Here is a 49789-nt window from a genome sequence, read left to right on the forward strand (position 1 = left end):
CGTGGGCGTCGTTGCCGGATCGGTGACCGTCACCGTGGCGCGCCGGAAGCGCAGGGCCTCGCCGGCCGCGAGGCCGTCGCCCCGGTACACGACGCGGATGCGGCTGCCGGCGCGCTCGGTGCGCAGCTGCGCGCCGAGCCACACCCACGCACCGGCGGAGTCGCGGACACCGGCGAACGACTGGAGGATCGAGCCGTCCGGGGCGACCTCCTGCAGCGTCATCCGCACCGGTCTCACGGACCCGGCGACGTCGACCTGGCTCGCCACGTGCACCAGCGAGCCCGCCGACCTGACCGACTCGGTCGAGGTCCGCGACGTCGCCGTCACGTCGTCACCGGACGACCGGGTCTGCACCTGGCACGCGGGCTCGGCGCCTGAGAGCGCGGTGACGCTGGCATTGACCGACGGGGTCCACCCTGTGGCGCCGGACGTGCAGCCCGGGTTGGGGATCCACTCGCCCGGCTTCGCGGGCGGCTCGACCACGGTCACCTTCAGGGAGCGGACGAAGAGGTGCTGGCGGCCCTTGGCCTTCAGGTTGAACGCCCGCACCGTGATGCGGCTGTCGTCACGCCCGATCGTGAGGGTGGTCGTCAGGGTCCGGTAGCGCACCGAGCTCTTCACGAGCGGGCTGGTCCGCCAGCGAGGGGCCGACGCGACGGCGGCGTGCTCCTGGGCGCGGAGGGCGATCCGGCCGGCGCTGCTGCTGGCGCGCACCTGGGCCGAGACCGTGACCCGGGTGCCGGCGGCGAAGGTCGTGGGGCTCACGCCGCTGCGCACGTTGATCGACTTCGTGCGGCGCGAGGTGTTGGTGACCGCGAGCGACCTGGCCGACCCCGACGAGCCCACGCTCAGACGAGCCCCCGCGTTGGGGTACCAGTACGCGCGGCCCTGCCGGAAGTCGTGGTTGCGGACGACGTCCGCCGTCGTGGGGGTCCAGACGGTCGCCGACGTCGGCGCCTCGCTGGTCTGACCGCCCACCGCGGGGGTGCCGAGCACCCCCACGGTGACGATCCCCGAGATCAGCACGACGCATCCCCGTCGTGCTGCGGACATCCCGGTGACGGTGCGTTCTCCCATGGCATGCCACCTCGTGTGTGTTGTTGTTCTCTCCCAGACGCGGTGCTGCGGTCTCCCATCCGCCCACCACGCTGCGCCGACTCAACCACACTTCGGGACTTTAGTCCCGACAAAGTTCAGAATTGATCGGAAAAGGACCCGGATAAACCCGGGCGAGTTTCTCGAGGTCGAGAACTCAGGCCGGAAGAAGTCGGCCGATGAAGGACTCGAGCTGCTCGATCGTGCTGCAGGCGTGCATCGGCACGACCTCGGCGTACTCGGGCGCCACGGAGTCGCCGAGGCCCCAGCGGGACGGGTGCTCGGGGTTGAGCCAGAAGGTGCGTCGCGCGCGGTCCACCACGGCGGCCAGGGCCGGAAGTCCCAAGGGCTGGTTGTTGTTGCGGGCGTCTCCCAGGATGAGCACGCTCGTCCGTGGTCCGACGGCTTCGAGGTGGGTCGTGGCGAAGTCGGCGAACGCCTCGCCGTAGTCGCTGGAGGTGTGCCACGAGGTCACGCGTGCCTCCTGCGCGATGCGATCGGCAAGGTCTCCGCCGTCCTTGACGATGTCGGTGACCTCCGCCGTGGCGTTCACGAAGGCGAACACCCTGATCTTGCTGAACTGGTCGCTCAGTGCGCGGACCAGCAGCATCGTGAAGGCGGAGAATCCGGCCACCGACCCGGAGACGTCGCACAGCAGCACCAACTCCGGACGACCCGGGTGGGGCCGCGCGTGCACGGGGACGATCGGCACGCCACCGGTGCCCATGGCGCGCCGCATGGTGCGCCGGACGTCGATCCGACCTCGGCGCGCGGCTCGGCGACGAGCGGACAGCCGGGTGGCGAGCCGCCGAGCCAGGGGGCCGACGGCCGAGCGCAGGTCCTCCAGCTGCTGACGGTTGGCACTCAGGAAGTCGATGTGGTCGCTCGTGGCGCGCACCGCGTGCCGGGTCACGACGTCACGCCCCCGCGACTCAGCCGTGCGTCGCCGTGCCTCCGCGGCCACCATCTGGCGGAACGCCTCGACCAGTCGGCGCACCTCGTCGCGCTCGAGCCGGTCGGTGAACGGCGCCTCGGCCGGCGCCTGGGGCGGCGCCGCCGAGCCCTGACCGGTCCCGGACCCACGTGCGGACCCGCTCCCCGGCCCCCCGGACCCGCGGAGCCCGAGCGCCGCGGCGATCGTCGTCTGCGGTGCCAGCCGGTCGAGGGTCTGGAACGCCGACCATCCCTCGGTCCGTGTGCCGGCGCTGCCCACGACGCCGAGGGCGTCCACCGCCAGCTCGGCCACCTGCTCCAGCGTCCGCAGGTCGCCGTCGGCCAGGGCCATGGCCAGGAGGTCGCGCAGGTCCTGGGCGTCCACGGGACCCTCGTGCTCCTCGACGGCGGCCGAGACACCCACCCCGGCGGGGAAGTACAGGTCGAAGGTCATGTCGAACACCTCGCGCTGGCCGCTGCGCCGCATCAGGGCCGCGGCGAGCCCCTCCCGCAGGAGCGTCCGGTCCTGCAGCCCCAGCACCGTGGCCACCTGGCCGGCATCCACCACCTCGCTGGTCCCGATGCGCAGCCCCTTCGACCGCAGGGCGCCGGCGAAGGCCACCAGGCGGGCGGCCAGGTCCTCCCCGGCGGCCGGACCGGCGGTCGCTCCCGACTCGTCGTTCGACACGGCTGTCCCGGGCCCGCTCAGGCCTCGAGGACCGCGCGCACGTCGAGCGCGTCGCGCGCCTTGTCGATGTCCTCGCGATGCTTGAGCACCACGCCGAGGGTCTGGTCGACCGCCTCGTCGTCGAGCCGGCCACCGAGCGCCAGCAGCGTCTGCGCCCAGTCGATCGTCTCCGAGACCGACGGCGCCTTGCGCAGCGGCAGCGCGCGCAGGGCGTTGACGACCCGCACGAGGGACTCCGAGACGGCGTCGTCGAGGCCGGGCGCCTTGAGCGCGACGATGCGCCGCTCGAGCGCGGCGTCGGGGAAGTCCACGTGCAGGAACAGGCAGCGTCGGCGCAGCGCCTCGGACAGCTCCCGGGTCGCGTTGGACGTGAGCACCACGAACGGTCGTCGCGTGGCACGGATCGTCCCGAGCTCCGGCACGGTGACCTGGAAGTCACCCAGGACCTCGAGGAGCAGACCCTCGATCTCGACGTCGGCCTTGTCGGTCTCGTCCACGAGCAGGACCGTGGGCTCCGTCCGTCGGATCGCCGTGAGCAGCGGCCGGGGGAGGAGGAACTCCTCGCTGAAGACGTCCGTGCGCGCCTCGTCCCACGACTCGTCGCGCCCGGCCGTGATGCGCAGCAGCTGCTTGGCGTGGTTCCACTCGTAGAGGGCACGCGCCTCGTCGACGCCCTCGTAGCACTGCAGGCGCACCAGCTCCGCGCCCTGCGACTCGGCCACGGCGCGCGCCAGGTCGGTCTTCCCGACGCCCGCCGGACCCTCGACCAGCAGTGGCTTGCCGAGCACCGACGCGAGGTAGACGGTCGTGGACACCGCGTCCGAGGCGAGGTAGCCGACCTCGGCCAGACGTTCGGTGACGTCCTGGACCGAGCTGAAGTTCGTGGTGGCCATCGTGCCCCTTCCGGCATTGGTGCCTACCATCGTGCCGTGGGAGCTTTCGAGGTCGTCCGCGAGGTACCGATGGCACCGCCCGACGTGTTCGCGCGGCTCACCGACTGGGAACGTCATGGCGAGGTCGTCCCGCTCACACGGATCAGGCCGAGCGACACGGGGTTCGTGGCGCGCACGGCCGTGGGACCGGTCGGCTTCGACGACGTCATGGACATCGTGACGTGGGAGCCGCCGACCTTCTGCCGCATCGAGAAGCGTGGCCGGGTGGTCAAGGGCTGGGCCGAGCTGTCGGTCGAGCCGACGACGTCGGGATCGCGTGTCCGGTGGCGCGAGGAGGCGCACTGGCTCGGCGTCCCGCGGTTCGCCGCCGGCGTCGAGGAGGCCGCCGGTCGTGCGCTGTTCGGCCGCGTGGTCGACCATCTGCTGCGCACCTAGGATCGACGCATGGGGACTCCTGAAGCGCCGTACGCCGTCGACACCGAGGTGCTCGACATCTGCCGCGACCTGATCCGGCTCGACACGTCGAACTACGGCGACGGGAAGGGCCCCGGGGAGCGCAAGGCCGCCGAGCACGTCGCCGCGCTGCTCGCCGAGGTGGGCATCGAGTCCGAGATCATCGAGGCCGCGCCCGGTCGCGCCAGCCTCGTGGCCCGGTGGGGCGACCAGACGTCGAGCCGCGACGGACTCCTCGTGCACGGGCACCTCGACGTCGTGCCCGCGCAGGCCGACGACTGGTCGGTCGATCCCTTCGCCGGAGAGGTCAAGGACGGCTACCTGTGGGGACGCGGCGCCGTCGACATGAAGGACTTCGACGCCATGCTGCTGTCGGTGGTGCGGGCACGTCAGCGTGCGGGCGCCGTCCCGGACCGTCCCATCACGCTCGTGTTCACCTCCGACGAGGAGGCGGGCGGACGGGAAGGGGCCCACTGGCTCGTGGAGCACCGCCCCGACCTGTTCGAGGGGTGCACCGAGGCCATCGGCGAGGTCGGCGGCTTCTCGATCGAGGTCGGCGGCCAGCGCCTCTACCTGATCGAGTCCGGGGAGAAGGGCATCAGCTGGATGCGCCTGACGGCCAGGGGCACGGCCGGGCACGGGTCCATGCGCCAGCCCGACAACGCGATCACCCACCTCGCCCACGCGCTCGTGGCCATCGGGGAGCACGCGTGGCCGGCGACTCCCGGACCGTCCATGGAGCTGCTCCTGGCGAAGATCGCCGAGCTCACCGGAGACGACGCGAACGACCCCGACGCGCTCCTGGCGCACGTCGGTCCGGCGATCCGCATGCTGGGCGCCGGGCTGCGCAACTCCACCAACGCCTCGATGCTGCAGGCCGGCTACAAGCACAACGTGGTCCCGGGGGAGGCTGTCGCCTACGTGGACGGCCGGTACCTGCCCGGCCACGCGGAGTCCTTCATGCCCGCCGTGCAGGAGATCGTCGGCGACCGGGTCAGCGTGGAGCCCTACATCCTCGACCGCGCCCTGGAGTACCCGTTCCACGGCGACCTGGTCGACGCCATGACGGTCGCGCTGCACGCCGAGGACCCCGACGCACACATCGCGCCCTACCTGATGTCCGGCGGCACCGACGCGAAGGCGTGGGACAAGATCGGCATCACGTCGTACGGCTTCACGCCGCTTCGCCTGCCGGGTGACCTGGACTTCACGGCCTTGTTCCACGGCGTCGACGAAAGAGTTCCGGTCGACGCGCTGGAATTCGGCTCCCGGGTCTTCGATCGCTTTCTCGACCTGGTCTGACGCGCTCCCGGAGCACGAAAAGAATGTGCTGATCTTGGAATATCAACAATAAATCAATTAGATGGTGGCGCGCACGCGGATGATCTTGCGCCGCAGCCTGATGGTGCGCCGCCCCGAGGGGTCCTTGCGGAGCCGGTCGAGCTCCCAGCCCTGGAACTCGGCCGCGTCGGTGAGCAGCCGACAGACCGCCGAGCGCGACTGCGTCCGCGGCAGCGCGAAGTCCCAGAACTCGTACTCCACCGTCGCGTTGCGCAGGGCCACGTCAGTCCTCCCAGGCGTGGGGTGCGGAGACGTCGTCGAGGGCCGAGACGATCTCCGCGGGCAGGTCGAGGGTCTCGGACGCGAGCAGCGTCCGCAGCTGGGCCGTCGTCCGGGCGCCGAGCAGCGTGGTGGCGACCGTCGGCCGTTCCCGCACCCAGGCCAGGGCCACGTGGGCGGGGGAGACGTCGAGTCCCTCGGCGGCCCTGACGACGGACTCGACGACGGGGGCGCACTCGGGCGACAGGTACGGCGCCATGAAGTGCTCCCACTGCGGGACCGCGGCGCGGGAGTCCGAGGGGACGCCGGAGCGGTACTTGCCGGTCAGCACCCCGCGGGCCAACGGGGACCAGGCGATCGTGCCGAGCCCGAGGTGCTGTGCGGCGGGGACGACCTCGTCCTCGATCGTGCGGTTGAGCAACGAGTACTCGACCTGGTGTGAGACGAGCAGCGGACCGAGCGCACGCGTGGCCGAGGTCCGGGCCACGCCGACCTGCCACCCGGAGAAGTTCGACACGCCGACGTACCGCACGCGACCGCTCGAGACGGCGTGCTCCAGTGCCGCGAGGGTCTCCTCCCACGGCGTGAGCGGGTCCCAGGCGTGCAGCTGCCACAGGTCGAGGTGGTCGGTCCGCAGCGCACGCAGGGAGGCGTCGAGCTGGGCGAGCACGTGGCCGTGCGAGGCGTCCGAGACGACCTGGCCGCGGCGCAGGCCCACGACGGCCTTGCTGGCGAGCACCACGTCGTCGCGCACCCCACGCTTGGCGAGCAGGTCGCCCACGAGCGCCTCGGCCCGACCCTCGCCGTAGACCGGAGCGGTGTCGACGAAGGTCCCACCGGCCTCGAGGAACGCGGTGAGCTGGTCCTCGGCCTCGAGCTCGTCGACCTGCGACCCGAAGGTCATGGTCCCCAGGCCCAGTCGCGAGACCTGCAGACCGGAGTGGCCGACGTGACGCTCCTGCATGGCAGCACCCTAGTCGGGCCCCTGGCGCCCGGCGTCTAGGCTCGCAGGGTGGATGTCCTGCGATCTGTCGTGCTCGGCCTCGTCCAGGGGCTGACGGAGTTCCTGCCCATCTCGAGCAGTGCCCACCTGGCGATCATCCCGCGGTTCCTCGGGTGGGAGGATCCCGGGGCCGCCTACACCGCGGTCGTGCAGATCGGCACCGAGCTGGCGGTGGTCCTCTACTTCTGGCGCGACATCTGGACGATCGGCACGGGCTGGCTCAAGGGTCTCGTCTCGGCCGACGCCCGGGCGCTGCCGGAGTGGCGCATGGGCTGGTTCGTCATCATCGGGTCCCTGCCGATCGTGCTCGTCGGTCTCGCCCTCGAGGACCTCATCGACCGCGACTTCCGCAACCTCTGGGTCATCGCGACCATGCTCGTCGCCCTCGGCATCGTGCTCGGCATCGCCGAACGGGTCGGACGACGCACCCGGCCCATCGAGTCCCTGACCCTGACCCACGCCATCGCCCTCGGCCTGGCGCAGGCCGCCGCGGTGGTCCCCGGGGTCTCCCGCTCGGGCGCGACCATCAGCATGGGCCTGGTCCTCGGCTACGAGCGGGCCGCGGCCACGCGCTACGCCTTCCTGCTGGCCATCCCGGCCGTCGTGGGCGCCGGCGTCTACAAGCTGAAGGACGTGCCCGGCGGCGAGAACGCCTACGGGTGGGGCCCGACACTCGTGGGCACGGTCGTCTCGTTCGTGGTGGGGCTGGCCGTCATCCACTGGCTGCTGCAGTACGTGAGCAAGCACTCCTACGCCCCGTTCGTCGTCTACCGGATCGCGCTCGGCACCCTCGTGCTCGCCCTGCTGGCCTTCGGCGTCATCGGTGCCGGCGTCTCGACGTCGGCCTGAGGTGGTCGACGTGAGCCGCCCCACCGCCCTCGTCACCGGCGCCTCCCGCGGCATCGGTCTCGCCGTCGCCGAGGACCTCGCCCGCACGCACGACGTCGTGCTTGTCGGCCGCGGCGCCGACGGCCTGCACGCGGTCGCGGACCGCCTCGCCGGTGCCGCCGTCCTCGTCCTCGACGTCGCGGACGAGCACGCGGTGGACTCCGCCGTCCTGCCGGACCGTCTGGACGTCCTCGTGCACGCGGCCGGCATCTCGGAGCACGGCACGGTCGAGGAGGTCTCGCGCGGCGACTGGCGCCACGTGTTCGAGACCAACGTCTTCGGCGTGGCGCACCTCACGGCTCGCGCCCTCCCAGCACTCCGTGGCGCGAGCGGCACGGTCGTGCTGGTCAACTCCGGTGCCGGCCTGTTCTCCACCCCCGGGAACAGCGTGTACTCGGCCTCGAAGTTCGCGCTGCGCACGTTCGGCGACTGCCTGCGCGAGGAGGAGCGGGAGAACGGCGTGCGGGTGGTGTCGATCCACCCCGGCATCGTCGACACGCAGATGGGTCGTGCCGTCCTCGAACGTCGTGAGGGCGGTCGCCCCGAGCGGATGATCGCTCCCGAGACGATCGCGGCCGCGGTCCGCACCGCCGTCGACGCACCGCCCGAGGCCCAGTTCGAGACCGTCTCGATCCGTCCCACGCTCGACCCGAAGGGTCCCTGAGCGCTACAGCCAGCCCGACTTCTTGAACCGGCGGTAGATGTAGAGGCAGAGGCCGCCGATGAGGGCGAGGCAGAGCGGGTAGCCGTAGGTCCACGTGAGCTCGGGCATGTGCTCGAAGTTCATGCCGTAGATCCCGGCGATCGCGGTGGGGACGGCGAAGATCGTGGCGCCCGCGGTGAGCTTGCGCATGTCCTCGTTCTGCTGGACCGAGAGCTGCGCCAGGTGGGCGTTGAGCGCGTTGTCGAGCAGGTGGTCGATCGCGTCGATCGCCTCGGCCGCCCTCGCGAGGTGGTCGGCGATGTCGCGGAAGTAGGGGCGGGCATCCTCCGGGACGGCCACGCTCGCGAACCGCTGCACCGGCTCGCGCAGCGGCAGCACCGCGCGACGGAACTCGAGCGTCTCGCGCTTGAGCCGGTAGATGCGCGTCGAGTCGCTCGTCCGCTCGGTGGAGAAGACCGAGCTCTCGACCTCCTCCACGTCCTGCTCGAGCTCGCGGGCGACGTCCTCGTAGTGGTCGACGATGGTGTCGATGACGGCGTGGAAGGCTGCTGTCGGCCCGTGGGACATCGCGTCGCTGACGGCCTCGGCACGCTTGCGCGCCTCGCGCAGCGACTCGCCACCGTGGCGGACGGTCAGCAGGAAGTGCCCGCCGAGGAACAGGTTCACCTCGTGCGTACGGATGTCGTCGTCGCTGTAGGTGACGCTGCGCAGCGACGCGAACAGGTGGTCGGAGTACCGCTCGACCTTCGGGCGCTGGTGCGCCTCGAGGGCATCCTCCACGGCGAGCGGGTGCAGGTCGAGGGCGCTGGCGACCCGGCTCAGCTCGTCGGCACGGGGATTGGCCATGCCGATCCAGATGAACTCGCCCGCACCGAGGGTCGCGAGGGTCTCGCGCAGGGCGTCCGCGTCGTGGGAGGTGTCCTGACGGGCACCGTCGCGGTAGGTGGCGCAGTCGACGATCACGTGCTCATTCTGGCCCCACGAGGCCGATCCGCTTCGCGACGTGCCGCACGGCCCGCCGCGGATCACCTCGGGGAGGGTTCAGCGCTGGTAACGAGGCGGGTCCTGCGGACGCTGGTGACCGAGCTCCCCGCCGATGCGTCCGCCGAAGGGGCGACCGTGGTCGGCGAACTCGTCGCGCACGTAGGTCAGGCGCCACGGGCCCATCTCGATGCGACACCCCGTCCGCAGCGTCTGCACGGGGAGCTCGCGACCGTTGACGAAGGTCGGAGTCTGGCGTCCGCGGGCACCGATCACGTACTCGTCGGTGTCGGTGCGCGTGATGACGGCCTGCAGGTCGCTGACACCGTCCAGGCACAGGTCGGCGTCCGCGGTCGACCCGACCGTCGTCTCGCCCAGGGCCAGGTGGTGGACTCGCACCTCGCGGCCCGTGGCCGGGACGCGGGTGTCGGACAGGTACAGACGAGGGTGTCCGCCGCCGTACGGGTCGTGGGTGGTCGTGACGCGTCGCCGCGCCCACGGCGCCGTCGGCAGGTCGGGCCACGCGATCGGGGGCGGGAGCGCGAGAGCGTCGCCGGCGCCGGTGACCGCGCGTGCCTTGAGCCGGGCCGCGGCGCGCCAGCGCACGATCTGCACGTGGGAGGTGCCGGTGGCCAGCCTGTGCCAGAAGCGCTCGCGGACGGCGCCGAGACGCAGGATCGGGCCGACCTCGTCGGCGATCTCCAGGACGACGTCGGACTCGGCCAGGCGACGTGCGACCGTCCGGAAGTCACCTCCGGTCCGCCCGGCGGCGAAGGCACCCAGGTCGGCGGTGCGGAACGAGACGCGTCGGCCCACGGCCGTGACCTGGGCCGTCACCGGCGTGCCCCCGGGCGTGGCGACCTCGACGTCGACGAGAGCGCGCAGGCCGCTCACGTCAGCCCCGCGCCGGGTCCGCGCCGGGCATCTCGTCGTCGCTCGTGGTCACCCTGACGGTGCCGTTGAACTTCCAGAGGGCGCGCGGGGCGTCCGGGCCGGTGTCGCGCGGCACCTCGACCTCGAGGTCCTTGAGCTCGTAGCTCACGGCGGCGCCGCGCCCGGTCAGGTACTCCCACATCTCCCGCCCGAGGTCGGTCCAGTCGGTGACGGGCTGGGGGCCGGACGTCTGGCCACTGAGGTCGCGGGGCGAGGACGGTGTGCTGGTCATCGGGGGCTCCTTCGAAGCGGGTTCCTCCAGGGTGACGAGGCTCACACTCGACGGCAACTCGAACGGGGACGTCCCGCTCGAGGACGCGACGGGCGAGCGTCGTGCCCCGACGGATACGCTCGACCCATGCGTGCCTGGACCGGTCCCGAGATCCCCACGATCGATCCAGCGGCCCGGGACCAGATGCCCACCCTGCGTCTTCACGACACCCGGTCGGGCTCGCTCGTGGACTCCGCTCCCGAGGCCACGGCCCGGCTGTACGTCTGCGGCATCACGCCGTACGACGCCACCCACCTCGGGCACGCCGCCACCTACCTGACGTTCGACCTGCTGCAGCGCCAGTGGCTGGCCCGTGGGCTCGACGTCGTCTACACGCAGAACGTCACGGACGTCGACGACCCGCTGCTCGAGCGGGCCGAGGCAACCGGCGAGGACTGGCAGGCGCTGGCCGAGCGGGAGACCGAGCTGTTCCGCACCGACATGACCGCCCTGCGCATGCGGGCCCCGCAGCACTACGTGGGCGCGGTCGAGTCCATCGACCTCGTCACCGACCTGGTCGCCCGCCTCGGCGAGTCCGTCTACCGGGTCGACGACGACCTCTACTTCGACGTGCACGCCGACGCCGCCTTCGGATCGGTCTCGAACCTCGACGAGGAGTCCATGCGGGCCGTCTTCGGCGAGCGCGGGGGAGACCCCGACCGCGTCGGCAAGCGTGACCCCCTCGACTGCCTCGTGTGGCAGGCCCCCCGCCCGGGGGAGCCGTCGTGGGAGTCCCCCCTCGGGCCGGGGCGTCCGGGCTGGCACATCGAGTGCGCCGCCATCGCCCTGCAGCACCTCGGGACGGACTTCGACGTGCAGGGCGGTGGCTCCGACCTCGCCTTCCCGCACCACGAGATGTCGGCCTCGGAGGCTCGCGTGGCCACGGGCGAGGAGTTCGCCCGCGCGTTCGTGCACGCCGGCATGGTCGGCCTCGACGGCGAGAAGATGTCCAAGAGCAAGGGCAACCTGGTGCTCGTCTCGGCCCTGCGCGAAGCCGGCACCGACCCCATGGCCGTCCGGCTCGCCCTGCTGGCCCACCACTACCGCAGCGACTGGGAGTGGTTCGACACCGACCTCACGCAGGCCGAGGAGCGGCTGCGCCGCTGGCGCACGGCCGTCGAGCGTCCGACCGGGGCTCCGGCCGGCGCGCTCGTCGCCGACCTGGCAGCAGCGCTGTCGGACGACCTCGACGCGCCCCGTGCCCTCGAGGCCGTCGACGCGTGGACCGCACTCGACGGCACCGACGCCGAGGCGTCGCAAGAGGTCCGGGCCGCGGTCGACGCCCTGCTCGGCGTGGCGCTCTAGCACTCACGACGAGACGAACCGCCGGCTCGGGACAGAAGGGGGTGTGAGCCCCTCTCGACGTGTGGTCGTCCTCGGCTCGACGCTGGGGCTGCTCGCACCGCTGGGCGGACCTGCGCCTGCGGGTGCCCTCTCCTGCATCGGGCTCGCCGAGCAGCGACCGACCTCGCTCGTCCTCGCGGTCGTCAGCCATCTCCGGCCAGGTGGGTCGGGCGATCCCGCGCTCCTCTCCGTCGAGGTCAAGGAGATCTGGGTGGGCAGGGACGTCGCCGCCGAGGTCGAGCTCCGCCATCGGCACGCCGGCGGTGGACCGGCCCTGCGCACCGGAACCTGGGTGGTCGCTGCGCTGGACGCGGGCGGAGAGACCAGCCCGTGCTCGGTCGTGCCGACCGCACTGCTCGACATCGGGTCGATACGTCCCGAGCACCCTCGTGCGCCGGGGCGGGCACGTCCCGGCTGGTGGTCCGCCACGAGCACCGGCGCGTTCCTCCGCATCGAGTCGGCCGTCGTCAGGGGGTGAGCGACGTGCCGCGGCCCAGGTCGGCCCGCTCACCGCTGGCGTAGCCGTGGTCGATGCCGGTGCCGCTCAGGCGACGTCGGGGTGCCCGGCGCAACGATCCGTAACGGTCGTGCATGACCTGCTCGACCTCGTGGCTGCGGTCGGCGAGCACCATCTCGACCGACGGCTCGCCGTCGTCGCGCCCGGCCTGTGCCTGCGCTCGTGCGTCGTCCTCGACGGTCCGCAGCCGCACGTAGACCGCCTGGGAGAACCCCTGCCACCAGGACCGCTTGAACGCGGCGACGTGCTCGCCGCGCGGGATCTCGACCCGTGCGAGCTCGTGGGCGGCCTGGAGCAGCAGGCTGGTGACCAGGATCTCGGTGCACCGGACGTCGGCCTCGAGCCCGAACACGTGCACCGAGATGCAGGGCTCGGCACCCACCAGCACCGACTGGCAGCGCATCGCGTGGGCCACGTGCACGGCGAGGGTGGCCTTGTCGCGCACGTACGGCGCGTCGAGACGGACGAAGGCGTCGACGATCCCGACGGCGCGATGCCCGTCCTTGGCCAGCAGCGCGGCGTCGATGCCGTACTGCGCCATGAGCCGCTCGGCCTTGTCGCGGCACGTCTGCGCCTCGGCCGGCGTCGCCCCGGGGTCCTCGGCCAGCACCAGCAGCTGACGGATCTTGCGGAGCTTGGCGTCCTCGCTCACGCCTCGACGACCCTCAGGCGAGGCCCGCTCATGGCCCGCCGTCGACGTTGCGCCGACGCAGGTACCGCTCGAACTCGCGCGCGATCGCGTCGCCGCTGGCCTCGGGCAGCTCGTCGGTGGTGTGCTCGCTCTCCAGCTCCGCGACGTACTCGGCGATCTCGGGATCCTGGCCCATGAGGTCGTCGGCGCCGTGCTGCCACGCCTGCGCCATCTCCTCCAGCGACCCCTGGGGGAGCGCGACACCCACCGCGTCCTCCAGGGCGCCGAGCAGGGCCAGGGTGGCCTTGGGGCAGGGAGGGTCGGCCACGTAGTGCGGCACGGCCGCCCACAAGGAGATGGCGGGGAGGCCCTCGGCCGAGGCCACGTCGCCCAGGACCGCGTTGATGCCGACCGGTCCGACGTAGCTGGACGGGCGGAGCGAGAGACGCTCGGCGAGGACCGGGTCGATGGTGGAGCCGCTCACCGGCACCGGCCGCGTGTGCGGGGTGTCGGCCAGCAGGGCACCGAGCGTGACCACCTCGGTGACGCCGGCCAGCCTCGCCAGGCCGAGCACGGTCGAGCAGAAGCCCTTCCAGCGGAAGTTCGGCTCGGGCGCCTTGAAGAGCAGGACGTCACGATCGGACGACCGGGGGCGGGCATGGAACAGCGTCGGCGTGGGCCAGTGCAGCACCCGGGCGCCGTCCTCGTCGGGGTGGACGATCGGGCGCGAGACCTGGAAGTCGTAGTAGTCCTCCGGGTCGAGCTCGGCCAGGACCTGCGCGTCCCACTCGTCGACGAGGTGGTCGACGACGGACGACGCGGCGTCACCGGCGTCGTTCCAACCCTCGAACGCCGCCACCATCCAGGGATCGTTCAGAGGGGGGATCGACTGCACGTCACCACCCTACGGGCCCGGCGGGGGTGCCGGGCCCGGGGCGGCGAACAGCACCGGCGGGGGTGCCGGGCCGCCACGTGCCCTACTCGCTGTCGGGGCGGTAGCCGAGGTTCGGTGAGAGCCAGCGCTCGGCCTCCTCGACGGTCCAGCCCTTGCGCTCGGCGTAGTCGGCCACCTGGTCGCGCCCCAGTCGCCCGACCACGAAGTACTGCGACTGCGGGTGCGCGAAGTACCAGCCGCTCACCGAGGCGCCCGGCCACATGGCCATGCTCTCGGTGAGCTCGATGCCGGTGTGCTTCTCGACCTCGAGCAGGTCCCACAGGGTGCTCTTCTCGGTGTGCTCGGGGCAGGCCGGGTAGCCGGGCGCCGGGCGGATGCCGACGTACTTCTCGGCGATGAGGGCGTCGCTGTCGAGCGACTCCTGCGGCTGGTAGCCCCAGATCTCGCGACGCACCCGCTCGTGCAGGCGCTCGGCGAAGGCCTCCGCGAGCCGGTCGGCGAGCGCCTCGAGCAGGATGGCGCTGTAGTCGTCGAGCGCCTCCTTGAACTCGGTGATCTTGTCGCCGATCCCGTGGCCGGCCGTCACCGCGAAGGCGCCGACGTGGTCGGGGAGACCGGTCTCCACCGGTGCCACGAAGTCGGCCAGGCTCTTGTGCGAGACGCCGGCGCGGTGCTCGGTCTGCTGGCGCAGGTGGTGCAGGGTCGCGGCGACCTCCTCACGCTGCTCGTCGGCGTACACGACGGTGTCGTCGCCCGACCCGTTCGCCGGGAAGATCCCGACGACTCCGCGGGCGGTGATCCAGCGCTCCTCGATGATCCGGTCGAGCATCTCCTGGGCGTCCGCGTACAGCTTGGAGGCCACCTCGCCCGTGGCCGGGTTGTGCAGGATGTCGGGGAAGCGTCCCTTCATCTCCCAGGCGTTGAAGAACGGCTGCCAGTCGATGTACTCGCGCAGCTCCGCGAGCGGGTAGTCGTCGAGCACGTGCGGGACGCCCACCTCCCACTGCGGCTCGGCGGGGGAGTACTCCGACCAGTCGACGACCGTGCGGGCGGCGCGGGCGTCGGCGATCGACAGGAGCTTGCGGGTGTCCTGACGGGCGGCGTGGCGCTCGCGCAGGCCGTCGTAGTCGTCCTTGAGCGCCTCGAGGAACGGCGGGCGCTGCTCGTCGGAGAGCAGCGACGCGACGACCGGCACCGAGCGGGACGCATCCTTCACCCACACGACCGGGCCGTGGTACCGCTCGTCGACCTTGACGGCGGTGTGCGCACGCGAGGTCGTGGCACCCCCGATCAGCAACGGCACGTCGAAGCCCTGCCGCTCCATCTCGCCGGCCACGGTGACCATCTCGTCGAGGGACGGCGTGATGAGGCCGGACAGGCCGATCGCGTCGGCGTCGTGCTCGCGCGCGGCGTCGAGGATCTTCTGGACGGGCACCATGACCCCGAGGTCGATCACGTCGTAGTTGTTGCACTGCAGGACCACGCCGACGATGTTCTTGCCGATGTCGTGGACGTCGCCCTTGACCGTGGCCATGATGACGGTGCCGTTGCTGCGACCCTGGTCCGCGGCGTCCTTGGTCGCCTCGATGTAGGGGATCAGGTAGGCGACGGCCTTCTTCATGACCCGGGCCGACTTGACCACCTGGGGCAGGAACATCTTGCCGGCCCCGAACAGGTCGCCGACGACGTTCATGCCGGACATCAGCGGCCCCTCGATGACCTCGATGGGCTTGCCGCCGCGCTCCTCGATGAGGGCGCGCAGCTCCTCGGTGTCGGCCTCGACGTGCGCGTCGATGCCCTTGACGAGGGCGTGGGTGATCCGCTCGCCGATGGGCAGGGAGCGCCACTCCTCGCTGGCGGCCTCGGCCTTCTCGCCGGTGCCGGCGAAGTCCTGCGCGATCTCGAGCAGACGCTCGGTGGCGTCGTCGCGTCGGTTGAGGATCACGTCCTCGATCCGCTCGCGGAGCTTCTCGTCCACCTGGTCGTAGACCACCAGGGCACCGGCGTTGACGATGCCCATGTCCATGCCCGCCTGGATGGCGTGGAACAGGAACACGGCGTGGATGGCCTCGCGCACCGCGTTGTTGCCGCGGAACGAGAACGACACGTTGGACACGCCACCGGAGACCAGGGCCCCGGGCAGGTTCTGCTTGATCCAGCGGGTGCCCTCGATGAAGTCGATCCCGTACTCGGCGTGCTCCTCGATGCCCGTGGCGACCGCGAAGACGTTCGGGTCGAAGATGATGTCCTCGGCCGGGAAGCCGACCTCGTCGACGAGGATCCGGTACGCCCGCTCGCAGATCTGCTTGCGGCGCTCGAGGTTGTCGGCCTGACCGTCCTCGTCGAAGGCCATCACGACCACGGCCGCGCCGTACTTGCGGCACAGCCGCGCGTGCTCGCGGAAAGGTTCCTCGCCCTCCTTGAGCGAGATCGAGTTCACGATCGACTTGCCCTGCAGGACCCGCAGCCCGGCCTCGATGACCTCCCACTTGGAGGAGTCGACCATGACCGGGACGCGACAGATGTCGGGCTCGGCGGCCACCAGCTTGAGGAAGCGGTCCATGGCCGCGACCCCGTCGATCATGCCCTCGTCCATGTTGACGTCGATGACCTGCGCGCCGTTCTCCACCTGCTGGAGGGCGACTGCCAGCGCCGTGTCGTAGTCACCGTCGCGGATCAGGTTGCGGAAGCGGGCCGACCCCGTGATGTTGGTGCGCTCGCCGACGTTGACGAACAGCGACTCCGGGGTCACGACGAGCGGCTCGAGCCCGGAGAGCCGCAGCGCGGGATCGACCGTCGTGGGCACCCGCGGGGGCAGGCCCTCGACCGTCGCCGCGATGTGCGCGATGTGGTCGGGCGTCGTGCCGCAGCACCCACCCACGAGGTTGTAGAGACCGGCCTCGGCGAACTCGCGCAGGACGGCGGCCGTCTGGTCCGGCGTCTCGTCGTACTCGCCGAAGGCGTTGGGCAGCCCGGCGTTCGGGTAGCAGGAGACGAAGCAGTCGGCCAGGCGCGAGAGCTCGGCCACGTAGGGGCGCATCTCCTCGGCGCCGAGGGCACAGTTGAGGCCGACCAGGAGCGGCTTCGCGTGCCGGACGGAGTACCAGAAGGCCTCCGTGGTCTGCCCGGACAGCGTGCGTCCCGAGGCATCGGTGATGGTGCCGGAGATGACGATGGGCCACCGGCGGTCGTACTCCTCGAACACGGTCTCGACCGCGAAGATCGCGGCACGTGCGTTCAACGTGTCGAAGATGGTCTCGATGAAGACGAGGTCGCTGCCGCCGTCGAGCAGGGCGCGGGTCGCCTCGGCGTAGGCGTCGACCAGCTCGGCGTAGGAGACGTTGCGGGCGCCGGGGTCGTTGACGTCGGGCGAGATGGACGCGGTCCGCGTGGTCGGCCCGAGGGCGCCGGCGACGTAGCGGGGCCGACCCGTGGCCTCGGCGACGGCGTCGGCCTCGCGACGCGCGAGCGCGGCGGCCTCGTAGTTGAGCTCGTAGGCGAGCTCGACCATGTCGTAGTCACGCAACGAGATCGCGTTGGCGTTGAACGTGTTGGTCTCGATGATGTCCGCGCCGGCCTCGAGGTACTCGCGGTGGATGCCGGCGACGATGTCGGGCTGGGTGAGCGTCAGGAGGTCGTTGTTGCCGACCACGTCGCTCGGCCAGTCCTTGAAGCGCTCACCGCGGTACCCGGCCTCGTCGGGACGGTCGCGCTGGATCGCGGTGCCCATGGCGCCGTCGAGCACCAGGATGCGCTCGCTCAGTCGAGCGGTCAGGTCCGCGGTGGCGTCGGGGCGCCACGCCTGGGGTCGGGTCACACGCTGCTCCACGGTCGGCTCTGTCCTCCACGATCGACACTGCGAGACGCCCGCGCCGCGGCACGGACTCGGGCTCGTCGGGGTTGATGTGGGAATCCCCAGCCGGCGGCGGGCTCGCGTGGACCTTCGCGGAGATTCGCTCCCATCCTCCCACGAGAACGCAAGGGTCCGTGGGAGGTCACGGTCAGAGCGGGTGGGCGATCTCGTCGGCGGGCATCCGGGCCCACACGATCGCGACCGCGGCCACGACGAGCGGCACGGCGGCGGCGACCAGGAACACCTCGCGCAGACCCACCGCCTCCGCCGTGGGACCGGCGATCGCGACCGATGCGGGCACCAGCAGCAGCGAGACGAAGAAGTCGAGGCTGGAGGCCCGGCCGAGCAGCTCGGGCGGCACGCGACGCTGCAGCAACGTGCCCCAGATCACCATCGGCGCGGAGATGAGCACCCCGACGACGAACAGGGCGACGGCGATGAGCGGCACCGACGACGTGAAGCCGACGACCACGAGCGGCAGGCACCCGACGCCCCACATGAGGTTCATGACCGTGAGGTAGCGACGCGGCATGCGCAGCATGCTCATGCCGAGCGACGCGAGCGCGCTGCCGGCGCCGTAGGCCGCGAGGATCCACGCGTGCCCCGTGGCGTCGCCTCCGCCCTCCTTGACCACGAACGGGATGAGGACGTCCATCGGTCCGATGACCAGCAGGAGCATGAGGCACGCGAACAGCAGCGTGGCCAGGAACCACGGCGTGGTGACCATGTAGCGCAGCCCGATCCGCAGGTCGGCGAGAGCACCCCGCACGGGATGGCCACCGAGGCTGGCCGGGTCGCGGCGCAGCGGGACCGGGCGGAGCAGCAGCAGGGTGAGCAGGCAGCCGAGCTGGCAGACGGCCACGAGCAGCAGGGCCCACGCCGGCGAGGCGAACGCGACCACGACGCTGCCGAGCGCGGGGCCGCCCGCGTGCTGGAGCGTGGGCCGCAGGAACCCCTCCACGCCGTTGGCGGCGAGCAGGTCGTCGGACTCGACGATCGAGGGGAGCAGGGCGCTGTAGGCCGGGAAGTAGAAGCCGACAGCCATGCCCAGCACGGTGCCCCCGACCGTGAGGTGCCAGATCTCGAGCCCGCCCCCGAGCGCCAGGGCCGCGACGCCCAGGAGCACGACCATGCGGGTCGTGGCGGTGGCCATGAGGATGCGACGCTGCGGCACGCGGTCGGCGACGACGCCGCCGACCAGCACGGTGGCCACCATGCCGAGGGAGTAGCCCGTGATGGCGAGCGACAGGGCACCGGGGCCGCCCCCGAGCGCGATGACCTGCCACACGACCGCGATGACCCAGACGCCCTCGCCGAGCAGCTCGAAGGCCGCCGCACCGATCAGCGGTCGGTACTGCGGATGGCGGAACGGGCGCAGCGGTCCGCGGGCCCAGGTGCGCACGGCGTCGGCCCCGTGGGCGGGCGGGCGGGGCGTGAGCTCGGTCATGACGGGTCCAACCTAGGCGTGGAGTCCGACGGAGCGTCTTCTAGGCTCGTGCGGTGACCTTCCCCGCCGCCGTCCTGTGGGACCTCGACGGCACCATCGTCGACACCGAGCCGCTCTGGATGGCCGCCGAGACCGCCCTGGCGGCCCGGCACGGGGCCATCTGGACCGAGGAGGACGGCCTCGCCCTCGTGGGAAGCGACCTGCTCGAGGCCGCGCACCGGATCGAGGCCCGCATCGGCTCCGGGCTCCACCCCGAGCAGATCGTCGACCACCTCGTGAACGAGCTCGGCGAGGCGATGCGGCGAGACCAGCCCTGGCGTCCGGGCGCTCCCGAGCTGGTGCGGGCCCTCGCCGAGGCCGGTGTTCCCCAGGCCCTCGTGACGATGTCGTACCGCTCGATCGCCGCACCGGTCGTCGAGGCGCTGCCCTTCGACGCCGTCGTCACCGGCGACGAGGTCAGCCGCGGCAAGCCGCACCCCGAGCCCTACCTGGCGGCCGCCCGGATGCTGGGGGTGGACCCGGCCGACTGCCTGGCCGTCGAGGACTCCGCGACCGGAGCCGCCTCGGCGGACGCCGCCGGCTGCGTCGTCCTCGTCGTGCCGCACATGGTCACGGTGCCGGACGGTCCGCGCCGCCTGGTGCGGCCCAGCCTGGCCGGCCTCGACGTCTCGATGCTGAGGGAGCTCTGGGCCACCGCGTGACGCCTGGACCGCCCGCTAGGTTGGCGTCGTGAGCGTCCCGTCCAGCCCGCGTCCTGCAGGCACCGTCCGGTTCGGCCGGCTGGCGGGTGCTGACCTGCTCGCCCGGCCCTCGCTGCTGCTCATGGGCGTGGTGCTCGTCGTGCTGTTCGCGCCCCGCTTCGCCGTCGAGGCCAGCACGAACGCCTACGTGGTCGCCGCGTCGTTCGTCCTGGCGCTCTACGTCTCGGTCCTCGTGCACGAGCTCGCGCACCTCGCCGTCGCCCGGTCGTTCGGCATGCGGGTCCCGACGGTCACGCTGCACCTCCTCGGCGGCGAGACCGCCATCGAGGGCGAGAGCCGCACGCCGTGGCAGGAGCTGGTCACGTCGGTCGTCGGTCCCCTCGCCTCGCTCGCGATCGGTCTGCTCGCCCACGGGATCGCGGACGGCTCCACCGGCGTCGCCCGTGACCTGTGGTGGTCGATCGGCTGGGTCAACCTGCTGGTCGCCGCCTTCAACATGCTCCCGGGTCTCCCGCTCGACGGTGGCCGGGTCCTGCGCGCGATCATCTGGCAGCTCACCGGGTCCGAACGTCGGGGTGTCGTGGTGACCGCGTGGATCGGACGTCTGGCGGCCCTCGCCCTGGGCGTCCTCGTGGTCGTGCGGGCCGTCCAGGGCGCCGCCTGGGGCGCCCGCTGGTGGATCGACGTGCTGCTCGTCGGCTTCGTCGCCTTCTTCCTCTGGACGGGAGCCACGGCCGCGCTGCGCGGTGCCGACCGCGGGGCACGCATGAACGCGCTGCGCGCCGACGAGCTCGGCCGCCCCTTGGGCGACGACGTGTCGCCGGAGTGGCCGCGCCTCAGCGTGCGGGCCCGGGGCACCACGCTGCTGCGGGCGATGACCGCCCACCCCGCCGACGTGTACCTGCTCGTCGACGACGACGACCGCCCGGTGGGGATCCTGCTGGCGGCGGACGTCGACACGGCCTACCGAAGGGAATCATGACCACCTGGATGCGCAGTGGACCGTTCGTCGAGGGGGAGTGGGTACGACTCTCCGACGCGAAGGGGCGCAAGCACAACATCCGGCTCGAGGTCGGGCGTGAGTTCTCGACCAAGAAGGGCCAGCTCCGCCACGACGACATCATCGGCGAGCCCGAGGGCATCGTCGTCACGTCCACGCTCGACGGGCAGTACCAGGTGTTCCGTCCGCTGCTGTCGGAGTACGTGGTCTCGATGCCCCGCGGCGCCGCGATCATCTACCCCAAGGACGCCGCCCACATCGTCACGATGGCCGACATCTTCCCGGGCGCGCGGGTCGTGGAGGCCGGAGCCGGCTCCGGCAGCCTGACCGCCTACCTCCTGAGGGCGATCGGACCCGACGGGCACCTGGGCTCGTACGAGATCCGTGAGGAGTTCGCCGAGACGGCCCGCCAGAACGTCGAGCAGATCGTCGGGCCGGACCTTCCGCAGTGGACGCTCACCGTCGGTGACGTGCGCGAGGTCATGGCCGAGCCGGAGATCGACCGGCTCGTGCTCGACATGGTGGACCCGTGGTCGTGCGTCCCGCTCGCGGCCGAGCGCCTGGTCCCCGGTGGTCTCGTGTGCGCCTACGTGGCCACCACCACGCAGCTGTCGCGCTTCGTGGAGACCCTGCGTGCCGACGGTGGCTTCACGGAGCCGACGGCGTGGGAGACGATGCAGCGCGGCTGGCACCTCGAGGGACTCGCCGTGCGCCCCGACCACCGCATGGTCGGGCACACCGCCTTCCTGGTCACCGCGCGGCGCATGGCACCCGGACACCCGGCGCTGGAGAAGACCCGTCGCCCCGCCCCGGGGGCCTACGGACCCGACTACGACGGGCCCCGACCGGCGGGCATGTCCGACTGATCACCTCGGGCACCGCAGGCACGGCGAAACCGGATCGTCATCCGGCGCGCGCTCGGTCGACCCTTGGTGCAACCTGATCTCGGCTAGGGTCGAACTCGACGAGCAGGAGGTGGCGATCGTGAACGAGAACCCCGGTGGATCGGAACACGAGCTGGCGTACCTGCGCGCGGAGGTCGAGCACCTCCGGCGCCGGTTGGGCTCGGAGGGTTCCCTCGACTCCAGGCTGTCCGACCTCGAGGCCCGACTGTCCTCGACCAACGCGCAGAACGAGCGGCTCACGTCCACGCTGCGCGAGGCACGTGACCAGATCGTCACGCTCAAGGAGGAGGTCGACCGGCTCGCCCAGCCGCCGACCGGCTTCGGCACGTTCCTGCAGCTCAACGCCGACGAGACGGTCGACGTGTTCACCGGTGGCCGCAAGCTGCGCGTCACCGTGAGCCCTGCCGTGGACAGGGACGAGCTCCGCAAGGGCCAGGAGGTCATCCTCAACGAGGCCATGAACGTGGTCGCGGCGCTGGACTTCGAGACGACCGGCGAGGTCGTCATGCTCAAGGAGATCCTGGCCGACGGCGAGCGCGCCCTGGTCCTCGGCAACGCCGACGAGGAGAAGATCGTCCGGCTCGCCGACTCGCTGCTGGGGATGAAGCTGCGTGCGGGCGACTCGTTGCTGCTCGACGGCCGCGCCGGGTACGTGTACGAGCGGATCCCCAAGAGCGAGGTCGAGGAGCTCGTCCTCGAGGAGGTCCCCGACATCGACTACGAGTCGATCGGAGGCCTGCGCAGCCAGATCGAGTCGATCCGCGACGCCGTCGAGCTCCCGTACCTGCACCCCGAGGTCTTCATCGAGCACGAGCTCAAGCCGCCGAAGGGCGTGCTGCTGTACGGGCCGCCCGGCTGCGGCAAGACCATGATCGCCAAGGCGGTCGCGGCGAGCCTGGCCAAGAAGGTCTCCGAGCGCACCGGCGAGGAAGGACGTTCCTTCTTCCTCAACATCAAGGGCCCCGAGCTGCTCAACAAGTACGTCGGCGAGACCGAGCGGCACATCCGGCTCGTCTTCCAGCGTGCCCGCGAGAAGGCCAGCGAGGGCACGCCGGTCATCGTCTTCTTCGACGAGATGGACTCGTTGTTCCGCACCCGCGGCTCGGGCGTGTCCTCCGACGTCGAGAACACGATCGTCCCGCAGCTGCTCAGCGAGATCGACGGTGTCGAGGGCCTCGAGAACGTGCTCGTGATCGGCGCCTCCAACCGCGAGGACATGATCGACCCGGCCATCCTGCGCCCGGGACGCCTCGACGTGAAGATCAAGATCGAGCGACCCGACGCCGAGTCCGCCCGCGACATCTTCAGCAAGTACCTGACGCCCACGCTGCCGCTGCACCCCGACGACCTGGCCGAGTGGGGCGGTGACCGCACGGCCACGACGCAGGGCATGATCCAGCGCACCGTCGAGGCCATGTACACCGAGTCCGAGGACAACCAGTTCCTCGAGGTCACGTACGCCAACGGCGACAAGGAGGTCCTGTACTTCAAGGACTTCAACTCAGGGGCGATGATCCAGAACATCGTGGACCGCGCCAAGAAGATGGCGATCAAGGACCTGCTCGAGACCGGCCAGAAGGGCCTGCGCGTCCAGCACATGCTGCAGGCCTGCCTCGACGAGTTCAAGGAGAACGAGGACCTCCCGAACACGACGAACCCCGACGACTGGGCACGCATCTCGGGCAAGAAGGGCGAGCGCATCGTCTTCATCCGCACCCTCATCACGGGCAAGGGTGGCAACGAGCCGGGTCGCTCGATCGACACGGTCGCGAACACGGGGCAGTACCTCTGAGCGCACGACCCGGGGAGCGCAGCGCGGCCGGTCCCTCGGACCGGCCGCTGCTGCGTCGTGCCCGGTACGCCGACCCCGACGTCGTCGCGATGACCACCGAGGTCCAGGCCGAGTACGGCCGGCTGTACGGCGGCAGCGGCGACATCTCGCCGATCGAGGACGAGCACTTCCTGCCCCCGCACGGGCTCTTCCTGGTGCTGGAGGTCGACGGCGCGGCGGCCGCGATGGGCGGCTGGCGTCGCGGCGGACCGCAGGGGGAGTCCGACGCGGAGATCAAGCGGATGTTCGTGCGCGAGGCGTTCCGCCGGCGGGGTCTGGCGCGTGTGGTGCTGACCGAGCTGGAGCGCACTGCGGCCGAGGCGGGGCTACGCCGGCTCGTGCTGGAGACCGGCACGCAGCAGCCCGAGGCGATCGCCCTGTACCGGTCGGCCGGGTACGTCGACGAGCCGGCGTTCGGCTTCTACGCGGCCTACGACGACAGCGTCCACCTGGCGAAGGTGCTCAGCTCCTGACCATGCGTCGGGTCGTCCAGTGCAGACGTCCGATGTCGTGCGGTCCGGTGCCGCGGTGCTGCTCGATCGCTGCGGCGTAGTGGCCGACGAGCTCGGAGCACACCGCCTGCCAGCTCCTCCCCTCCACGGAGCGGCGCGCCGCCCTCCCGAACGCCGCTCGCTTGGCGTCGTCGCCGGTCAGGTCACGCACCCGCTCGGCGAGGTCGGCGAGGTCGCCCGGCTCGTAGAGCCAGCCGGTACGGCTGTGGTCGACGAGGTCGACCGGCCCTCCGACACCGGCGGCCACGACCGGGACACCGGAGGCGAGGCCTTCCTGGACCACCTGGCAGAACGTCTCGGTCTCGCTCGTGCTGACCAGCACGTCCAGGCTCGCCACCGCGGTGGCCAACGCCGAGCCGTGGAGCATGCCGGTGAAGTGGGCCCCGGGCAGCAGCCGCTCGAGGCGGGTGCGCTCCGGTCCGTCGCCCACCACCACCAGCCGGATCCCGGCCTGGTGCTGCAGGGCAGCCAGGTCCTGGACCTGCTTCTCGGGCGCGAGCCGGCCGACGTAGCCCACGAGACGTTCGCCCGCGGGAGCGAGCTCCCGTCGCCACGTCTCGTCCCGCCGGGTGGGGGAGAACCGGTCGGTGTCGACCCCGCGGCGCCACAGCCGGAGCCGGTCGACCCCGCGCTCCTCCAGGGTCCGGATCGTGGCCGTCGACGGGGCGAGGGTGAGGTCGGCCCGACCGTGCAGGTCGCGGACCCGCTTCCACAGCAGGGTCTCCACGCCCCGCACCCCGTAGCGACCGGCGTAGGTCGGCACGTCGGTCTGGTAGACGGCGACCACGGGCAGGTCCAGCGCCGCTGCGGCCAGGGCCGCTCGCCAGCCCAGGGCGAACGGCGACGCGAGGTGCACCACGTCGGGGCCGAAGTCCCGCAGGATCGCGGTGAGCGGGGAGACCCGTCCGGTGGCGACCCGCACGTCGGCGTACCCCGGGAACGACCAGGCCGGCACGGTCACCACGCGGGCCCCGGCCACGGTGGCGGGCACGTCCGGTCCGGCGTCGGGTGCGACGACCAGCACGTCGTCCCCGCGGGCCGCGAGGTGGTCCAGGACGCGGAGCACCGAGTGCACGACGCCGTTGGTCTGGGGGAGGAAGGACTCTGCGACGATCACGATCCTCATGCCGCGAGCCTCGCGGGCGCCGACGACGCCACGGTCACCGCGAGGTGGCCGACGGTTGAAGGGTGGGCGACGAGCGTGCGCACGGTCCGGTCGTCGTACCCACCGGGCGCCGGACGTCGGGGGAGTGGGGCGGGGACGCCTACTCTGGGGCCATGACGGTGAGACGCGTGCAAGGCAGCGAGGTCGAGTACGGCATCGCCGTCCAGGGACAGCCGAACGCCAACCCGATGGTGGCGTCGACGCACGTCGTGAACAGCTACGCCGCCGCCCACGGGCTCACCCGGCGCGCCCGCTGGGACTTCGAGGAGGAGAGCCCGCTGCGCGACGCGCGCGGGTTCGACCTGAGCCGGGAGGTCGCCGACCCGACCCAGCTCACCGACGAGGACCTGGGCCTGGCCAACATCATCCTGACCAACGGCGCCCGCCTGTACGTCGACCACGCGCACCCCGAGTACTCCTCGCCGGAGGTCACGTCGCCCCGCGACGTCGTCGTCTGGGAGAAGGCCGGCGAGCTCGTGATGCGGCGCGGCGCCGAGCTCGCCGCCCAGGTGCCCGGCGCGGGCTCGATCGTGCTCTACAAGAACAACATCGACAACAAGGGCGCGTCCTACGGCTCGCACGAGAACTACCTCGTGGACCGGGCGGTCCCGTTCGACGCGATCGTCGCGCAGCTGACGCCGTTCTTCGTCTCGCGCCCCGTCGTCTGCGGCGCCGGCCGGGTCGGGCAGCGCCAGGACGGCAGCGTGCACGCCTACCAGCTCTCGCAGCGCGCCGACTACATGGAGGTCGGCGTGGGTCTGGAGACCACGCTCAAGCGACCGATCGTCAACACGCGCGACGAGCCGCACGCCGACCCGAAGAAGTACCGACGTCTGCACGTGATCATCGGTGACGCGAACCTGGCCGAGACGTCGATCTACCTCAAGCACGGCACCACCTCGATCGTCCTCGCCATGCTCGAGGCGGGGTTCCTGACCCCGCCTCCCGCCCTGGCGCAGCCGGTCAAGGCCCTGCACGACATCTCCCACGACACGACCCTCACCACGCTCGTGGAGCTGCAGGACGGCACCACCGCGACCGCCCTGGACCTGCAGTGGCACTACCTGGAGCAGGCACGGGCCTTCGTGGCCCGCGAGGGGTCCGACGAGCAGACCGACGACGTGCTGCAGCGCTGGGAGAGCGTGCTCACCCGGCTCGCCCGCGACCCGATGGAGTGCGTCCGCGAGCTCGACTGGGTGGCCAAGCTGTCGCTGCTGGAGTCCTACCGGGACCGCGACGGCCTCGACTGGGACCACGCCAAGCTCCACCTCGTCGACCTGCAGTACCACGACGTCCGTGCCGAGCGCGGCATCTACCACCGGCTCGTGCACTCCGGACGGATCGACCGGATCGTCAGCGACGCCGAGGTGGTGCGCGCCGTCGAGGAGCCGCCGCACGACACCCGCGCCTTCTTCCGCGGCCGCTGCCTGAGCACCTTCGCCTCCGAGGTCGCCGCAGCCTCCTGGGACTCGGTGATCCTGGACCTGCCGGGCTACGAGTCCCTCCAGCGGATCCCGACCATGGAGCCCCTCCGCGGCACCGCCGACCACGTGGGTGCGCTCTTCGAGTCCAGCGCCGATGCCACGGCGCTGTTCCGGGCGATCACCGGCCGCTGAGTCCCGCGCCCGCAGGCGACGCATCGGTCCGGCCGCGAAAAGCACCCGCCAGCGACAGGCCCGAACTCGAGCGGCGTGTGGGTCGCAGGGGGATAGGCTGACGGCATGGCCGAGCAGCAGCACAGGAACACGCGGAAGTCCTCCGACGACGAGGAGCAGGTCGAGACGTCGCACGTCGACGCAGCCCAGGACACCGAGCGCAAGGAGAAGCTCGACGACGACGTCGACTCGATCCTCGGCGACATCGACGACGTCCTGGAGGAGAACGCCGAGGAGTTCGTGCGGAGCTTCGTCCAGAAGGGCGGCCAGTGAGCGGCCCCGTGATGCTTCCCGACGGCTACCGGTCCGTGGGAGGCACCTCGTTCGCCGACCTCCTGGCCTCGCAGTCGCCCGAGATGCTCCCCGGTGCGGCCGGCGCCGCCTCCGGTGAGCTCGCCGGCGTCGCGCACGGCACCACGATCGTGGCCGCCACGTTCGCGGGCGGTGTGGTCATGGCCGGCGACCGCCGCGCGACGATGGGCAACGTCATCGCGCAGCGCGACATCCAGAAGGTCTTCCCCACCGACGAGTTCTCGTGCGTCGGCATCGCGGGCACGGCGGGCATCGCCATCGAGATGACCCGCCTGTTCCAGGTCGAGCTCGAGCACTACGAGAAGATCGAGGGCGCCACGCTCTCCACCGACGGCAAGGCCAACCGGCTCGCCGCCCTCATCCGCGGCAACCTCGGCATGGCGATGCAGGGTCTGGCGGTCGTGCCGCTCTTCGCCGCCTTCGACCTGGTGCAGCAGTGCGGCCGCATCTTCGCCTTCGACGTGACGGGCAACAAGAACGAGGAGCGCACCTTCCACTCGGTCGGCTCGGGCTCGACGTTCGCCCGCGGCTCGCTCAAGAAGCTGTACTCGCCCGACATGGACGAGCGCTCCGCGGTCACCGCCGTCATCCAGGCGCTCTACGACGCCGCGGACGACGACACCGCCACGGGCGGGCCCGACCTGACCCGGCGGATCTTCCCGCTGGTCAGCGTGATCACCGCCGACGGCTACCGCGCCTGGGACGAGACCGAGACCGCCGCCGTGGCCGACGCGGTCATCGGGGGCCGCATGACGCGCCCCGACGGGCCCTCGGCCCCCCTCACCTGAACGCCCCTCCGGAGGAGCAGCATGACCGCACCGTTCTACGTCTCGCCCGAGCAGCTGATGAAGGATCGGGCCGACTTCGCGCGCAAGGGCATCGCCCGGGGCCGCAGCGTGGTCGTCCTGCAGTACGCCGACGGCATCCTGCTCGTGGCCGAGAACCCGTCGCGCGCGCTGCACAAGATCAGCGAGATCTACGACCGGATCGGATTCGCCGCGGTCGGGCGGTACAACGAGTTCGAGAACCTGCGCATCGCGGGGGTCCGTCTCGCCGACATGCGCGGCTACGCCTACGACCGCCGCGACGTCACCGGCCGTGGCCTGGCCAACGCCTACGCCCAGACCCTCGGCACCATCTTCTCCTCCGGCGGCGAGAAGCCCTACGAGGTGGAGATCTTCGTCGCCGAGGTGGGCGACTCGGTCGAGACCGACACCATCTACCGGCTCATGTACGACGGCTCCGTGGCCGACGTCCAGGGCCACGCCGTGATGGGCGGCCAGAGCGACCAGGTCGACGAGCACCTCACCCAGCACTTCACGGCCGGGCTCGACCTCGCCGGGGCCGTGCGCCTCGCCACCCAGGCCCTGGCCTCCGACGCCGACCCCGCCCGCTCGATCGCCGCCGGCGACCTCGAGGCCGCGGTCCTCGACCGCACCCGTGCGCAGCCGCGCAAGTTCAAGCGACTCGACGAGGCGACGATCGCCACGGCCCTCGCCGGCTGACGCCTCCGCTCCGCCGGAGGGAGGAGGCGGCATCGGCCGCGCGACCGATGCGCCGACCCGACCGCGACGCCTAGCGTCGTGAGGGTCACGTCATCGATCCCTCGGGGGGAACCCATGCGACGTCTCCTGTCGTGCGTCACCGCGGCCACGCTGGCCGCCGGCCTGCTGGCCACCACCACCACACCCGCCCAGGCCCGCAGCGGCTCGGAGCAGAAGCGGCTCGACCGCATCGCCACGCCCTCGCTGGACTGGGGGGCCTGCAGCGCGGGCGCGCCGGCGGGCTTCGAGTGCGCCACCGTGGAGCTGCCCACCGACTACGACCGGCCCCGCGGCGCCACCACCACCGTCGCGCTCACCCGGCTCCCGGCGAGCGACCCGGAGTCGCGGAAGGGCAGCCTGTTCTTCAACTTCGGGGGCCCCGGTGGCGAGGGTGTCTCGACCCTGCACCAGATCTCCGACCTCGTCGTCACGCCCGAGGTGCGCGAGCGCTACGACCTCGTCGGGTTCGACCCGCGCGGTGTCGGTCTGTCCGACCCCGCGCTCTGCTACGACGACGCCGCGGACGAGGCGGCCGCGTTCGAGGGGCTCCCGGCGTTCCCGGTCACCCGGGCCGAGGAGCGCGCCTTCGTCGGCCAGTCGGCACGGATCGCTCGCGCCTGCCGCGACGAGGCCGGCGACGTCATCCGCCACGCGTCCACCGCGAACGTGGCGCGCGACCTCGAGCTCCTGCGTCGTGCCGTGGGCGATGACACGCTCGCCTACCAGGGCTACTCCTACGGCACCTACCTCGGCGCGACCTATGCCCGGCTGTTCCCGGACCGGGTCGGCTCGATGGTGCTCGACGGCACCGTCGACGTGGACGCCTACTCCGGCGCGAACCGCGACCCGCGCTCGGTCGGCGCACGTCTCGCCCAGGGTCCGGCCGCGGAGGAGGCGTTCGACGCGTTCCTCGAGCAGTGCCGCCTGGCAGGTGAGCGCTGCTCCCTGAACGCGTTGGGTGATCCCTCGGACGTCGTCGGCGAGCTCCTGGAGCGGCTGAGGACGCAGCCCGTGACGCTCGACGTCCAGGGGACCGCTGTCGAGTACACCTACTCGCCGGCCATCTCGTCGATCTTCCTCCAGCTCTACTCGCCGAGCTCGTTCGCCGGGCTCTCGGACTTCCTCGTGCTCCTCGCCCAGGGCGGCGGCGAGCCGTCGACGACGCTGCAGCGGCAGCTGGCCCCGGCCCAGGAGCGCTACACCTCGCTCGGCAGCTCGTTGGCCCAGCTCTGCGTCGACTCCCGCTCGATCCTCCCGCCCGCCGCGTACCCCGCGCTCGCCGACCGCGAGGACCGGCTCGCGCCGCGGTTCGGACGCTTCCGCAGCTGGGTCGGCGTCCAGTGCCCGCAGATCGGTCTGCGGGACGGCGACGCCTTCACCGGGCCGTGGACGCAGACGACCGACGCGAGCGTCCTGGTGATCGGCACACGCCTCGACCCGGCGACGCCGTACGCGAACACCCGACCCTTCGCCGAGAACTTCGCGGACGCTCGCGTGCTGACGGTCGAGGGATACGGCCACACGACGCTCGGGGTCAGCGCGTGCGCCGACTCCGTCGTCGCGCGCTACCTGGTGGACGGGGACGCACCGGACGACGGGGAGACCTGCGCGCAGGACCGTGCCCCGTTCGCGGAGCAGCCCACCACCCAGCGCGCCCCGGCACCCGCACTGCCGGCACCGCTGCCCGGGCTCTGAGCCACCGCCCGACGACGTCCGCCCCCGCCGGTGCTCACCAGCGGGGGTGGACGGCCTCGCGCAGGTGGGTGTCGTAGATGCGCCGGACGCCCTCGAGCAGCTCGGGCCGGACGTCGACCGCGGCGGCGCGCGCGTTGGCGCGGGCCTGCTCGGGGGAGCGGGCACCGGGGATGACCGTGCTCACACCCTCCTGGGCGACCACCCAGGCGACGGCGGCCTGGGCGGAGGTGACGCCCTGGGGCACCAGGTCGGTGAACTCGCGCGCAGCCTGCACACCGACCTCGTAGTCGACGCCCGAGAAGGTCTCGCCGACGTCGAACGCCTCGCCCTTGCGGTTGTACGAGCGGTGGTCGTCCTCGGCGAACGTGGTCTCGACCGTGTAGCGCCCGCTCAGCAGGCCGCTGGCCAGCGGCACCCGCGCGATGATCCCGACGCCGGCCGCCCGCGCGGCGGGGAGGACCTCGTCGAGCGGCTTGAGCCGGAAGGCGTTGAGGATGATCTGCACCGTCGCGACGCCCGGTCGCGCGATCGCCGCGAGTGCCTGGTCGCACGTCTCGACGCTCACGCCGTAGGCGGACATGACGCCCTCGGAGACGAGCGTGTCGAGGGCGTCGTACACCTCGTCGTCGGTCACGACCGCGCTCGGGGGGCAGTGCAGCTGGACGAGGTCCAGCGTGTCGACGCCGAGGTTGCTGCGCGACCGGTCGGTCCAGGCACGGAAGTTGTCCATGACGTAGTTCTCGGGCACCTGGTCGAGGCGGCGGCCCATCTTGGTGGCCACCGTGAGGTCGAGGTCCGGACGCGCACGCCGGAAGTCCGCGATGGCCTGCTCGCTGCGGCCGTCGCCGTACACGTCGGCCGTGTCGAGGAACGTCACGCCGGAGTCCACGGCGGCGTCCAGCACGGCCCGGGCGTCGTCGCGGCTCACGTCGCCCCAGTCCGCTCCGAGCTGCCACGTGCCGAGGCCGACGACCGAGGCCTCGCGGCCGGTCCTTCCGAGGGTCCTGTGCTCCATGGTCCCGACCCTACGGGCCGCCTGCGCGCCCGCGCCCCGAACGGTGCCGCGCGCACCGCGCCTCGACCGGCGCTTCGACCGACGGGGCCGGCGTCGCCGGACTAGGCTGACGACATGGACCGGCGGATCTTCGGGATCGAGAACGAGTACGGCGTCACCTGCTCGTTCAAGGGTCAGCGTCGTCTGTCGCCCGACGAGGTCGCCCGCTACCTCTTCCGCCGGGTCGTGTCGTGGGGGCGCAGCAGCAACGTGTTCCTGCGCAACGGCGCGCGGCTCTACCTCGACGTCGGCAGCCACCCCGAGTACGCCACGCCCGAGTGCGACGACCTGGTCGACCTGGTCACGCACGACCGCGCGGGGGAGCGGATCCTCGAGGGCCTCATGCTCGACGCCCAGCAGCGCCTGGCCGACGACGGCGTCGACGGCGACATCTACCTGTTCAAGAACAACACCGACTCCGCCGGCAACTCCTACGGCTGCCACGAGAACTACCTCGTCGGACGAGGCGGCGAGTTCAGCCGGTTGGCCGACGTGCTCATCCCGTTCCTCGTCTCGCGACAGATCATCTGCGGCGCGGGCAAGGTCCAGCAGACGCCCCGCGGCACGATCTTCTCGGTCAGCCAGCGCGCCGAGCACATCTGGGAGGGCGTCTCGAGCGCCACCACCCGGTCGCGACCGATCATCAACACCCGCGACGAGCCGCACGCCGACGCCGAGCGCTTCCGCAGGCTGCACGTCATCGTCGGCGACTCCAACATGAGCGAGACCACCACCTTGCTCAAGGTCGCCACCACGGACCTGGTCCTGCGCATGATCGAGGCGGGCGTCACGATGCGCGACATGACGCTGGAGAACCCGATCCGGGCGATCCGCGAGATCTCCCACGACATGACCGGACGGCGCAAGGTCCAGCTCGCCAACGGCCGTGAGCTCTCCGCCCTGGAGATCCAGGCAGAGTACTTCGGCAAGGCCGCCGAGTTCGTCGACCGGCACGGCCTGCACACCCCCACCATCGACCGCACGATGGACCTGTGGGAGCGCACCCTCAAGGCCGTGGAGTCCGAGGACCTCTCCCTCGTCGAGCGCGAGATCGACTGGGTCATCAAGTTCCGTCTGCTCGACCGCTACCGCACGGCGCACGGCATGAGCTGGGCCGATCCGCGGATCGCGCAGCTCGACCTGGCCTACCACGACATCCGGCGTGACCGCGGCATCTTCTACCTGCTGCAGAACCGCGGAGCGGTCGCGCGGGTGACGACCGACCTGGGGGTCTTCCAGGCCAAGTCGGTGCCACCGCAGACCACCCGGGCCCGGCTGCGCGGCGACTTCATCAAGCGTGCCCAGGAGCGCCGGCGCGACTTCACCGTCGACTGGGTGCACCTCAAGCTCAACGACCAGGCCCAGCGCACGGTGCTCTGCAAGGACCCGTTCCGCTCCGCCGACGACCGCGTGCAGCGGCTCATCGACGGCATGTGACGCAGCGTCGTGACCCCACGGCCGATGCACGGTCGCCGCTCAGGATCCTCTTGGGCGCCCGGGCTACGGTGATCGAGGCCATCACCCCGACGAAAGTGCTCCCGTGCGTCGAAACCTTGCGATCGTCCTGACCTCCGCCCTCGTCCTCGTCGGCTGCGGCTCCGGCTCCGGTGGAGGACTCGACGCCGTCGAGGTCGGCTCGAGCAAGAACCCGAGCGTCACGGTGCCGGAGGACTTCACCACCGACTCCACCGAGACGCGGGTCGTCAACGAGGGCAGCGGCGACGAGGTCCAGGACGGCGACACCGTCAAGCTCAACTACGTGGCCGTGAACGGTCGCACGGGCAAGCAGTTCGACAACTCGTTCAAGGCCGAGAGCCCGCTCACGACGCAGCTCACCGAGGGGAGCGTGCTGACCGGGTTCGTGAAGGGCCTGACCGGGCAGAAGGTCGGCAGCCGCGTGCTGGTCGCCATCCCGCCGAAGGACGGCTTCGCCGAGGGCCAGGCGCGCGACCAGGCCGAGCAGACGCTGGGCGTCAAGGCCGACGACACCATGGTCTTCCTGTTCGACATCGTCGCCAAGGTCCCCACCGAGGCGAAGGGTGCGGCCGAGAAGCTGCCCGAGACCGTCCCCTCGATCACCCTGAAGGACGACAAGCCGGCCGGGTTCGAGACCAGTGGCGACGTCACGAAGGACCCCGAGAAGGCGGCTGCGTACGTCGCGATCAAGGGCGACGGAGAGAAGGTCGCCAAGGGGGCCAGCATCACGGCGCACTACGTCGGCCAGGTCTACCCCGACGGCAAGGTGTTCGACAGCAGCTGGGACCGCGGAACACCGTCGACGTTCTCGCTCGACCAGGTCATCGCCTGCTGGAAGGACCTCCTGCCCGGCCAGACGATCGGCAGCCGCGTGGTCCTGGTGTGTCCCGCCGACTCCGCCTACGGCGACAGCCCGCAGGAGGGCAGCGGCATCGAGCCCGGCGACACGCTGACCTTCGCGATCGACCTGCTGGACGCCTCCTGACCGTCTGACATGCTGGGGGCGTGGCCGACCGCAAGACCGAGAGGTTGATGAACCTCATCTTCACCCTGCTCGTCACCCGTCAGTACCTGTCCAAGGAACAGATCCGCCAGGCGATCGCGGACTACCGCGCCTCGACCCAGGTGGCCTTCGAGCGCAAGTTCGAGCGCGACAAGGAGGAGCTGCGCGAGCTCGGCATCGCCGTCGAGACCGGCACCAACGACAAGTACTTCGACGACGAGCCCGGGTACCGGATCCGACGCGACGCCGCCGAGCTGCCCGACCTCGACCTCACCCGCGAGGAGGCCGCCGTGCTGGGGCTGGCCGCGCAGGTGTGGGAGCACGCCGGCCTGGCCACCAGCTCCACGTCGGCCCTCGTCAAGCTCAAGGCCGCCGGCGTCGCGGTCGACACCGACGTGCTGCGCATGGCCGAGCCCAAGCTGTCGGCGCACGAGCCGGCCTTCGAGGCGGCCCTCGACGCCGCCACCCGTCGTATCCCCGTGCGCTTCGAGTACCGGCGCCCCGGCGCCGAGGCCACGCAGCGGCGGGTCCTGCCGTGGCGGATCCTGTCCTGGCGTGGCCGCTGGTACCTCGTCGGCCACGACGTCGACCGCGACGCGCCGCGCATGTTCCGCCTCTCCCGCGTCGTCGGCGACCTGGAGCACGACGGCGAGCCCGGCGCGTTCGAGCGCCCGGCCGAGGAGGTCGTCTCCGCGGCCGCCACGGCCCTCTTCCCCCGTCCGTCCGACCGCACCGCGCGCCTCAGCGTCGCGACGGCCCGGGCCAACGCCCTGCGCCGCAGCGCCGCCTCCGTCACTCCGGGCGACGACGGTCGCGACGAGCTCGTCGTCCCGTTCTCCACCGGCTGGGACCTGGCCGCCGAGATCGCCTCGTACGGGCCCGACGTCGTCGTCCTCGACCCGCCGGAGCTCCGTGACCAGGTGATCGGCCGCCTGCGCGCCGTGCTCGAGGCCACGGGGGCGGCGTCGTGAGCCGACCGACGAACCGCTCCGCGCAGCAGGTCGTACGGATGCTCGCGCTCGTGCCGTACCTGCAGGGCAACGACGGGGTGCCGGTCCACGACGTCGCCCGCGAGTTCGGTGTCCCGCCCAAGCAGATCCGTGACGACCTGCGCCTGCTCATGTTCACCGGGGTGGGGGAGTACGCCGGTGAGCTCATCGACGTCGACCTCGCCGCGCTCGAGGGCGACGACGTCATCCACATCCGCGACGCCGAGTTCCTGTCCCGACCCCTGCGCCTGACAGCCGACGAGGGCATCGCGCTCGTCGCCGCGCTGCGCACCCTGCGCGCGTCGGCCGCCGGTCCTCAGCTGCCGATCGTCGACGCCGCCCTGGCCAAGCTGGAGACCGCCGTGGCCGGCGACACCGCCGTGGAGGCCGTCGACGTGCACGTCGCCGAGGTCGATCCCGCCATCCGCGACACCGTGGCGGCCGCGTTGGCCGACGGCCGCCGGCTCGAGCTGGACTACGCCACCGACTCCCGCGACGACGTCACGACCCGCCAGGTCGACCCGCAGCAGCTGTTCGCCCGGCAGGGCCACACCTACCTCGAGGCCTACTGCCTGCGCGCCGAGGACGTCCGGTTCTTCCGGCTCGACCGCATCACGCGCGCCGTCGACACCGGCCAGGCGGTCGAGCGCCACGACGCCACCGCCCGCGACCTCGGCGACGAGCTGTTCTCCGTGAGCGACCAGACCCCGTCCGCCGTCCTCGACCTCGACCCGGCTGCGCACTGGCTCACCGAGTACTACCAGGTCGAGGAGCTCGGCGAGGTCGACGGCCGTCGCCGCGTGCGCCTGTACGGGGGCGACGAGGCCTGGCTGCGTCGGCTCGTGCTGCGCAACGGCGGCACGGTGCACGTCGTCGAGCCACGCACACTTCGCGGACAGGTGATGGACACGGCACGTTCAGCACTCGCCGCGTACGATGGTTGAGACCGCACCCGACGAAAGAGACATCATGTTCAGGCAGATCGGCCCTACGGAGATCCTCCTCATCCTCGGCGTGGTCCTGCTGCTGTTCGGCGGCCGCAAGCTTCCCGAGCTCGCGCGCGGGTCCGGACGTGCCCTGCGGATCTTCAAGTCCGAGGTCAAGGAGCTGAACGACGGCGACGACAAGCGCGACGACGCCGACGTGGCCGCCGCCTCCGACCCGACGGTGCGCCCCGACCAGGTCGCCGACGACCTCACGGTGCGCCCCGAGCCGGTGCGCCGCGACTCCACCCCCGAGCAGGGCTAAGGCTTGGCCGCGATCAGCGGCACGCCGTCCGGGGCCACCGGCGGCACCATGCCGCTCGTGGAGCACCTCCGCGAGCTCCGGACGCGCCTCACGCGTGCCGTGCTCGCGATCCTCGTCTTCACGATCCTGGGGTTCGTCTTCTACGGCCCGATCCTGGACTTCCTCACCCAGCCGTACAACGACATGCGGCCGATCCTGCAGACGCAGGGCATCGAGTCCGAGCTGGTCATCACCGGCGTCGGCGGCGCGTTCCAGTTCCAGCTGAAGATCTCGCTCGTGTTCGGCCTGCTGGCCTCGAGCCCGCTGTGGCTGTGGCAGCTGTGGGCGTTCATCCTGCCGGCGATGCACCGGCACGAGAAGAAGTGGGCGGCCATCCTCGCCGGCACCGGCGCCCCGCTGTTCGTCGGTGGCGCCGCCCTGGCCTACGTCGTCCTGCCGAAGGCGATGGAGATCCTCATCGGGTTCGTGCCCGACGGGTTCGGGAGCCTCGTGACCGGGGCCGAGTACTTCGACTTCATCATCAAGATGCTGCTGGTCTTCGGCGTCGCCGCCGAGATCCCGCTCGTCGTGGTCATGCTGAACCGGCTCGGGATCGTGTCGGCGAAGCAGCTGGCGTCGGCACGGCCCTGGACCATCATCGGCATCTTCGTGTTCGCCGCGATCGCGACGCCCACCACCGACCCGCTCACCATGCTCTTCCTGGCCGCGCCCATGACGGTGCTCTACCTCATCGCCGAGATCATCACCAAGATCACCGATCGGCGGCGCGGACGTGAGCGCGTCGACGCGACCGCCGACGACGACGCCTCCCCGCTCGACGGACCGTCACGCCTCGACGAGGACTGACCATCCTGCGACTGCGCGGGGTCTAGGCTGCGGCCATGCTCGTGACGCTCGTCGTGAACCCGGTCTCGGGCAAGCAGCGGGGCGAGCAGATCGCGCGGGAGGCGGGGGACCGCCTGACCCGCGCCGGTCACGACGTGGTGCGGGTGCACAGCGCCGACGGCGCCCAGGCGCGCGCTGCCGTCGCGGCCGAGGTCGACGCGGGATCGGAGCTGGTGCTCGTCGTCGGAGGTGACGGCCTGCTGCACGACGTGCTGCCGGCGCTCACCGCGCGCGACGTCACCGTCGGCCTGCTGCCCGCCGGCACCGGCAACGACACCGCACGGTCGCTCGGGATCCCCGTGGGGGACCCCGACGCCGCGCTCGACGTCGTCCTGTCGGGCCGCACGCGCACGATCGACCTCGCCGACACCGACCACGGGCCGGTCGTCACCGTCGTGGCGTCGGGCTTCGACTCCAAGGTGAACGAGCGCGCCAACGCCATGCGCTGGCCCCGCGGCAACATGCGCTACAACCTCGCGATCCTCGCCGAGCTCCGCGCGTTCTCCCCGCTGTCGTTCACGCTGACCCTCGACGGCGTCCGGCTCGACACCGAGGCCATGCTCGTGGCCGTGGGCAACGGACCGTCGTTCGGCGGGGGACTGAGGATCGCCGAGGGAGCGGTGCTCGACGACGGCCTGCTCGACGTCTGCATCATCAGGCCGGTCAGCAAGACGAAGCTCGTCCGCGTGTTCCCGCGGCTGTACCGCGGGACGCACGTGGACCTCCCGGAGTTCGAGCGGCACCTGGTCCGCGAGGCCGTCCTGGAGTGCCCGGGCATCGTCGCGTACGGCGACGGCGAGCGTCTCGGCCCTCTTCCGATGACGACGCGTGTGCGCCCCGCCGCGTTGCGCGTCCTCGTTCCGTAGCCGCGATCCGTAGGCTGGGGAGCATGACGAGCCCGGCCGAGAAGTTCGCCCAGGCCACGGCCTCGCGTCGCCACCCCCACCTCGCCGAGTTCCGTGGTCTCTACGGCTTCACGCTCGACCCCTTCCAGGTCGAGGCGTGCCACGAGGTCGAGGACGGGCGCGGGGTGCTGGTCGCGGCTCCGACGGGCTCCGGCAAGACGCTCGTCGGTGAGTTCGCGGTGCACCTCGCCCTCGCGACCGGGCGCAAGTGCTTCTACACCACGCCGATCAAGGCGCTGTCGAACCAGAAGTTCCACGACCTGGTCGAGCGCTACGGCGCCGACCGTGTGGGGCTGCTGACCGGCGACAGCACCGTCAACGGGGAGGCTCCGGTGGTCGTCATGACCACCGAGGTGCTGCGCAACATGCTCTACGCGGGCTCGCGCACCCTCGACGGGCTCGGCTTCGTCGTCATGGACGAGGTGCACTACCTCGCGGACCGGTTCCGCGGGGCGGTGTGGGAAGAGGTCATCATCGGGCTGCCCGAGTCCGTCAGCGTGATCTCGCTGTCGGCCACGGTCTCCAACGCCGAGGAGTTCGGCGACTGGCTCAGCGAGGTCCGGGGCTCCACCACCACGATCGTCGAGGAGCGGCGCCCGGTCCCTCTGCACCAGCACGTGCTGGTGGGTCGCAAGCTGTTCCCGCTGTTCGAGGACGACACGGCCGAGACCCGACCCGGCTCGAGCGGGTCGTCCGACGAGGGCCCCCGCGTCAACCGCCAGCTCGAGAGCATGGCGCGCCAGGACTGGCAGCTGGACCGCGCACGCAAGGGCGGCGGTCGCGGCCGGCCGGCCAAGGGCGGCAAGCGGCCGCAGAGCCGGCACCGCACGCCCAGCCGGGTGGAGGTCGTCGAGAAGCTCGCGGCCGAGGGCCTGCTGCCCGCCATCGTCTTCGTCTTCAGCCGGGCCGGGTGCGCTGCCGCCGTCCAGCAGGTGCTCGACGCGCGCATCATGCTGACCACGCCCGACGAGCGCAAGGAGATCGAGGCGCGGGTCGACGAGGCGTGCGCGCACCTGCCCGACGAGGACCTGCACGTCCTCGGCTTCCACGAGCTGCGCGACGGTCTGGGGCGAGGAGTCGCCGCGCACCACGCGGGCATGCTGCCCGCGTTCAAGGAGGTCGTGGAGCAGCTGTTCAGCGACGGGCTCGTCAAGGTCGTGTTCGCCACCGAGACGTTGGCGCTCGGCATCAACATGCCCGCACGCTCGGTCGTCATCGAACGGCTGACGAAGTGGAACGGAGAGGCCCACGTCAACGTCTCGCCGGGGGAGTACACGCAGCTCACCGGGCGGGCCGGACGACGCGGGATCGACGTCGAGGGGCACGGTGTCGTGCTCTGGCAGCCCCAGCTCGACCCCCGGCAGGTCGCCGGTCTCGCCTCCACCCGCACCTACCCGCTCAACTCCTCGTTCCGGCCCTCCTACAACATGGCGGTCAACCTGGTCGACCAGATGGGCCGCCGGCCGGCACGCGAGCTGCTCGAGCAGTCGTTCGCCCAATTCCAGGCCGATCGCGCCGTGGTGGGGATGGTCCGCCAGATCCGCAAGGCCGACGACGCGCTCGACGGCTACCGCGAGGCCGCCCAGTGCCACCTCGGAGACTTCCTGGAGTACGCGGCGCTGCGCCGCGAGCTGAGCGACGTCGAGTCCTCCGGAGCACGCCAGCGCAAGGCGGACCGCCGCCAGGAGGCCGTCGCGTCGATGGCGGCGCTCAAGGTCGGCGACGTCATCAACGTGCCCGGGGGCAAGTTCGCCGGGCTCGCCGTCGTGCTCGACCCCGGTGTCAGCGGGTCTCCGGAGGCTCCTCGTCCGCTCGTGCTCACGGCGAGCCGCCACTCGCGGCGTCTCGGGACGATCGACTTCCCGGTGCCGGTGGAGCCCATCACGCGGATGCGGATCCCCAAGTCGTTCAACGCGCGCAACGCCCAGGCGCGCCGCGACCTCGCGTCCTCGCTGCGGGACCGCGCCGAGGGCCTGCGCTGGCACAACGACACCGGCTACCACGCCGACCGCCCGACCGAGCGGGTCGCGGACGAGCGCACCGACCCGCGTGTGGCCGAGCTGCGGCGGGCGATGAAGGAGCACCCGTGCCACGCGTGCCCCGATCGCGAGGCGCACGCCCGATGGGCCGAGCGCTACACCAAGCTCGAGCGCGACACCGCCAACCAGCGGCGCCGCATCGAGCAGCGCACCAACACCGTGGCGCGCCAGTTCGACCACGTGTGCGAGGTCCTCGACGAGCTCGGCTATCTCGACGGCGACGAGGTCACCACCGACGGCCGTCGCCTGCAGCGGCTGTACAGCGAGCTGGACCTGCTCGTCAGCGAGTGCCTGCGGCAGGGGGTCTGGGACGGTCTGGACGCTGGCCAGCTGGGTGCCGTGCTGTCGGGCCTCACCTTCGAGAGCAGGATCGACGACCCGCCCGCCCCTCGGTTCCCGGACCGACGCACGCTCGACGTCTCGGAGACGATGCTCGCGCTGTGCGCCGACCTGCAGGCCCTGGAGCGTCGGAACCGGGTCCGCTTCCTGTCCACGCCCGACTTCGGGTTCGCGGAGACCGCGTCGGCCTGGGTCGGTGGAGCACCGCTCGACGAGGTCCTGCGCACCACGGGCATGGCCGCCGGTGACTTCGTGCGCGCCATGAAGCAGCTCATCGACCTCGTCGCGCAGGTCGCCGACGCCGCCGGCCCCGGACCGTTGCGCACGACCGCCCGGCAGACGCTCGACGGCCTGCGACGCGGCGTGGTGGCCTACTCCTCGCTCAGCGGCTGAGCGCCTTCACGAGACGCTCCGGCACGCCACCGAGGCCCCACCGCGCCCCGAACGCCTCGAGGGCGTCGCGCTGCTCGGGGGACAGCGGCGCCAGCGGCCGCACGACGTCGGTGCCGCACACGTCGTCGCGCACCCGCACGACCTGACGCATGACGTCGATCAGCTCGCGGGTGTCCAGCAGCGACTGCCGGACCCGCGGCTTGATCGAGGAGTCCGGGTCCTGGGCGGCCGCGACGATGCCGTCGAGGTCGTGGAACTCGCCCAGCAGCGTCGCGGCGGTCTTCTCGCCGATGCCGGCGACGCCGGGGATGCCGTCGGACGTGTCGCCGCGCATGGTGGCGAAGTCGGCGTACTGCTGCGGCTCCACGCCGTACTTGGCGCGGATCCACGCGGCGTCGACCACGTCGGCCGACGAGACCCCTCGCGCGGTGTAGAGCACGCGCACCTGCGCGTCGTCGTCGACGAGCTGGAAGAGGTCGCGGTCGCCGGTGACCACGTCGACCGGCCCGTCCCACGCCTGCGCGAGCGTGCCGATGACGTCGTCGGCCTCGGCGCCCTGCCTGCCGACCACGGGGATCCCTAGGATGCCCAGCGCCTCGGCGATGAGCGGGACCTGCGGGCTCAGCAGCTCCGGCGATTCCTCCGCGACCAGCTCGCCCGAGGTCGGGTCGGCGACCTCGGCCACCCGGTGGGTCTTGTAGGAGGGCAGCAGGTCGACCCGCCACTGCGGACGCCAGTCGTCGTCCCAGCACGCGACCACGGCGTCGGGGGAGTGCTGGTCGACGAGGGTCGAGACGAAGTCGAGCAGCCCGCGCAACGCGTTCACCACCGTCCCGTCGGGCGCCTTGAACGAGTCGGGCACGCCGTAGAACGCGCGGAAGTACAGGCTGGCGGAGTCGAGGAGGAGCAGGCGTCCGGTGGTCACGTCGCCAGCGTAGGGCGTCGCCAGGGCGACTACCGTCCCGAACCCGAACACCATCGCCCTCCCGGTCGTGCTGGGAGGGCGATGGTGTTCCGAGACGCGAGGAACGCGTCAGCGCTCTGTCGTCAGCGCGGTGTCGTCAACGCTGGGCCTGCGGCCCCTGGGTGACGGCCGGAGCCTTCTTGGCGCTCGTGCGGACCTTGGCCCGCGCGGCGTCGCCGTAGAGACCCTTCTTCGACAGCGCCAACGTCGCCGTCGCGTGCGCCGCACCGTCGCTCAGCTGGCCGAGCACCGTCGTGTTGATGTTGGTGATGTCGTCGGCGGCCGAGTGGTAGTTCTGGTCGAGCGTCTCGCCCGCCGTACCCCCGTAGATCGCAGCCTGCTCGGGCGTCTTGACGTCGTCGGCACCGCTGAACAGGCCGCCCGCCGGGATGCCGTACTGGATGAACGGTCCGTAGTCGGACCGGCCGTCGAACGCGGTCGGATCGGTCTCGAGGCCCGAGCCGTCGAAGAAGTCGGTGAAGACCTTCTCGATCTGGCCCGACCCGGCGGGACCGGCAGCGCCGAACGCGGACCCGTCCCCGTCGTAGACCAGCCGGACGAAGTTGGGCGAGCCCAGCATGTCGAAGTTCAGGTTCGCGTAGATCTTCGACCGGTTCGCGTCGGACAGCGTGTCGACGTAGTGCTGCGAGCCGAGCAGGCCCAGCTCCTCGGCACCCCAGAAGGCGAAGCGGACGGGGCGCTGTGCCCTCTTCGTGTAGCCGGTCCTGGCCATCTGCTCGGCGATCTCGAGGATCGCCGCGGTGCCGGTGCCGTTGTCGTTGATGCCCGCGCCCTCCGGGACGGAGTCCAGGTGGGCACCGACCACGACGACCTGGTCGTCGTTCTTCGTGCGCTTCGGCCAGTCGGCGATCAGGTTGTGCGTCTCACGCTCGAGGTCGGTCACCGTGTCCGTCGTGACGCGAGCGGTGGCACCGCCGGAGCGTGCGTCCTGGACGAGGGCGACGGCGTCGTCGTAGGACAGGCCCACGACCGGGACGTCGATCGGGGTGCCGAGCGTGCCCACGGCGAGCTCGGTGCGCTCGGGGTTGCCCTCGTTGAAGATGATCACGGCGTCGTAGCCGGCGGCCTTCGCGTTGGCCGCCTTGACGCCGAAGTCACAGGTGCCGCGCTGGACCAGCGCGATCGCGGGGTCCGCGGGGGCCGCCTCGAAGTCCGACGCCTCGCACCCGGAGGTGCTGCTCGGCTCGGGCGTGGCCGGGATGACCACGTCCTTCGTCGGCACGACCGTGCCGGTGACCGAACCCGATCCGGAGTACGTGAACACGGCCGTCTCGAGCGTCTTCTCGCCCGGCGTGAGCTGGGTCAGCGTGGCCGGGCTGTTCTCGGCGAAGAACGGGAAGGTGAACGTCTGCTTGCGCACGGTGTAGCCCGCCGCACGCAGCGTCTTGGCGACGTAGGCCGACGACGCGTCGTAGCCGGGCAGTCCGGACGCTCGGTTGCCGCCGTTGCGGTTGGCGATGGTCTGCAGCTGGCGCAGGTGCTGGAGCACCCCGTTGACCTGCACCGCCTTGGTCAGCTTGGTGGTGTCGACCTCGCCCTTCGAGCCACCGGCGAGTGCCGGTGACGCGGAGACGAGCCCGGCGGACAGGACGACGGCTGCGGTGGCAGCGACGATCTTGCGCATGGGACCCCCCGATCCTTCGATGTGATGTACACCTCACCCTAGGCGACGGTAGCGGACGGGGCACCTGTCGAAGGTCCTCCGTTGGCCCACGACGTAGGCTCGGCGGGTGACTTCTCGCTGGATCCGCGCCCAAGAGCTCGCTCGTGCCCAGTCCGTCGGAGCCGTGCTCGTCACGCCCGGCGCCGACCTGCGCTACCTGACCGGCTACCACGCCAAGCCGCTCGAGCGTCTGACCTGCCTGGTGGTGCCCGCCGACGGGCCCGCGACCCTCGTGGTGCCCGCGCTCGAGCGGGCGGCCGCCGAGGCCGCCGGGGTCGACGTGGAGATCGCCACCTGGGGCGAGACCGACGACCCCTACGCCCTCGTCGCCTCGCTCCTGCCCGCCGACGCCACCGTGGCGGTCGACAACCAGATGTGGGCCGAGCGCGTCCTGGCCCTGCAGGACCGGTTCGCCCGGGTCGGCCTCGCCGGCCCCCTGCTCACCCAGCTGCGCATGCGCAAGGACACCGACGAGATCGCGGCCCTGCGCGACGCGGGCGCCGCCATCGACCGCGTGCACGCCCGCATGGGGGAGTGGCTCCGTCCGGGACGCACCGAGCGCGAGGTCGGCGCCGACATCGCCCGCGCGATCGTCGACGAGGGGCACGCGCAGGTCGACTTCGTCATCGTCGGCTCCGGCCCCAACGGTGCGTCGCCCCACCACGAGGTCTCCGACCGCACGATCGAGCTGGGTGACCCCGTGGTCGTCGACATCGGCGGCACGACGGCGGCCGGCTACTGCTCGGACTCGACCCGCAACTACCTCGCCGGCGGCAGCGCCCCGGCGGAGTACCTCGAGGCGTACGCCGTGCTGGAGGAGGCCCAGCGCGTCCAGCGCGAGCACGCACGACCGGGCGTCACCGCGGAGTCCGTCGACGCCGTGGGTCGCCAGGTCCTCGTCGACGCCGGCCTCGGGGACCTGTTCATCCACCGCACCGGGCACGGCATCGGCACCGAGACGCACGAGGAGCCCTACATCGTGGAGGGCAACGCCCTCGTGCTGGAGCCCGGCATGGCGTTCTCCATCGAGCCCGGCGTGTACCTCGAGGGGCGCTTCGGCGCCCGCATCGAGGACATCGCCGTCTGCACCGACGACGGCCTCGAGGTCCTCAACCACGCACCGCGCGCGCTCACGGTCCTGTGAGACGGTCACCCCGATGAGGTGGTACCTGGCCGCCGTGCTGGCGGCCGTCTCCGGACTGCTCAGCGCGGCAGCCTTCGACCCGTGGTCCGTGCCGTACACGATGGTCGTCGGCGTGGCCCTGCTCGTCTGGGTGCTGCGCCGGCAGGCGGAGGCTCGCGTGGTCGCGGTCATGACCACGGGTGCGGTCTACGGACTCGCCTTCATGGCGCCGCTCATCTGGTGGATGAACGCGGTCAGCAGCGGGGCCTACGTCGCGCTCGTGGTCGCGCAGACCGTGCTGCTGGCCGTCATCGCCCTGCCGCTCCGCGCGGCGCTGCGGCTGCCCTGGTGGCCCGTGTGGGGCGCCGCTGCCTGGGTGCTGGGCGAGCAGGTGCGCGGCGGCTTCCCGTTCTCCGGGTTCCCGTGGGGACGCCTGGCCCACACGTCCATCGACACCCCGCTCGCCCCGTACGCGCGCCTCGTCGGGATGCCCGGCACGTCCGCCCTGCTGTTCGTGCTCGCGGCGATGCTGGTCGTGCTGGCCGGTTCCGGGGTCCTGCGTCGGACCGCGGCCGTCGCCGTCGTCGTCGCCGTCATCCTGGGCGGGCTGTTCCTGCCCACGGGGCTCGCGGACCCGGGTCCGGAGCGGCGCGTCGCCGCGATCCAGGGCAACACGCCGGGCGCCTTCCTGACCTGGCCCCGCGGCGAGATCGGCGAGCTGCACCTCGCCGAGACGAGCAGGTTGGCGGCGGCCGTGGAGTCCGGGCGGACCCAGGCACCGGACCTCGTCATCTGGCCGGAGAACGCGCTCGACGTCGACCCCTTCGCCGACGAGGCGCTTGCCGCCCGCATCGAGTCCCTGGTGCAACGGATCGGTGCGCCGATCCTCGTGGGCGCCATCCTCGACGGCCCCACGAACGACACCGCCTACAACGCCGGTGTGGTCTGGAACGGCGACGGCCCCGGCGAGGTCTACGTGAAGCGCAGGCTCGTGCCGTACGGCGAGTACGTGCCGTACCGTCGCGAGCTGGGTGGGCTGGTCCCGCGCTTCGACCGCGACATCCCGCGCGACATGCTGCCGGGGGACCGGGCGGGCGACCTGCAGGCCGGGTCCGTCGTCGTCGGCGACACCATCTGCTGGGACATCGCCTACGACGGCATCGTCGAGGACGCGGTGCGCGGCGGGGCCGAGATGCTCGTGGTCCAGACCAGCAACGCCAGCTTCACCGGCACGTCGCAGCCCGCGCAGCAGTTCAAGATCTCGCGGCTCCGCGCGATCGAGACCGGCCGCTGGGTCGTCGTGCCGTCGACGAACGGCATCAGCGGCATCGTCGACGCCGACGGGCGCGTGGTCCAGCAGGCGCCCACCGAGGAGCCCGCCACGCTGGTCGCCGACGTCGGCACGGCCACCGGGACGACCCCGGCCACCGCCGCGGGCCGCTGGCCCGCCGTGGCGCTGGTGTCGATCGGTCTGCTGGGCTGGGTCCTCGGCATCCTGCACCGCCGTCGCGCGGTCCGGAGGACGTCGTCGTGACCGTCCTGGTGATCATGCCGACCTACGACGAGGCGGAGAGCCTGCCCGGCACCCTCGAGCGGCTCCGCAGCTGCGTCCCCGACGCCGACGTCCTCGTGGTCGACGACGCCTCGCCCGACGGCACCGGCCGGCTCGCCGACGAGCGAGCGCTGCGCGACCCCGCCGTCCACGTGCTCCACCGCACGGGCAAGGACGGGCTCGGAGCCGCCTACCGGGCCGGCTTCGCCTGGGGCCTGGACCGCGGCTACGACGTCCTGGTGGAGATGGACGCCGACGGCTCCCACCTGCCCGAGGAGCTGCCCGACCTCCTGGCCGCCGTCGCGTCGGCCGACCTCGTCATCGGCTCGCGCTGGGTCCCGGGGGGCTCGGTGGTCAACTGGCCGTGGCACCGACGGATGATCTCGCGGGGCGGCACGATGTACGCCCGCCTCGCGCTCGGCCTGCCCGTGCACGACACCACCGCCGGCTTCCGTGCCTTCCGGGCCGACACGCTGCGCCGGATCGCCTTCGCGGGCGTCGCCTCGCAGGGGTACTGCTTCCAGATCGACATGACGCGCCGGGTCCACGCGTCAGGACTGCGGATCGTGGAGGTGCCGGTCACCTTCGTCGAGCGCGCTCTCGGGCGGTCCAAGATGAGCTCGGCGATCGTGCGCGAGGCGCTGTGGCGCGTGACCCTCTGGGGCCTCGCGCGCCGGGTGCCCCGCCGGCTGCGGGTGGGACCGCTCGCCCGGGCCGCGCTGCCCCGCCCCGGTGATGCCGGACCCGGACAGCACGAGACCCCGGTGCAGGACCGGGGTCTCGGGGTGGGCTCGGACGGGTCGGGCTGAGCCCGACGGGCCGTCAGGCCGTCTTGCGCTTGCGACGGTGCAGGTGCGGCGGGCCGATCTCGCCGGAGCGCAACAGCTCCAGGCGCTCGGTGAGGATCTCCTCGAGCTCGGACTCCGAGCGTCGCTCCAGCAGCATGTCCCAGTGGGTACGCGCCGCCTTCTCCTCCTTCTTCGCCGGCTCCGCGACGTCGGCCTGCTTGCCGATGCGGCCGGTCTTCGGGTCCTCCCACTCGTAGGGGACCTCGGCCTCGACCGACATGGTCACCGTAAAGGTGTGTCCGTCGTCGCAGACGTACTCGATCTCCTGACGAGGGGCCATCTCGACCCCGCGCTCGTCCTCGAAGCTCTGGGCACCCAGCCGGGCCCCGCGCAGTGCTCGTTCAGCCATGGGTCACTCCTCTCATCGGTACCAACGTAGGGCACCCCCTTGAGATTCCCCTGAGTACGTCGTCACCGCACCTCGAGTGCGCGGTCGCGGACCTGGGGAGCGACCAGGAAGAGGGCCGCGAGCCCGGCGGCGAGGACCACGAGGATGCCGACGATGCCCCACCGGTCGTCACCGCCGATGAAGGCGAAGAGCCCGAAGAGGGCGGGGGAGAGGAACGACGCGGCACGCCCCGTCATGGCGTAGAGGCCGAAGTTCTGGCCCTCCTTGCCGACCGCCGTGAGGCGCACCAGGTAGGTGCGGGACGCCGACTGGGCCGGACCGACGAACAGGCACAGCAGCAGCCCGAAGATCCAGAATCCCGTGCTGCCCTCGACGAACAGCAGCACCGTGCCCACGACCATCATCGACACGAGCGAGAACACCACCACGCGACGCGGCCCTCCACGGTCGTCGAAACGACCGGCCAGGATCGCACCGCCCGCCGCGGCCACGTTGGCCACGATGCCGAACGGGATCACGGTCTCGTCGGTGAAGCCGTACACGGACACGGCGATGACCGCACCGAAGGTGAACACCCCGGCCAGACCGTCGCGGTAGAGGGCGCTGGCGATGAGGAACTTGAGGGTCTCGCGGTCGTCGCGCCACATGGTCCGCACCTCGGCGAACAGCACGCGGTACGAGTCGACGAAGCCGGTGCGGGGCAGCGGGCTCGCCTCGGCCGGGAGCTCGGGGACGAACAGCAGCACGGGCAGCGCGAACACGAGGAACCAGACGGCGGACACGATCGCCACGAGCCGGATGTTGAGCCCGTCGTCGGTGGTCACGCCGAGGAGGCCACCGTCGCCGCTGATCAGCCCGACGAACACGATGATCAGCAGCACGATGCCGCCCAGGTAGCCGAAGCCCCAGCCGAGCCCGGACACCCGGCCGACCGTCTCGGGCGTGGACACCTGGCGGAGCATGGCGAAGTAGGGGACCTGGGCCAGCTCGAACAGCACGATGCCCAGCGAGATCAGGAGCAGGCCGAGCCACAGGTAGTGGTAGTCGTCCTTCACGAAGAACATGAGGGCCATCAGGACGACGACGGCGCCCGTGAGCAGGGCCAGGGAGCGCTTGCGCCGCCCGCCCGCGTCGGACCGCTGGCCCAGGACGGGGGCGAGGACGGCGATCACGAGGGAGCCGGCCGCGATCGACCACGCCAGCCACGTGCTGGCCGAGACCGGTCCGGGCAGGTCCTTGCCGACGCCGTCGGTGAGGTAGACCGAGAACACGAACGTGACGATCACGGCGTTGAACGCGGCCGAGCCCCAGTCCCAGAAGGACCAGGCCAGGACCTGGCCCCGGCTGGTGCTGCGGGCGACCGCCCCGCCGCCGTCAGCGTGACTCGTGCGTCCGGTGCTCATCGTGGCCAGGCTCCTCGTTCGGTCAGCACGTCGCGCAGGACGTCGGGACGGTCGGTGACGATGCCGTCGACGCCGATGTCGAGCAACCATCGCATCTCGTCGGGGTCATCGACGGTCCACACGTGCACCTGCAGGCCGGTCGCGTGCGCGTGGCGGACGAATCGTGGCGTCACGACCGTCACGGGGCCCCTGCGCACCGGCACCTGCAGGCAGTGGACACCGCGCCGGGCGGCGTACCGGCGGATCGCCGCGACGGGACCCAGCCGCAGCGCCGCGACCTCCAGCGGCCCGGCCGAGCGGGCGGCCTCGGGGCAGATCCGGCGGAGGTGTGCCAGGCGACGGCCGGAGAACGAGGCGAGGCAGACCCGCTCCTGCGCCCCGGCAGCACGGATGACCTCGACCGTCGGGACGACGGCGGCGTCGGACTTCACGTCGATGTTGAACCGCGCGTGCGGGAAGGCCTCCAGCAACGTCGCCAGGCGCGGCACCGGTTCCTTGCCGACCACCCGCACGGCGTCGACCTCCTCGGCCGTCAGGTCGGCCAGGGGCGTGTCGACCCCGGTCAGGCGACCCAGGTGCTCGTCGTGGAACGCGTAGACGACGCCGTCCCGCGAGGCGTGCACGTCGGTCTCGAGGTAGCGGAACCCGAGCGCCACCGCGTTCGTGAACGCTGCCAACGTGTTCTCCAGGCCCCCGTTCACCGGCAGCAGGGCGCCACCGCGGTGGGCCAGGGCCAGGGGGAGGGGCGCGTCGAGGTACGGGTGGCTGGACACCACCTCACGCTAGCGCCCGCAGGGTCCGCGGGACGCCCTCGTCGTCAGATGTCGCGGAAGGTCTCGATCTGCGCACCGAGGGCGTTCAGCCGCTCGGCCAGGTCCTCGTAGCCACGGTTGATGACGTACACGCTGCGCAGCACGGAGGTGCCCTTGGCGGCGAGCATGGCCAGCAGGATGACGACGGCCGGGCGCAGCGCCGGCGGGCACACGATCTCGGTCCCGCTCCAGTGCGTCGGTCCGTCGACCAGGACCCGGTGCGGGTCGAGCAGCTTGACCCGCGCGCCCAGCTTGTTGAGCTCGGTCAGGTAGATCGCCCGGTTCTCGTATACCCAGTCGTGCAGCAGGGTCTGACCCTCGGCCGTGGCGGCGATGACCGCGAAGAACGGCAGG

General features: G+C 71.7%; 46 protein-coding genes and 1 pseudogene. 27 read left to right on the forward strand and 20 right to left on the reverse strand.

Translation table 11 applies throughout. From position 1 onward, the window contains the following. The 3 genes from ASF38_RS15945 to ASF38_RS15955 all read right to left on the reverse strand — a co-directional run. The coding region (locus tag ASF38_RS15945; RefSeq protein WP_156366962.1) for a carbohydrate binding domain-containing protein at nucleotides 1-1077 on the reverse strand (1077 nt) is incomplete at its 3' end. 175 nt (nucleotides 1078-1252) lie between these two features. Beyond that, the gene (locus ASF38_RS15950; RefSeq protein WP_082480826.1) at nucleotides 1253-2716 is read right to left on the reverse strand and encodes a VWA domain-containing protein; all 1464 of its coding nucleotides are present in this window, start codon (nucleotides 2714-2716) and stop codon (nucleotides 1253-1255) included. A gap of 17 nt (nucleotides 2717-2733) precedes the next feature. After that, the gene (locus tag ASF38_RS15955; protein ID WP_056554602.1) at nucleotides 2734-3609 is read right to left on the reverse strand and encodes a MoxR family ATPase; all 876 of its coding nucleotides are present in this window, start codon (nucleotides 3607-3609) and stop codon (nucleotides 2734-2736) included. 36 nt (nucleotides 3610-3645) lie between these two features. On the opposite strand from ASF38_RS15955, the gene ASF38_RS15960 reads away from it, so the two are divergent. Together ASF38_RS15960 and ASF38_RS15965 are read left to right on the forward strand one after the other, a co-directional pair. Next, nucleotides 3646-4044: an SRPBCC family protein gene (locus ASF38_RS15960; RefSeq protein WP_156364791.1), complete on the forward strand. Its 399-nt coding sequence runs from the start codon at nucleotides 3646-3648 to the stop codon at nucleotides 4042-4044. Between the two features lie 9 nt (nucleotides 4045-4053). Continuing rightward, nucleotides 4054-5364, forward strand: coding sequence for a M20/M25/M40 family metallo-hydrolase (locus ASF38_RS15965; protein WP_056577342.1), 1311 nt, complete (start codon nucleotides 4054-4056; stop codon nucleotides 5362-5364). A 57-nt stretch (nucleotides 5365-5421) separates the two neighbouring features. On the opposite strand, the gene ASF38_RS15970 is transcribed toward ASF38_RS15965, so the two are convergent. Both ASF38_RS15970 and ASF38_RS15975 read right to left on the reverse strand, forming a co-directional pair. Next, the gene (locus ASF38_RS15970; protein ID WP_369797013.1) at nucleotides 5422-5625 is read right to left on the reverse strand and encodes a DUF5703 family protein; all 204 of its coding nucleotides are present in this window, start codon (nucleotides 5623-5625) and stop codon (nucleotides 5422-5424) included. Between the two features lies 1 nt (nucleotide 5626). Continuing rightward, a complete protein-coding gene (locus ASF38_RS15975) occupies nucleotides 5627-6586 on the reverse strand; it encodes an aldo/keto reductase (protein WP_056554606.1) in 960 nt (319 codons plus the stop codon). A gap of 48 nt (nucleotides 6587-6634) precedes the next feature. On the opposite strand from ASF38_RS15975, the gene ASF38_RS15980 reads away from it, so the two are divergent. Both ASF38_RS15980 and ASF38_RS15985 read left to right on the forward strand, forming a co-directional pair. Then, nucleotides 6635-7474, forward strand: a complete 840-nt coding sequence (locus tag ASF38_RS15980) for an undecaprenyl-diphosphate phosphatase (RefSeq protein WP_056577345.1) — start codon at nucleotides 6635-6637, stop codon at nucleotides 7472-7474. Nucleotides 7475-7484: 10 nt separating this feature from the next. Further along, nucleotides 7485-8177 carry an SDR family oxidoreductase gene (locus tag ASF38_RS15985; protein ID WP_235497767.1) on the forward strand — a complete coding sequence of 231 codons (693 nt, stop codon included), beginning with the start codon at nucleotides 7485-7487 and terminating at the stop codon, nucleotides 8175-8177. A gap of 3 nt (nucleotides 8178-8180) precedes the next feature. Here ASF38_RS15985 and corA read toward each other — a convergent pair whose 3' ends face one another. The 3 genes from corA to ASF38_RS16000 all read right to left on the reverse strand — a co-directional run bounded on the left by corA (nucleotide 8181) and on the right by ASF38_RS16000 (nucleotide 10323). Continuing rightward, nucleotides 8181-9140, reverse strand: coding sequence for a magnesium/cobalt transporter CorA (gene corA, locus ASF38_RS15990; RefSeq protein WP_055968186.1), 960 nt, complete (start codon nucleotides 9138-9140; stop codon nucleotides 8181-8183). Between the two features lie 78 nt (nucleotides 9141-9218). Next, the gene (locus ASF38_RS15995; protein ID WP_055968189.1) at nucleotides 9219-10052 is read right to left on the reverse strand and encodes an FHA domain-containing protein; all 834 of its coding nucleotides are present in this window, start codon (nucleotides 10050-10052) and stop codon (nucleotides 9219-9221) included. A gap of 1 nt (nucleotide 10053) precedes the next feature. Next, entirely contained in the window at nucleotides 10054-10323 is a 270-nt protein-coding gene (locus ASF38_RS16000; RefSeq protein WP_055968192.1) for a hypothetical protein, read from the reverse strand. A gap of 126 nt (nucleotides 10324-10449) precedes the next feature. Here ASF38_RS16000 and mshC point away from each other — a divergent pair, with 126 nt between their 5' ends. Both mshC and ASF38_RS16010 read left to right on the forward strand, forming a co-directional pair. Further along, a complete protein-coding gene (gene mshC / locus ASF38_RS16005; protein ID WP_056577350.1) occupies nucleotides 10450-11667 on the forward strand; it encodes a cysteine--1-D-myo-inosityl 2-amino-2-deoxy-alpha-D-glucopyranoside ligase in 1218 nt (405 codons plus the stop codon). Between the two features lie 43 nt (nucleotides 11668-11710). Next, nucleotides 11711-12184: a hypothetical protein gene (locus ASF38_RS16010; protein WP_156366959.1), complete on the forward strand. Its 474-nt coding sequence runs from the start codon at nucleotides 11711-11713 to the stop codon at nucleotides 12182-12184. On the opposite strand, the gene ASF38_RS16015 is transcribed toward ASF38_RS16010, so the two are convergent. The 4 genes from ASF38_RS16015 to ASF38_RS16030 all read right to left on the reverse strand — a co-directional run bounded on the left by ASF38_RS16015 (nucleotide 12174) and on the right by ASF38_RS16030 (nucleotide 19049). Beyond that, entirely contained in the window at nucleotides 12174-12875 is a 702-nt protein-coding gene (locus ASF38_RS16015; protein ID WP_056577355.1) for a DUF2786 domain-containing protein, read from the reverse strand. The genes ASF38_RS16010 and ASF38_RS16015 overlap by 11 nt on opposite strands. Nucleotides 12876-12903: 28 nt before the next feature. Beyond that, the gene (locus ASF38_RS16020) at nucleotides 12904-13749 is read right to left on the reverse strand and encodes a PAC2 family protein (protein ID WP_235492966.1); all 846 of its coding nucleotides are present in this window, start codon (nucleotides 13747-13749) and stop codon (nucleotides 12904-12906) included. Between the two features lie 82 nt (nucleotides 13750-13831). Continuing rightward, complete coding sequence (gene metH, locus ASF38_RS16025; RefSeq protein WP_235497772.1) at nucleotides 13832-17479, reverse strand: methionine synthase; 3648 nt, start codon at nucleotides 17477-17479, stop codon at nucleotides 13832-13834. 271 nt (nucleotides 17480-17750) lie between these two features. Next, complete coding sequence (locus ASF38_RS16030) at nucleotides 17751-19049, reverse strand: MFS transporter (protein ID WP_082480827.1); 1299 nt, start codon at nucleotides 19047-19049, stop codon at nucleotides 17751-17753. Nucleotides 19050-19102: 53 nt separating this feature from the next. Between ASF38_RS16030 and ASF38_RS16035 the strand changes: the two genes are divergently transcribed. The 5 genes from ASF38_RS16035 (at nucleotide 19103) to ASF38_RS16055 (ending at nucleotide 23959) form a co-directional block, all read left to right on the forward strand. Beyond that, complete coding sequence (locus tag ASF38_RS16035) at nucleotides 19103-19750, forward strand: HAD family phosphatase (RefSeq protein WP_056577358.1); 648 nt, start codon at nucleotides 19103-19105, stop codon at nucleotides 19748-19750. Nucleotides 19751-19778: 28 nt separating this feature from the next. Next, nucleotides 19779-20732: a site-2 protease family protein gene (locus tag ASF38_RS16040; protein WP_055968214.1), complete on the forward strand. Its 954-nt coding sequence runs from the start codon at nucleotides 19779-19781 to the stop codon at nucleotides 20730-20732. Continuing rightward, on the forward strand, nucleotides 20729-21616 hold the full coding sequence (locus tag ASF38_RS16045) for a tRNA (adenine-N1)-methyltransferase (RefSeq protein WP_055968217.1): 888 nt from the start codon (nucleotides 20729-20731) through the stop codon (nucleotides 21614-21616). The genes ASF38_RS16040 and ASF38_RS16045 overlap by 4 nt, the downstream gene beginning before the upstream one ends. Nucleotides 21617-21725: 109 nt before the next feature. Next, nucleotides 21726-23447 carry a proteasome ATPase gene (gene arc / locus ASF38_RS16050; RefSeq protein ID WP_055968220.1) on the forward strand — a complete coding sequence of 574 codons (1722 nt, stop codon included), beginning with the start codon at nucleotides 21726-21728 and terminating at the stop codon, nucleotides 23445-23447. An 89-nt stretch (nucleotides 23448-23536) separates the two neighbouring features. Then, nucleotides 23537-23959, forward strand: a complete 423-nt coding sequence (locus ASF38_RS16055; protein WP_056577363.1) for a GNAT family N-acetyltransferase — start codon at nucleotides 23537-23539, stop codon at nucleotides 23957-23959. On the opposite strand, the gene ASF38_RS16060 is transcribed toward ASF38_RS16055, so the two are convergent. Then, nucleotides 23949-25124, reverse strand: a complete 1176-nt coding sequence (locus tag ASF38_RS16060) for a glycosyltransferase family 1 protein (protein ID WP_056577367.1) — start codon at nucleotides 25122-25124, stop codon at nucleotides 23949-23951. The genes ASF38_RS16055 and ASF38_RS16060 overlap by 11 nt on opposite strands. 152 nt (nucleotides 25125-25276) lie before the next feature. Here ASF38_RS16060 and dop point away from each other — a divergent pair, with 152 nt between their 5' ends. From dop to ASF38_RS16085, 5 genes are all read left to right on the forward strand, one after another. Further along, complete coding sequence (gene dop, locus ASF38_RS16065) at nucleotides 25277-26779, forward strand: depupylase/deamidase Dop (protein WP_056577370.1); 1503 nt, start codon at nucleotides 25277-25279, stop codon at nucleotides 26777-26779. Nucleotides 26780-26884: 105 nt separating this feature from the next. Continuing rightward, a complete protein-coding gene (locus ASF38_RS16070; RefSeq protein WP_055968231.1) occupies nucleotides 26885-27091 on the forward strand; it encodes a ubiquitin-like protein Pup in 207 nt (68 codons plus the stop codon). Nucleotides 27092-27102: 11 nt separating this feature from the next. After that, complete coding sequence (gene prcB, locus ASF38_RS16075; protein ID WP_055968610.1) at nucleotides 27103-27918, forward strand: proteasome subunit beta; 816 nt, start codon at nucleotides 27103-27105, stop codon at nucleotides 27916-27918. Between the two features lie 21 nt (nucleotides 27919-27939). Beyond that, nucleotides 27940-28635, forward strand: a complete 696-nt coding sequence (gene prcA / locus ASF38_RS16080) for a proteasome subunit alpha (protein WP_056554634.1) — start codon at nucleotides 27940-27942, stop codon at nucleotides 28633-28635. Between the two features lie 114 nt (nucleotides 28636-28749). Beyond that, complete coding sequence (locus tag ASF38_RS16085) at nucleotides 28750-30369, forward strand: alpha/beta hydrolase (protein ID WP_056577372.1); 1620 nt, start codon at nucleotides 28750-28752, stop codon at nucleotides 30367-30369. Between the two features lie 34 nt (nucleotides 30370-30403). On the opposite strand, the gene ASF38_RS16090 is transcribed toward ASF38_RS16085, so the two are convergent. Continuing rightward, the gene (locus tag ASF38_RS16090) at nucleotides 30404-31384 is read right to left on the reverse strand and encodes an aldo/keto reductase (RefSeq protein WP_056577374.1); all 981 of its coding nucleotides are present in this window, start codon (nucleotides 31382-31384) and stop codon (nucleotides 30404-30406) included. Between the two features lie 114 nt (nucleotides 31385-31498). On the opposite strand from ASF38_RS16090, the gene pafA reads away from it, so the two are divergent. From pafA to ASF38_RS16130, 8 genes are all read left to right on the forward strand, one after another. Then, a complete protein-coding gene (gene pafA / locus ASF38_RS16095) occupies nucleotides 31499-32860 on the forward strand; it encodes a Pup--protein ligase (RefSeq protein ID WP_055968239.1) in 1362 nt (453 codons plus the stop codon). Between the two features lie 103 nt (nucleotides 32861-32963). Beyond that, on the forward strand, nucleotides 32964-33884 hold the full coding sequence (locus ASF38_RS16100; protein ID WP_056577377.1) for an FKBP-type peptidyl-prolyl cis-trans isomerase: 921 nt from the start codon (nucleotides 32964-32966) through the stop codon (nucleotides 33882-33884). 20 nt (nucleotides 33885-33904) lie between these two features. Next, nucleotides 33905-34873 (forward strand): YafY family protein, encoded by a 969-nt coding sequence (locus ASF38_RS16105; RefSeq protein ID WP_055968242.1) that lies wholly within the window; start codon nucleotides 33905-33907, stop codon nucleotides 34871-34873. Beyond that, nucleotides 34870-35835 carry a YafY family protein gene (locus tag ASF38_RS16110; RefSeq protein ID WP_235492967.1) on the forward strand — a complete coding sequence of 322 codons (966 nt, stop codon included), beginning with the start codon at nucleotides 34870-34872 and terminating at the stop codon, nucleotides 35833-35835. Before ASF38_RS16105 ends, ASF38_RS16110 begins: the two co-directional genes overlap by 4 nt. Nucleotides 35836-35860: 25 nt before the next feature. Beyond that, on the forward strand, nucleotides 35861-36139 hold the full coding sequence (tatA, locus tag ASF38_RS16115) for a twin-arginine translocase TatA/TatE family subunit (protein ID WP_055968245.1): 279 nt from the start codon (nucleotides 35861-35863) through the stop codon (nucleotides 36137-36139). A gap of 3 nt (nucleotides 36140-36142) precedes the next feature. After that, nucleotides 36143-36985: a twin-arginine translocase subunit TatC gene (gene tatC, locus ASF38_RS16120; RefSeq protein ID WP_235492968.1), complete on the forward strand. Its 843-nt coding sequence runs from the start codon at nucleotides 36143-36145 to the stop codon at nucleotides 36983-36985. Between the two features lie 35 nt (nucleotides 36986-37020). Continuing rightward, a complete protein-coding gene (locus ASF38_RS16125; RefSeq protein ID WP_056554643.1) occupies nucleotides 37021-37890 on the forward strand; it encodes a YegS/Rv2252/BmrU family lipid kinase in 870 nt (289 codons plus the stop codon). A gap of 23 nt (nucleotides 37891-37913) precedes the next feature. Further along, nucleotides 37914-40700 carry an RNA helicase gene (locus tag ASF38_RS16130; RefSeq protein ID WP_055968250.1) on the forward strand — a complete coding sequence of 929 codons (2787 nt, stop codon included), beginning with the start codon at nucleotides 37914-37916 and terminating at the stop codon, nucleotides 40698-40700. Here ASF38_RS16130 and ASF38_RS16135 read toward each other — a convergent pair. Together ASF38_RS16135 and ASF38_RS16140 are read right to left on the reverse strand one after the other, a co-directional pair. Next, a complete protein-coding gene (locus tag ASF38_RS16135) occupies nucleotides 40690-41625 on the reverse strand; it encodes a 5'-3' exonuclease (protein WP_235497768.1) in 936 nt (311 codons plus the stop codon). The two genes, ASF38_RS16130 and ASF38_RS16135, sit on opposite strands and share 11 nt — an antisense overlap. Before the next feature lie 136 nt (nucleotides 41626-41761). Beyond that, nucleotides 41762-43309 carry a M20/M25/M40 family metallo-hydrolase gene (locus ASF38_RS16140; RefSeq protein WP_056577381.1) on the reverse strand — a complete coding sequence of 516 codons (1548 nt, stop codon included), beginning with the start codon at nucleotides 43307-43309 and terminating at the stop codon, nucleotides 41762-41764. Between the two features lie 106 nt (nucleotides 43310-43415). Here ASF38_RS16140 and ASF38_RS16145 point away from each other — a divergent pair, with 106 nt between their 5' ends. The 3 genes from ASF38_RS16145 to ASF38_RS16155 are packed head-to-tail and all read left to right on the forward strand — an operon-like array spanning nucleotide 43416 to nucleotide 46832. Continuing rightward, entirely contained in the window at nucleotides 43416-44492 is a 1077-nt protein-coding gene (locus ASF38_RS16145) for a Xaa-Pro peptidase family protein (protein WP_056577383.1), read from the forward strand. A gap of 13 nt (nucleotides 44493-44505) precedes the next feature. Beyond that, nucleotides 44506-46005: an apolipoprotein N-acyltransferase gene (gene lnt, locus ASF38_RS16150; protein WP_056577386.1), complete on the forward strand. Its 1500-nt coding sequence runs from the start codon at nucleotides 44506-44508 to the stop codon at nucleotides 46003-46005. Between the two features lie 14 nt (nucleotides 46006-46019). Next, nucleotides 46020-46832 carry a polyprenol monophosphomannose synthase gene (locus ASF38_RS16155; protein ID WP_082480834.1) on the forward strand — a complete coding sequence of 271 codons (813 nt, stop codon included), beginning with the start codon at nucleotides 46020-46022 and terminating at the stop codon, nucleotides 46830-46832. A gap of 13 nt (nucleotides 46833-46845) precedes the next feature. Here ASF38_RS16155 and ASF38_RS16160 read toward each other — a convergent pair whose 3' ends face one another. From ASF38_RS16160 to ASF38_RS16175, 4 genes and pseudogenes are all read right to left on the reverse strand, one after another. Further along, nucleotides 46846-47220 (reverse strand): RNA polymerase-binding protein RbpA, encoded by a 375-nt coding sequence (locus ASF38_RS16160; RefSeq protein ID WP_055968259.1) that lies wholly within the window; start codon nucleotides 47218-47220, stop codon nucleotides 46846-46848. Nucleotides 47221-47282: 62 nt separating this feature from the next. Continuing rightward, on the reverse strand, nucleotides 47283-48623 hold the full coding sequence (locus ASF38_RS16165) for an MFS transporter (RefSeq protein WP_055968261.1): 1341 nt from the start codon (nucleotides 48621-48623) through the stop codon (nucleotides 47283-47285). Then, the gene (locus tag ASF38_RS16170) at nucleotides 48620-49396 is read right to left on the reverse strand and encodes a glycerophosphodiester phosphodiesterase (RefSeq protein WP_055968618.1); all 777 of its coding nucleotides are present in this window, start codon (nucleotides 49394-49396) and stop codon (nucleotides 48620-48622) included. The genes ASF38_RS16165 and ASF38_RS16170 overlap by 4 nt, the downstream gene beginning before the upstream one ends. 44 nt (nucleotides 49397-49440) lie before the next feature. Beyond that, nucleotides 49441-49789, reverse strand: a pseudogene (locus tag ASF38_RS16175) (UDP-N-acetylglucosamine 1-carboxyvinyltransferase); the annotation flags it as partial.

Source organism: Aeromicrobium sp. Leaf272, assembly GCF_001422865.1.
Taxonomy (GTDB): Bacteria; Actinomycetota; Actinomycetes; order Propionibacteriales; family Nocardioidaceae; genus Aeromicrobium.

What these genes read in the sequence shown, in the direction of transcription:
- ASF38_RS15955 (WP_056554602.1), bottom strand. Translation starts at nt 3,609, where the DNA reads ATGGCCACCACGAACTTCAGCTCGGTCCAGGACGTCACCGAACGTCTG.
- ASF38_RS15965 (WP_056577342.1), top strand. Translation starts at nt 4,054, where the DNA reads ATGGGGACTCCTGAAGCGCCGTACGCCGTCGACACCGAGGTGCTCGAC.
- ASF38_RS15975 (WP_056554606.1), bottom strand. Translation starts at nt 6,586, where the DNA reads ATGCAGGAGCGTCACGTCGGCCACTCCGGTCTGCAGGTCTCGCGACTG.
- ASF38_RS16000 (WP_055968192.1), bottom strand. Translation starts at nt 10,323, where the DNA reads ATGACCAGCACACCGTCCTCGCCCCGCGACCTCAGTGGCCAGACGTCC.
- mshC (WP_056577350.1), top strand. Translation starts at nt 10,450, where the DNA reads ATGCGTGCCTGGACCGGTCCCGAGATCCCCACGATCGATCCAGCGGCC.
- metH (WP_235497772.1), bottom strand. Translation starts at nt 17,479, where the DNA reads ATGGGCACCGCGATCCAGCGCGACCGTCCCGACGAGGCCGGGTACCGC.
- ASF38_RS16030 (WP_082480827.1), bottom strand. Translation starts at nt 19,049, where the DNA reads ATGACCGAGCTCACGCCCCGCCCGCCCGCCCACGGGGCCGACGCCGTG.
- ASF38_RS16045 (WP_055968217.1), top strand. Translation starts at nt 20,729, where the DNA reads ATGACCACCTGGATGCGCAGTGGACCGTTCGTCGAGGGGGAGTGGGTA.
- ASF38_RS16055 (WP_056577363.1), top strand. Translation starts at nt 23,537, where the DNA reads ATGACCACCGAGGTCCAGGCCGAGTACGGCCGGCTGTACGGCGGCAGC.
- ASF38_RS16060 (WP_056577367.1), bottom strand. Translation starts at nt 25,124, where the DNA reads ATGAGGATCGTGATCGTCGCAGAGTCCTTCCTCCCCCAGACCAACGGC.
- dop (WP_056577370.1), top strand. Translation starts at nt 25,277, where the DNA reads ATGACGGTGAGACGCGTGCAAGGCAGCGAGGTCGAGTACGGCATCGCC.
- ASF38_RS16070 (WP_055968231.1), top strand. Translation starts at nt 26,885, where the DNA reads ATGGCCGAGCAGCAGCACAGGAACACGCGGAAGTCCTCCGACGACGAG.
- prcB (WP_055968610.1), top strand. Translation starts at nt 27,103, where the DNA reads ATGCTTCCCGACGGCTACCGGTCCGTGGGAGGCACCTCGTTCGCCGAC.
- prcA (WP_056554634.1), top strand. Translation starts at nt 27,940, where the DNA reads ATGACCGCACCGTTCTACGTCTCGCCCGAGCAGCTGATGAAGGATCGG.
- ASF38_RS16085 (WP_056577372.1), top strand. Translation starts at nt 28,750, where the DNA reads ATGCGACGTCTCCTGTCGTGCGTCACCGCGGCCACGCTGGCCGCCGGC.
- ASF38_RS16090 (WP_056577374.1), bottom strand. Translation starts at nt 31,384, where the DNA reads ATGGAGCACAGGACCCTCGGAAGGACCGGCCGCGAGGCCTCGGTCGTC.
- pafA (WP_055968239.1), top strand. Translation starts at nt 31,499, where the DNA reads ATGGACCGGCGGATCTTCGGGATCGAGAACGAGTACGGCGTCACCTGC.
- tatA (WP_055968245.1), top strand. Translation starts at nt 35,861, where the DNA reads ATGTTCAGGCAGATCGGCCCTACGGAGATCCTCCTCATCCTCGGCGTG.
- ASF38_RS16125 (WP_056554643.1), top strand. Translation starts at nt 37,021, where the DNA reads ATGCTCGTGACGCTCGTCGTGAACCCGGTCTCGGGCAAGCAGCGGGGC.
- ASF38_RS16130 (WP_055968250.1), top strand. Translation starts at nt 37,914, where the DNA reads ATGACGAGCCCGGCCGAGAAGTTCGCCCAGGCCACGGCCTCGCGTCGC.
- ASF38_RS16140 (WP_056577381.1), bottom strand. Translation starts at nt 43,309, where the DNA reads ATGCGCAAGATCGTCGCTGCCACCGCAGCCGTCGTCCTGTCCGCCGGG.
- lnt (WP_056577386.1), top strand. Translation starts at nt 44,506, where the DNA reads ATGAGGTGGTACCTGGCCGCCGTGCTGGCGGCCGTCTCCGGACTGCTC.
- ASF38_RS16155 (WP_082480834.1), top strand. Translation starts at nt 46,020, where the DNA reads ATGCCGACCTACGACGAGGCGGAGAGCCTGCCCGGCACCCTCGAGCGG.
- ASF38_RS16160 (WP_055968259.1), bottom strand. Translation starts at nt 47,220, where the DNA reads ATGGCTGAACGAGCACTGCGCGGGGCCCGGCTGGGTGCCCAGAGCTTC.
- ASF38_RS16165 (WP_055968261.1), bottom strand. Translation starts at nt 48,623, where the DNA reads ATGAGCACCGGACGCACGAGTCACGCTGACGGCGGCGGGGCGGTCGCC.